Consider the following 56,181-nt stretch of genomic DNA (forward strand, 5'->3'; position numbering starts at 1 on the left):
CCCCGGCGTTCGACGGCTATCGGATCGCCGTGGTGTCCGATATCCACCTAGGCCCGTTGACTGGTCGCGCACACACCGAGCGGCTGGTTCAGATGATCAACGAAACCGACGCCGATCTGGTGGCGATCGTCGGTGATCTGGTGGACGGCACCGTCGACGAACTCGGTCACGCCGCAGAACCGTTGGCGGACTTGGTGTCTCGGGACGGCTCATTCTTCGTCACCGGCAACCACGAATACTTCGTCGAAGATCCGCCATCCTGGCTGCGCGAACTCGAACGCCTCGAGGTGGCGCCGTTGCGCAACGAGAGCACCCGTATCCGACGCTCGGGTGCCACTTTCGACCTGGTCGGGGTCAACGATCTCGCCGGCCGACGTCGCGACGATCCGCCGGACTTCGAGCGCGCGTTCGCCGGGGTGGACCCGGCCGGACCGGCGGTGCTGCTGGCTCACCAGCCGGTGATGATCGCCGAGGCCGCCGCACGCGACGTCGATCTGCAGATCTCGGGGCACACCCACGGCGGGCAGATGTGGCCGTTCCACTACGCGGTCCGCTCCGAGCAGCCCGCGCTGGCCGGTTTGTCCAGCTTCGGCGACACCCAGTTGTACGTCACGCGCGGCGCCGGGTTCTGGGGACCGCCGGTACGGATCGGTGCTCGTCCCGACATTACGGTCCTGACGCTGCGCCAATCCGACTAGGTTGTTTGCCGAACGCCGGGCCGGGTACCCGCGGGCAAACGACGTCGACGGAGGAGGACGGGCGATGACCAAGCTCGCCATCATCTACTACTCGGCCACCGGCCACGGCACCAAGATGGCCCAGCGCTTGGGGCAAGCCGGCGAGCGCGCCGGCGCCGAAGTCCGAGTCCGGCATGTGGCCGAGACCCGCGACCCGCAAACCTTTGCGCAGAATCCGGCCTGGTCCGCCAACTACGAAGCCACCAAGGACCTGCCGGCCGCCACCGGCGACGACATCGTGTGGGCCGACGCCGTGATCTTCGGTTCACCCACCCGCTTCGCCAGCACCGCCGCGCCGTTCCAGACCTTCATGGATTCGCTCGGTGGGCTGTGGGCACAGGGCAAGTTGGCCGACAAGGTCTACGCCTGCTTCACGTCCAGTCAGACCGCGCACGGCGGCCAAGAGACGACGCTGATCGGGCTGTACACCTCGCTCATGCACTTTGGCGGCGTGCTGGTGCCGCCCGGTTACACCGATGCGTTGAAGTTCGCCGACGGCAATCCCTACGGGGTCAGTCACGTGACCGGTCCGGACAACCAGAACGAACTCGACGACGCGACCAGCGCGGCGCTTGAGCATCTGGCCACCCGGGTGGTGGGCGTCGCGGACAAGCTGTCGGCCGGCTGATTCGGGTGGTCGCCGGACCTCAGCCGGTGGCCAGCAGTGCACGCAACGCGCGGGCGTTGCGCACGGCATTGCCGGCGCCGTCGTTGTTGAAATAAGCCAGCACCTCATGCCCCTGGGCGGACCACTCACGGATCCGCTCGGCCCACCACCCGAGCTCCTCGGCGCTGTAGGACCCGCAGTAAAGGTTGTCCGGGTCCGGGCCGTGCAGCCGCAAATACACCAGTGGCGCAGTGACTTTCAGGATGCACGGCAAACGCGCTCCGCTCATCACCACATACGCTGCCGAGCGCCGTTCCAACAGCTCGTATACCTCGGGGTGATCCCAGGAGGGGTGGCGAAACTCCACCGCCACCCGCAGCCAGTTCGGTAACACGTCGAGAAAGGCGGCCAGCCGACCCAGGTCCCGTTCGTGCCCGGGATGCAGCTGCACCAGCAGCGGTCCGCACCGATCACCGAGTTCGCGAAGCCCGCGGTCCAAGCGCTCCGACCACACCTCGGGTGAGTGCAACCGACGCGCGTGGGTGAGGCCGCGCGGCGCTTTGACAGTCATCAAGAACCCGGCCGGCAGACGTTGTCGCCAGGCGGCGAACGACGTCTCCCGGGGCCAGTGGTAGAAGCTGGCATTGAGTTCCACGGTGTCGAATTCACCCGCGTAGGTGTCCAGCCAGCGGGTCTTGGCCAGGCCGGGCTGGTAGAGCGTCGGCACCCAGTGCGGGTACGACCAACCCGAGGTGCCGATGGCAACGGACATATCGGTCAAGTACCCGCTGCGGACAGGTCCAATCGGCGTTCAGCGCTGGGCGATACCGCGCAACACGGTATCGCGTTGATGTACCAGGGCTTCGGGTGCGCCAAGTTCCTGAGCGATGCTCTGCGGCGGCCAGAGCACGGCAATGACCGACCGGGCCGACGCGGCCTGAGACTTCGCCGGCGCGCTGATCTCACCGGAGCGGATACCGGTCGACAGCAGTCGGGTCAACTGGCGCAGGGTGGAATCGAAGAACCGGTTCGGCGTCGGGCTGGTCACAGTACGCATCCACGCCAGCTGGATGCGGAACTCGTCCGGGAATCGGGTCAACACGTTGACGTTGAACCAGCCCAGCGCGTCCAGCTTCTGCAAGGCCGTGGAATCGCTGTGCAGCACGGCCCGCCAGGCCTGGCTCTGCTTCTCGTCGAAGGCCTGCATGCTGGAAGCCAACAGGCCGTGCTTGGTCTCGAAGATCCGGAAGATCGTGCTGGTTCCCACGCCGGCGGCCGCGGCCACATCGCGGACCGTGGTGAACTCGTAGCCGCGGCGGCCGAACTCCTCGCGGGCGGCCGCCCGGATCACCGCCGCCTTGTCCCGGCGGTCCGGTTCGGCGTCGTTCGACCACTGCTCCAGCACATCGTCGGCCGCCCGGAACGCGGCGGATCGATCCAACTCGATGTCGCTGAGATCCTGGGTTGCCAGTCCGTGCAGCAGGATTCGACACAGGGTGGTGGCTGTCTCGGTGATCGGCCCGGTACCGCTGATTGCACCGAGCCCGGCCTGCAGCATGGTGTGCACCAGTCGGTCGGCGGCGGCGGGCAGATCGATGTCGGGCCGGATGTAGCCGCTGTGCCGACCGGTGCGCAACACCGCGCGCATGGCGTGCTGCACCGCGCGGGGTGGGCGCTGCATGAGTTCGGCCAGCTCGTGATCCGAACTTGGGCATTCGTACTTCGTCAATTGGATGGCGGCCTGATTGTCGGCGGCCGCCTGCGCGATCGCCAGCGACAATTCGAGCAGCAGCCGATCGATCGGTCGGCTGCCCTGATCAAGCTGTTCCAGCGCGTAGGCGCCAACCTGGTCCAGGACCGCGTGGTAGTGCCGGAACAGTTCGACGACGATCGCGTCCTTGGACCCGAAATGGTGATACAGGCTGCCGGGCAAAATGCCTGCGGCCTCGGCGATCTGGTGAATCGAGGCGTGTCCTCCGGAGCCCGCCAGGACGGAGTTCGCGATCCGCACGATCTCCAGTCGGCGTTCGGTCTGCTTGGCCTCGGGCAGTTCGACGTGCCTGGTGCCGCGGTGGCTCTTGGTCACCGATGGCTCGCATCAGCTGGGTGGCTGACCCGGTACCGGCCGACGACGGTGGCGATGAACATTCGACTCCTTCGGGTCAATCCCTGTGTGCGACGGCACCTCCGGCGACACCGCGAAGGAGTCATCGTACCGACGGGGTGCACGTTGCTGCGGACGCAAAGTGACGAGCTAGCGGCAGTCTTGCACGGCTTCCGGCGGATCTGCGGGACTCTGGCGATTTCTCATGTTCTCTGTATTGACCAAACATCTGGTGCCGCGAACCGTCGGAATTCGCGACCAGAGGCATTGCTGGCAATCGCAACCTGAAACGTCACGAAACGGGCTGAAACCTATGTGGTAGCTGCGAATTCGCGTCCGATTCCGAGCAACGTGCAACCATATTGACCGCGGCGTCATCGCGAGGATTCCGCGCCGGACGCTTCTGATTCGCCATTGACCTGAACACCGGACCGGCGTTACGCTTCGCTGCCAAACCAAACAGCTGTCCACGGCGCGGGTCCCCGCACTCAACGAGGTGGTGAACTCCGACCGTGGCGGTTCTGCGGTCGAGTCGCTGTCCAACGTGGTGCGCGACGGAGCTGTGTGGGTGCTGGTCGATCTCTACCCGCGGTACAGCTGCGACTACGGGCTGCCGGCGCTGCCGCCTTCGGTGCCCAACTACCCGGAGCCGTATCGGTGGACGTACTGCAACAACCCGGACCCCGCGGTGCTGGTGCGCGGCGCGCGTAATGCGCCCCGGCCACCGGGAGACGACACCGCGGGGCCACCGCCCGGATATGACCCGTTGGAACAAACCACCCCGGCGCCCACCGATCCACCCGCGCTCGGCACGCCCTATGGCGGGGTATCGATGGACACTCCATTGCCCGCCGACCCGCCGAACTGATCCCGCGAACTGAAAGGAGCCGACATGGCGGTAAGACTGTTCAAGCGAGACCGGACCTCGAATGTCTTCGAACAACTCGACGAGGAAGACGCCAACCCCGCCGCGGCCGAGCCGAGCGAGGGCGCGGCCACCGAACCCGAAACCGTCGACGAGGCAACGGAGTCCGACGCTGGTCCCGCTGCCGAGACCGACGAGACCGACGAGCCCGAAGCGGCTGATGTCCCGAGGCGTCGCCGACCCGGCAAGCGGGCCGTCGCGCTGGCCGCTGCCGATGCGGTACTGGTTGCAGCGCTGGCCGGGACGGCCGTCCTGGGTTGGCAGTACAAGCAGCACTCGGACGTCGCGAACGCCAGACAAGCGGCGCTGGCCACCGCCAAGGATTACGCGGTCACCCTCACCAGCATCGACACCAACGGTATCGACGAGAACTTCAACCAGGTGATCAACGGTGCCACCGGCGAGTTCAAGGACATGTACAGCCAGTCGGCAGAGCAACTGCGCCAGGTGTTGATCGAGAACGAGGCGAAGAGCCAGGGCACCGTGGTCGACGCCGCGGTGAAGTCGGCCTCCGAGGACAAGGTCGAGGTGCTGCTGTTCATCGATCAGTCGATCACCAACCTGGCCAACCCGGAACCGCGGTTGGACCGCAGCCGGGTCGACATCACGATGGAACGCGTCGACGGGCGATGGCTGGCCAGCAGTGTCGCACTCAAGTGACGCCGTGTTGTCACCGCGCCGGGGCTGGCTCGCGGTAACGGTCCTGGCCGCGCTGGCCTTGGTCGCCGCCCCCGCGGCCTGGGCCGCCCCGGTGCCGGCCGTGATCAGCGGCACCAGCCCGGACGGGTTGGGCACCTGGACGGTGCACTACGAACGGCTGGACGCTGCCGACCCGATGGCCGGACCGATCAACGAACACATCGACGCCGTTGCCAACCGGCAGGTGCAGGACACCACCTGGAATGGATCAACCCGCCGGCCTTGGACCTTCGACGCCACCGGCACCCTGACGCAGCGCCCGACGACCGTCTCTGAGGTTTTCGTCGGCCAGTACGACACCGACGAACCACACATGCCGATGCAGACCCTCGCCTCGGTGGTCTGCGATACCCGCAGCGGCGTCGTGATCACCTGGAACAACCTGTTCGTCGACAAGACCGCCGGGCTGCTGCAGCTGGGGCAAGAGGTCGAAACCCGGCTCGCCGCGGCGGCCTCCGACACCCAGCTGCGGGACTGGCGGCGCGCCGGCTTCTTCGCGCCCAAGGACGTCAACTTCCAGAACTGGGCTGCCACCGACGCCGGCATCGAATTGCATTTCCCGGAAGTGCAATTCGGCCGCAGCCTCAAGGTGCTGACCGTGCCGTGGTCGGCGATGGTCAACCAGATCGCCCCGGAGTTCGTGCCGATCACCACCTGAGGTCACCCGGCAGTGCGCCGCCGCTGGGTTTTGATGCGTGATCGCCGGGCAACCCGGGCTACATGACCAAGTTCAAATCATTTCGAACAGTCGCGGGTGCGGCGGCCTCGGCGGTCGGGGCGCTGGTGGTACACGACGTGCTGCAGCGCCGGCATGCCCTGCTGCGGAACTTCCCGGTGATTGGGCGTGGCCGCTACCTGGTGGAATCTCTGGGCCCGGGCCTGCGGCAATACATCGTGGCCGGAAACGACGAGGAACGGCCGTTCACCCGCGACCAACGACGCTGGGTGTACGCATCGGCCAAACAACAGAACAACTACTTCGGCTTCGGAACCGACAACGACCTCGAGCACACCAGCGGATATCCCGTCATCAAACATCGAACCTTCGCGCGCGCCACCCCGGCATCGGAGCCCACCGTCGGCCACGAGGTGAAACTGCCCTGCGCCAAAGTCGTCGGCGTCGCGCGGGGTCGCACCCAGGCGTTTCGGCCGTCGTCGGTGGTGAACATCTCCGCAATGAGCTTTGGTTCGCTGTCCGGCAACGCCATCGAGGCACTCAACCGCGCTGCGGCGATGACCGGCTGCCTGCACAACACCGGCGAGGGCGGCCTGTCCAACTACCACCGGCACGGTGGGGAGCTCGTACTCCAAATCGGGACAGCGTATTTCGGTTGCCGGGACGAGCAGGGCCGCTTCGACCTGGAGCGGCTCAAGCAGGTGGTGGCCGGCGCGCCGGTCCGGGCTATCGAGATCAAGCTGAGTCAGGGCGCCAAACCCAGCCTGGGTGGACTGCTGCCCGGCGCCAAGGTGAACCGCGAGATCGCCGAGACCCGCGGCATCCCGGTCGGCCAGGATTGCGTCAGCCCGTCGCGGCACGCCGAATTCACCGACACCGACAGCTTGCTGGATTGGGTCGAGCTGCTGGCCACCGAGACCGGCCTGCCGGTCGGGATCAAGTCAGCGGTCGGCGATCTCGAATTCTGGTGCGAGCTCGCCGACCTGATGCAGAGCACCGGACGCGGCGTGGATTTCGTGACCATCGACGGTGGGGAGGGCGGCACCGGCGCGGCCCCGCTGATCTTCGCCGACGCCGTCTCGCTGCCGTTCCAGCTCGGGTTTTCCCGGGTGTACCGGATCTTCGCCGCACGAAATCTGCACGAACAGGTCGTGTTCATCGGCGGCGGCAAACTCGGTCTGCCGGACAACGCGGTCGTCGGTTTCGCGCTGGGCTGCGATCTGATCAACGTCGCGCGCGAGGCCATGCTGGCCGTCGGCTGCATCCAGACCCAGAAATGCCACACCGACACCTGTCCAACCGGGGTGGCCACCCAGAATCCGTGGTTGACCCGCGGATTGGTGCCCGAAGAGAAAGCCGAACGGGCCGCGCACTACATCAAGACGCTGCGCCGCGACCTGGTGAAGGTGGCGCAAGCCTGCGGCGTGGAGCACCCGGGCCTGATCGGAACCGACGCGATCGACATCCTGGACGGAACCACCGGTTCGAGACCGCTGGCCGAGGTGTACGAATATCCGCCCGGGCTGGGAGTGCCGTCGGCCGCCGATCAGGAGGCGATCGCGCAGTTGATGCTTCCGGAACCGCAGGGCGGTTCCGCGCGGCCGTCGGTATCAGCGGTGCGCAGCTAGTTCGCAGGTGCGCCCGCCCACCACGCTCGAAGCGAGGCATAACGCCGAGGATTCCACTCGATTGCTGGCGGTAATCCTCGGCGTAGTCGGTGTGAGCAAGGCCGGTCGGCTCTATTACTGTAGAGACCGCGATCGGCCTGCCCAGACGACGAGATGAGAACCCCATGAGCGTGCAGTTGGACCTGACCGGACGACGCACGCTGATCACCGGGGCAGGCCAAGGGGTGGGGCGCGGACTGGCGTTGGCGTTCGCCGCCGCCGGTGCCGAGGTGGTGGTCAACGACCTGCGCGTGGAACGCGCCGAGGCCGTCGTCGCCGAACTCGAAGCGGCCGGCGGCCAGGCGCGCGCGCTGGCGTTCGACGTCACCGACTTCGCCGCGGTGACCGAAGCGATCGGGTCCGCCGGCGAGATCGACATCCTGGTCAACAACGCCGGAAACGCCGGAGCGGAAGGCTTCGCCAACCGGATGCCGTTCGCCGAAACCAGCCCGGAGGACTGGAACTCCTTCCTGCAGGTCAACCTCTACGGTGTGCTGCACTGCACGCGCGCCGTGCTGCCGTCGATGATCGAGCGCCGGTGGGGCCGGGTGATCACGGTGGTCTCGGACGCCGGCCGCACCGGCGACGCCAATGGCGCGGTCTACGGCGCCGCCAAGGCCGGCGCGGCGGGTTTCATCCGCTCGGTCGCCTTGGAAACCGGCCGCTACGGGATCACCGCCAACAACATCTCGCTGGGCACCATGCGCACCCCGCTCACCGAGCCGCTGTGGGCCGAGATGGCCGACTCGCCGCAGGCCAAGGCCATCCTGGCGCCGTACGCGATTCGCCGTCCGGGCGTGCCCGACGACGTGACACAGCTGGCTCTGGTGCTGGCCGGCGACGCCGGATCCTGGATCACCGGACAGACCATCCCGATCAACGGCGGCTACTCATTCGCGCTCTGAGCAAGGTTGAGGTACCACCGATCGGCGTACGGCGGGTACATCGACGTCAACGACGTGTTGGCCCCTGACTTCGGGCACTGAGATCTGGCCCGGTAAGAACAGAGGGATACACCGCAACTCAACCGAGGAGTGCTTGTCATGAGCGACGTCATGTTGGATGCTGCCGCCACCGCGGGGCCGGCGATGGAGCAAGTGGTCGCAGTGTTCATGCTGCACCCGGAGACCTTCGGCGGCAGCGTCGCCAAGGGCTATGAGAACCCGCTGGCAGGTTATGTCGCCTGCCGTGGTGGAGTGCTCGGCGAGGCCAGCGGCGCCACCGTCGCCGCGGTGTTCGCGGTGTTCGAACCAATCGGGCTGGCAGCGCTGTGGGATGAGGGCGTCGCGGTGCACGGTGCGGCCCGCGCAGCGGAGATCTACTGGGAGCAGGCCGCCGAATTCGGCCGCAAGTACCTGACCGGCGCGCAGGGGTTGGACCGGATCGCCGCGCTGGGCGAGAAGGTGATCGCGGCGACGCCGACCGCCGGGTTGCCGTTGTTCGCTGGGTGGCGCGCCATGCCGCTGGCCGAGGACGCACCGGCCCGCGCGCTGCAGGTGATGTTCGTGTTGCGCGAACTGCGCGCCGGCGTGCACTTCAACGCGCTGACCATCTCCGGGATTGCCCCGATCGAAGCGCACATGCTGAACAAAGGACCGGAGTACGCGACGATGTTCGGCTGGCCCGAACCGTTCGCGGACGGTGCCGGCAAGGAGGCCGAGTACGCCGAGATCGAGGTGGCGACCAACCGGCGGATGGCCGAGATCTACCGGGCCGCTTTGGATTCGGCCGAGGCCGAGGAACTGGCGCGGTTGAGCACCGCCGCACTGGAATCGCTGCGGGCCAACGTTCCCGGCTGAGGCCGCCGACGTCGTCCCACTCTCACTTTATGGCAACCAGGGGGCCTTGCGGCAAGGCCCCCTGGTTGCTGCACAATCGCTGCTTCACCGATTCGGATGGATAGGGGCAGTGATGCCGCAGGTACCGAAACCCTTCGAAGTGCATGAGTCCGGAGCGTTCTTGCACGGCACCAAGGCCGACCTCGCGGTCGGTGATCTGCTGGTCGCCGGTTGCCTGGCCAATTACGGCGAAGGCCGGATCGCCAACCATGTCTACGTGACCAAGACGCTGGATGCCGCGGTCTGGGGAGCCGAGTTCGCGAGAGGTGAGGGCCGTGGTCGGGTCTACCTGGTCGAGCCGACAGGCGAAGTCGAGGACGACCCGAACGTCACCGACAAGAAGTTGCCTGGCAACCCGACCCGGTCCTATCGGACCCGCGAACCCGTGCGGATCATCGGCGAGATCACCGACTGGGTGGGACATCCCGCCCAGCAGATCCAAGCCATGCGCGACACCCTGGCCGACCTCGCGCGCCGTGGACTGGACGTCGTCTACGACTGAGCTGGGCCGCTTTGCGGGGGTCCCGGCCAGCTGGCAGGACTGTCAGTCAGCGGAACCGCATGTTCATCGTGGCCAGTCCGAAGATCTTGCGGCCGTCGGCCTTTGCGGCGACGACCACCACGCCGGTGCGGGTCTCGGGGTCCAGTGACTTGATCCGGCCGCTGAATTCGATGTCGGCGCCCTCCTTGGCGGACACCACTGCCGGCTGCGACAGCCGCACCGCGTAGCGGGTGACCGCACCCGGGTCACCCGACCACGCGGAGACGAACCCGGCGCCCAGGCCCATGGTGAGCATGCCGTGCGCGATCACGTCGGGCAGGCCGGCCAGCTTGGCGATGTCCTCGTCCCAGTGGATCGGGTTGGCGTCACCGGCCACACCGGCGTAGTTCACCAGATCACCGCGGGACAACCGGGTGTGATGAACCGGCAACTCGTCGCCGACCTTCAGCTCGTCGAAGGACAGCGAGGCGGGGGAGCGCCCGGCGTCGTCGGCGATGTGGACCTCGCCTTCGGGGCGGACGGTCTTTCGGTAGTTGGCCTCGGCTTCGCTGACGCCCATGATGTCGACGTCGTGCATCATCGCGTTCTGCACGGCGGACTTGATCTCGGGGTTGAGGTCCTCGGCGGTGACTCCCACCACTGTGGTGTGCAAGGTGTGCACGCGTTCACCGGCGGTGTCGGTGAAGGTGTTGGTGACCGTGATCATGTCGCGACCGGCGATCCGCCGCACCGAGGTCAGTTCGACGTCGACGTGCAGTTCGTCGCCGACCACGATCGGCCGGTGCTGTTCGAAGACTTCCTCGGTTTGCAGGTAGGTGTCGTAGCCGACCACGATCGACTCGAACATGCGCCGGTTGCAGGCCATCGCGGGCGTCGAAGTGAACGTCAGTGGGGCCACCAGGCCGGCGTAGCCCAGCTTGGCTGCGGCGTCGACATCCCAGTGCGCCGGGTGGTAATCCTGCACAGCCCGGGCGTACTCGCGGACCTTCTCGCGGCCCACCAGGTAGGTGCTGTCGGCCTCGTAGTAGTGGCCGACCCGCTCTTCGAGCGTCGACGATTCTGCTGCTGCGGTCATTGTTTGCTCAATCGTTTCTGTCGGCAGGTCGGCTTGGGCCGATCAATCACACTAACGCGCGCCCCGCGCGGCGATGAAGTCGACGGTCAGCACGTCGGGCGGGGGCACCCCCGCGGAGCTCCTCGGCGCCGGTGCGCAAATTCAGCCACCAGCGGTCGCCGCGCCGGCAGCTAGGGCGAAAAGTGTGCATTAGTGTCACCGCTGAGCGCCGGCATTTGCAATATGCACATGCCGGCGCTCAGCGGTGACACTTATGCATGATCGGCTAGTCCGAGTCTTCGCGCTGATGCTCCTGCACTACGTCCGGGGCGTTCTCGCGGGTGGCCATGCCACCGCTGCGGCCCTGCTCAGTCGGCCCGACGGGCGGGTCGGTGGCTTGATTCTGGTTGCGATCCGGCGTGGCGCTCTGTTCAGTCATGGCCCTGGAATGCCCACTACGTGAGCTTTTCAAGCCGGCTGCGTTTCTCGCCCTACCGGGCCGGGAACTCGACGCTGCAGGATCGGGCTGACTTGGAAGGAAAAGGATGCAGACCGCGGAGTATGCGCCGGACCGATTCGCCGATGTATTCGGAGCACCGAGCGCACCCCCGGCGCTGCTGTGGCATGGCATGCAGGCCGATGCCCGGTCGGCGGTGCGAGTGCTGGCCGAAGAGTTGGCCAAGGGTGGCCTTGGTGTGGTCGCACCGGATTGGAACTCGCATGCCGGCGATGGCGGCCGCGCCGATCTCCTGGCTTCGCTGGACTGGGTGCGGTCCTGGTCTCAGCAGCCGGATCGGCTGACTCTGATCGGCTGGTCGCTGGGGGCGGCCGCGGCGGCCGGATTGACGCTGCACGCCGACCGCTTCGAAGTCAGGCTGGCGCGCACCGTGTGTCTGGGCGGTGCCTTCATGGCGCGGGATCCGATCTCGGGAGAGCCGAGCGCACAGGCGAATTCATCCACCAGTACGCGTGCTCCGTTCACGCTGATCCACGGCCTGCACGATGAAGTGGTCCCGCCGACGGCCAGTCGAGACTTCGCGGCCCGGCTCGAGGCCATCGGGTGGCCCGTCGAGGTGGTCGAGCTACCCACCGACCACGCCGCGATCGCGGGCGCCGGCTACGATCCGGCCGCCGATCGGTACCTGCCGGCCGCTGATCCTGAGACACGGCGCATCGCTGCCGAGGTGGCCGGGCGCATCGCAGCGGCGCGGCAGATCTGATCCGGTAACTGCCGGCGAGCGGCGCCGATCTCGCACGCCGGGAGATTCGGGTGACCTCAACTGTCGTCCGCACACGCGTAGTCGGCTACTCGTGCACTCCAAGCCGGCCAGCTGTTGAGTGGCAGCGAAAGCCAAACCAGTCGAGGGGGCGTCATGCGACGACACAGCAGGAACAAGTTCTTCGTGGTCGGTGAAGGTGTATTGGACACCGGCGGAGCCGCTGCGGCGCAAGAGGAGGTGGCGCCGGCGGTGGCGCCGTCGGACACCGAGGCACTGCGCCAGTTCAGGTTCTCCCGGATCGGTCCAACGGGCACACCACCGAGCACCGATCTGCTCACTGCAATTGCCGCGGCGACCACCGCCATCGCCCCCGAGCACGACGGTGACATCCCGGCCGGCTACACCTACCTGGGTCAGTTCCTCGACCACGATCTGACAATGGACAAGACCGCGGCCGAACTGGGCACCGATCTGACCATCGACCAACTGGTCCAAGGCCGTTCGCCGGCATTGGATCTGGATTCGCTCTACGGGCGCGGACCCTCCGAGCAGCCCGAGTTCTACTCCGACGACTGGCACCTGAAGGTCGGCCGCACCGAAGCCCTGCCAGACTTCCTGCCGGCCTTCGACGGGCATGACCTGCCACGTGCCCCGCAGCAGCGGGAACCGCTGATCCCCGATGCCCGCAACGACGAGAACCTCATCGTCGCGCAGACCCACCTCGCCTTCATCCGGTTCCACAACCGGGTGGTCGACACGATCAACACGGGCCCCGGCGTCGACACCTTCGAGGCGGCCCGCGAGCAGGTGGTCAAGCACTACCAGTGGATGGTCCGCACCGACTACCTGCCGCGCATCGTCGACCCCGGCATCGTGGAAGACGTCTTCACCAACGGCCGCACCCTGTTCGAAGTGACCCCGACCGCCGGTGATGCGCCGACCATGCCGATCGAGTTCTCGGTGGCAGCATTTCGACTGGGCCACAGCATGGTTCGTGACCGATACAACTGGAACAGGTTCTTCGACAACGGCGGCGGACTTCTGTCCCTGCTGTTCGGATTCTCCAGCACCAGCGGTGGCCTCTCCGGAGACAACCCATTGCCGTCGAACTGGATCGCGGACTTCCGGCGACTCTACGACTTTGGCGAAGCCGGCCGCGCGGATCTGACGGTGCCACCGGAGAAGTTCAACTTCGCCCGCAACATCGACACTCGGCTGACCGATCCGCTGGCCGACCTGCCGCCGGGATCATTCGGATCGACCACCCCGGTGGTCCCACCGATGCACGCCAACCTCGCGTTTCGAAACCTGCTGCGGGGCAAGATGGTCAAGCTCGCCAGTGGACAGCAGATGGCGGCACTGGTTGGTGTTTCAGCGTTGAGCGATGACGAGATCGTGACCGGAAGCGGCGGCGTTGACTTCACCGCACTCGCCCCGGCGCTGCGCACCGAATTGGTCGGCGCTACCCCGCTGTGGACTTACATCCTGAGGGAGGCCGAGTTCAACAACGGGCGTCTCACCGGTGTGGGTGGACGGGTGGTAGCCGAGGTCTTCCACCGTGCCATCGAAGGCAGCACCCACTCGATCGTGCGGGACCCGAACTGGCGACCGAGCCTGGGCCCGGACTCCTTCACCTTCCGCATGGTGGACCTGTTGCTCTTCGCATTCGAAGGGCGCGCGGATTTGCTGAACCCGCTGGGCGACGAGCCGCCCCAACAACTCGAGGTGATCGAGCTCAGTCAGGGCGAGGAAGGACCGTTCGTGAAGATCCTGCAGCACCTGTTGCGCGCCAGGGCATTCGACTTGAAAGTGGACGGGATCTTCGGCCCGGTCACCAACCAGGCGGTGCGGCGGTTCCAGGGCGCGCAGGGAGTGCTGGTCGACGGCGTGGTGGGTCCGGTGACGTGGACTCGGCTGTTCATCACGGTCCGCCGTGGCAACCTCGGCGAGGCGGTCAAGGGTGTACAGATCCGGATGAATCTGCGCCAGGCGCCACCCATCGACGTCGATGGGGACTTCGGTCCGGTCACCGACCAAGCCGTACGGGAGTTCCAAGCCGGGCAGGGCATCGAGGTGGACGGCATCGTGGGTCCGGTGACCTGGCGCAGATGCGTCTCGCGACCGGCGTAGGTGCGCCCGACGGGAACCTCTGACGTGTCCAAACTGTGACGATTGCGGTACCGAATCGTCCACGCGCCCTGACGATTCCGAGGGCGTCGGCTTCGTAGGATGAACTCGTTCTTACTTGAGTTCTTCGTGGCGAAGGTCGGGTTGATGCGGGCGGTTGTTCATGGGGTTCTCGTCGTGCTCGTCGCCGGGACGACTGTTATCGGACCGGCACCGGTGGTGGAGCCGGCGGCGCTGACCGCACCACTTGGCGACGGGGTGCAATCGGTCGCGCCGGCCGAGGGGGCTGTGGTGGGCGTTGCACACCCGGTGGTGGTGACGTTCAACGGGCCGGTGACAAACCGCCGCTTCGCCGAGCGTGCGCTCCGTTTGGAGTCGGATCCGCCGGTCAACGGCAGCTTCGAGTGGCTCGAGGCCGATGTGGTCCAGTGGGTTCCGGACCAGTACTGGCCCTCGCACAGCACCGTGATGCTCTCGGTCGGCGGGCACCGGACACAGTTCAAGACCGGGCCGGCCGTGGTGGGGGTCGCCGACATCTCCGACCACACCTTCACGGTCACGATCGATGGGGCACCGGTCGATGCACCGGTGAGAATGCCGGCGCCACATCACCTTCCGCACATGGGTGAAGAAGGTGTACTGCTGGCGAGCATGGGCCGACCGGAGTATGCCACCCCGGTCGGGCACTACACCGTGCTGTCCAAGGATCGAACTGTGCTGATGGACTCCAGCAGCGTCGGCATCCCGGTCACCGATCCCGACGGCTACTACCTCGAGGTCGACCACGCCGTGCGGATCACCCGGCGCGGAATCTTCGTGCACTCCGCACCGTGGGCTGTCGCCTCGATCGGACACGAGAACGTCAGCCACGGCTGCATCAGCCTGATGCCGGCCGCCGCCGAATGGTATTTCGACAACGTCAATGTCGGCGACCCGGTGATCGTCCAGGAGTAGCTCGCCGCTGACGGTGTGAAAGTCCCTGTGCGGCAGCGGATAGCCGGCCAGAGGATGCGTCCGTGCGGCCGGGGGGGGGCGAACGTCGGGGCTGCGGCCTGAAAGTGCTGACGGTCGATGACGTCGGGCGGGATCAGCAGATCTGACTGCTCAACGAACTCTGGCGCACCGCAATCCGACCGGTCAAACGCAGCGAACGGGCAGAAAAGCAAGTCCACCCCCGCAGACAACGGGGGTGGACTCTTGGGGCAGGTTTACCGGAAGTAGTTCGGCTCACTCGCCGGGCGCAATGGGCACCCCGGCGACTGGGCCGTCGGTGACTGTCGGCGAGGTCGGCACGCCCTTACCCGTTGCGGTACCGCCCATTTCGACGAGCGGAGCGCCGGCCACCGGCGCGGCCGCCGGAACGACGGGCGCAGCCGCCGGTACCACCGGAGCGACGGGGGCGGCGGGTACCACCGGGGCGGCCGGCACCACGGGGGCGGCCGGTACCACAGGTGCCGCCGGCACGACCGGGACCGCGGCCGGCCCAGGCGCCACCACCGGCGCCACGCCAGCGGCTTCGACGGCCGGTGCCGCGCAGGGCGCGGCTGCCGGAGCACCGGCGGCGTCTACGCAGTTGTACCCACCGGTCAGTAGCGGGGTGGCTGCCGCGTGCGGACTCATGACCACAGCGGCCGCACACATGCCAACGCCAGCAACTACCTTCATAGTGCGATCCTTGATAATCGTCACCGTTGGCTCCCTCTGGTCGTGCTTAGAAGATCGCACTCATTGAGTGCGCTGTAATTACAGAATTGAAATTCCGTCCCCGAACCGTACAACGGGCCACCGAGGCAGTCGAGGGGTCGCCGTGAGTGGTTGTCATACCGAGGCGAAACCGAGCCGCACCGTGTCCACACCGTTGTCAAGAAGTGATTTTCGTGCCCGTGCAGAACCCGGCTGTGGTGATCACCGCCATCCGTGGCCTCGGCGGGTGAGAACCGCGCGCCTGGGTCCCGGCGATTCTGATGTTTAACCAGTCCAGGTTGGGGCAATCTGAACGGGCAGCGCAGGTGCGCATCGGGATCTGCCCTGGGAAAGGACACCATGACTGTTGCGGCCGACGTTGTCTTGCATCCGTCGTATTTCGAAGCCCGCCCGGATGTCTATCGCCCGCAGGAAGATTCCTACCTGCTGATCGAAGCGATGATGTCCTGTGCGCCGCCCACCGGACGACAGGTCGCCGATCTGTGTTCGGGCACCGGGGTGGTGGCCCTGGCTGCTGCGGCCGCCGGAGCGCGGTCCGTCGACGCCTTTGAACTCTGCCCGACTGCGGCGGTCTGCGCGCAAGCCAACGTGGTCCAGGCCGACGCCAACGTCCAGGTACACCACGGTTCGTGGAGCCAGGCGCTGCTCACCGGTCCCTACGACCTGGTGGTGTGCAATCCGCCCTATGTGCCGGCGCCACCGCGGGCCGATGACCTGGCCGAGGCTCCGGTGCCGGAACTGGCGGTCAACGCCGGCGTCGACGGCCGCGCGGTACTCGACCCGCTGTGTGCTGCCATGCCCGCGCTGTTGGACCGGCACGGTATCGCCTTGGTGGTGCAATCGGAGTTCGCGGACATCTCGAAGACCGTCAGCAGGCTGTCGCGCGGTGGGTTGCACGCGTCGGTGGTGCGCACCGAGGAGATCCCGTTCGGCCCGGTCCTGCAGCGGCGCGCGGGTTGGCTGGAAGACACCGGCCGGCTCGAGGCGGGCCGTCGGGTGGAAACGGTGGCGGTGATCGCCGCCGTACGACCATGACAGCCGAACCGCGCACGGTCCGGGTGGTCCCCGGCGGCCCGCTGCTGGTCGAAGGCCCCGTGCACATAGAGCTGCCCGACGGCACCGCGGTGGACTCGGATCGGTTCATGGTTGCGATCTGTGCCTGTCGGCGCAGCAAGAACTACCCGCTCTGCGACACCAGCCACCGGCGGGTGCGCCGCGGAGATGTCGAGAAGGACAGCGGATGAACGAGCAGTTGGACCCCCGGACCAACGAGTACCGTCGAACCAGAGGTATCGAGAAACATGCATGACCACGACGCAGCCGTGCTTTCCCGGGCCGCGAAACGACGGGCACCCCGCCTACCGGCGCCGGTCGGTCCGCTCTCGGAAAGCGTGCTCGAGTTGCTGGCTGAACGCAGCTCGCACTGCGCGACCAGTTGTGCGCAGGCCGACCCCTTCGGGCTCGATCTGCAACTGGCCCTGTATGTCTGCTATGAACTGCACTACCGCGGCTTCGACGGGGTGCACTCCCGCTGGGAATGGGATCCGCTGCTGCTGCAGCTGCGGGCCCGGATGGAAGAACGTTTCATCGAGGCGCTGCGCGGCGAGATCGGCCCCATCGACCCGCAGAGCTCGGTTGCCGACGAGATGGATGAGCTGTCGGTGGTGCCGTCCAGCGGCACCGGGGTGTCCTGGCATCTGCGCGATAACGGGACCTGGGAGCAGATGCAGGAGTACTTCATTCACCGCTCGCTGTATCACCTCAAGGAGGCCGACCCGCACGCCTGGGTGATCCCGCGGCTGACCGGTCACGCCAAGGCTGCGTTCGTCGCCGTGGAGTTCGACGAATACGGTGCCGGGCGCGGCACCCGGGTACACCAGGAGCTGTTCGCTGACTTGTTGGACGCGGCCGGGTTGGACAGCGGATACCTGGCTTACCTCGGTGCCGTCGGCGCGGAAAGCCTTGCGGCCGTTAATGTGATGTCGCTGCTGGGTCTGCACCGCGAGCTGCGCGGCGCGGTGGTGGGCCATTTCGCCGCCACCGAGATCACCTCCCCGCCCGGTTCGCGCCGGCTGGTGCAGGCGCTGCGCCGGATGAACGCACCGCAGGAGTGCGTGGGTTTCTACGCCGAACACGTGGAAGCCGACGCGGTGCACGAACAGGTGGTGCGCACCGACGTGGTGGGCAGCCTGCTGCGTGACGAGCCTGAGTTGGCCGCCGATGTGATCTTCGGGATGCGGGTGTTCAACCTGGTCGAAGACCGGCTCGACACGTTCCTGATGGACCAGTGGAGCCGCGGCCAGACATCGTTGCGGCCCTGAGCCGAAATGCGGCCCGACCCCCGAAGGGGCCGGGCCGCATGTCTCGAGTCGGGTAGCGGGCCTTACTGTTCGGCGCGCTGACGCGCCTCGTTGGCGTCGGCGGCAGCCCGAGCGCTTTCGGCCTGCGCCTCCTTCTTTGCGGCTTCACGTTGGGCGTCGGCCTTGTCCTGCTGGGCCTGGCCCTCGCGGCGCAGGTCGTCGCGGCCGGTCACGGCGCCGGCGACTTCCTTGGCCTTACCCTTGATGCCTTCGACGACACCCGAAACGCCTTCAGCCGCACCGTTCTTGTCAGTCATCACGAATCCTCTCGTTGTCCTGGTTTCCATGCGATGCGCTGGTGGTTGCCCGCAGTTGGTTGTGCAACCGCGCACTGCAAGCTTTCCCCGGAATGCGGCTGACGAAACCCGACACCGACCATGACCTGAACCACAAATTCGTCGGCGCGCAACGGACCGCACGCAATGTTCAAGGGATTCAGCGGTGCGCGCCGGGGTACCCGAGTGCCATGGCGACCGTCACCGCCGAGCAGTTCGTGCCCAGATCGAAGGACCTGGATGTGTTGGCCGACGCGGCCCAGACCTGTCGGGGCTGTGCGCTGTATCGCGACGCCACCCAGACCGTGTTCGGGGCCGGGCCGCGCTCGGCCACCCTGATGCTGGTGGGCGAGCAGCCCGGTGACCAGGAGGACCGCTCTGGTGCACCCTTCGTGGGGCCGGCCGGCCGGTTGCTGGATCGGGCGCTACAGGAGGCCGGCATCGCTCGCGAGCGGGTGTACCTCACCAACGCGGTGAAGCACTTCAAGTTCAGTCGCGCGCAAAGCGGGGCGCGCCGTATTCACAAGACTCCGAGCCGCACCGAGCGGGTGGCCTGTCGACCGTGGTTGTGGGCCGAGCTGGCCGCGGTGCATCCCGAGGTCGTGGTGTTGATGGGGGCTACCGCTGCGCAAACGGTGTTGGGCAACGATTTTCGCCTGACCCAGCATCGTCGGGAGGTGCTGCACCTGCCCGACGACCAGGACTGGGATGTCGACCCCGACGTGGTGGTCACAGTGCATCCGGCCTCGGTGCTGCGGCGCTCGGATCGGGCCGAAGCGCTCGCGGCGTTGACCGACGACCTGAGATTCGCGGCGCAACGCTGCGCTGCGCACCTCGACAACTGAGGAGCGCAGCGCGGGGCCGGATCAGCTGGTTGGCGGTTCCAGCGGCTGCTCGGGCCGGTGCTCGCGGTGCCAGCGCAGCTCACGCTCACGCACCGCCCGGTGCGTGAAGGCCAGCCAGGCCAAGCCGCCGGCGCCGACCAGCACGGCGATCACCAGCGCCACGGTAGCGGTGGTGGCATAACCGGTGGCCAAGGCGAACAGTCCGATCACCAAAGCGATCACGCCGAGCGCGACCGCCACCAGACCCGGTCCGTTGCGCCCGTTCTTCATTGTCTCGCCGGCATGCTGGCGCGTGGTGCGGGCATGGTCGACGGGATCCTTCGAGGTGTTCGGCATGGTGACTCCTTCATCTGGATGTGTGGGCGAATGTCATTGGTACGGTGGGTATTGCGCTCGCTGCAGGGTGCGCGCCAGGTGCGCGGCGTTGCGGCCGGCGGCGGCGGTCGCCGAGGCCACCGGCTCGGGCACCTCGTCGAGGTCGTTGTAGTCGGTGGACTGCATCGCCGCACCGTTCCAGTACGTGCAGCCCTGGGCCGGGATGCTGAACCCGATGTCATTGAGACCTTGGAACACGTCGGCGACCGTCTTGTGCGCACCGTCCTCGTTGCCGACGACGCTGACGATCCCCACTTTGCCGGCCACCACCGGGCGTCCCTCCTCATCGGTGTTGGACAGCTCGGCGTCGAGGCGTTCCAGCACCCGCTGGGTGATCGACGACGGGTGCCCAAGCCAGATTGGTGTGCTGATCAGCAGCACGTCAGAGTCGAGGATCTTCTGGCGGAGCTGCGGCCATTGATCGCCGTCGCCCATATCGGCTTCGACCCCGGGGGTGATCGAATAGTCCGCGCAGCGCACCGATTCCACCTCGGCGCCTTCGTCGCGCAGCGCGGCAAGCACGTGTTCGGCGATCAATTCGCTGCTCGACGGCGCCGGGCTGGGTTTCAGGCTGCACACCAGGGCCAGTGCGCGCAGCGGGGCAGGTGCTTCGGACATGCACAAGAGGTACCCGGTCGTGCACAGGCCAAACGAGTAGCGCCGCCCCACGGTGGGTATGCAGGGGAAACGCGCGAACGACGCGCGGTGTTCGACGGTGAAGGGAGGAACACCATGCCTCGTGGCCGTGGCATCTATCGCGACGAACCGCGCGATGAGCTACACAAGCGAGCCCACGACCCGGACCCCGATCAGGAGCCGGTCGGCGACATCGCTCCCGACGACACCAACACCGAGCACGCGCAGGAGCCGCCGGACTGATCCGCGATTTCGGTGCGTTTGGGGGCGCTCAGCGCCCCTGCGCGCACCGAAATCACTACGCTGCGGCAAATGGAGTTCAGCGACTACGAGCAACTGACGCTGTCCCGTCGTGACCACGGTGTCCTGCTGATCACGTTGGACCGGCCGGAGAAGTACAACGCCGCCGACGAGGGCATGCACACCGAGCTGGCCCGGATCTGGAAGGACGTGGCCGCCGATCCGCAGACCCGGGTCGCGGTGATCACCGGCGCCGGCAAGGCGTTCAGCGCCGGTGGCGATCTGGCCATGGTGGAGCGGATGGCCGGCGATTACGACCGGGTGTCGCACATGCTGGCCGAGATGAGCGATCTGGTCTACAACATGATCAACTGCGACAAACCGATCGTCTCGGCGATCAACGGCGTGGCCGTCGGCGCCGGCACGGTGGCCGCGCTACTGGCCGACATCGCGATCATGGCCGACGACGCCCGGATCGGCGACGGGCACGTCAAGCTCGGGGTGGCCGCCGGTGATCACGCCGCGATCATCTGGCCGCTGCTGGCCGGCATGGCCAAGGCCAAGTACTACCTGATGACCGGCGAGATGGTGACCGGCACCGAGGCCGAACGGATCGGTCTGGTCGCCAAGGCCCTGCCACGCGAGCAGGTGCTCGACGAGGCCCTGCGGATCGCCGAGGGTCTGGCGACCGGATCGCAGCAGGCGATCCGGCTGACCAAGCGGTCGCTGAACAACTGGATGCGCAGCGCCGGACCGATATTCGATCAATCCGCGGCCTACGAGATGCTGACCTTTCTGGGGCCCGACGTGGTGGAGGGCTATACCGCGCTGCGCGAGAAGCGCCCGCCGCAGTTCCCGTCGGCGCGCTGACCGACCGCGGCGTCCTGGTGCGCCCGGGAGCGCCGCTACCGGATGGACAGCCCGGTGATCGCCCGCGAGATCACCAGGCGCTGAATCTCGCTGGTGCCCTCGAAGATCGTGAAGATCTTGGCGTCCCGGTGCATCCGCTCCACCGGGTAGTCGCGGGTGTAGCCGTTGCCGCCGAGGATCTGGATGGCCTCGTCGGTGACGTACACCGCGGTCTCGCTGGCCACCAACTTGGCCATCGAGCCTTCGGCGTTGTCAAAGGCCATGTTGTTGCGGGCCATCCACCCGGCGCGCCACACCAGCATCCGGGCGGCGTCGATCCGGCTCTTCATATCGGCGAGCTTGAACGCGACGGCCTGGAACTCACCGATCTTGCGGCCGAATTGCTCACGCTGGCAGGCGTAGTCGAGGGCGTACTCGTAGGCGGCCCGGGCCACCCCGACCGCCATGGCGCCGACGCTCGGGCGGGTGCGTTCGAAGGTCTTCATCGCGGCCTGACCGCCCGCCGAGGCCCCGGACTTGACCCGGGCGATCCGGTCCTCGAACTTCTCCCGTCCGCCCAGGATCAGATCCTCGGACAGTCGGACGTTGTCGAGCACCACCTCGGCGGTGTGCGACGCCCGGATACCGTGCTTCTTGAACTTCTGGCCCTGGCTGAAGCCGTGCGTGTCGGGCGGGATGATGAACGTGGCCTGACCGCGGGAGCCGAGTTCGGGATATACCGAGGCCACCACGATGTGGACGTTGGCGATACCACCGTTGGTGGCCCAGGTCTTGGTGCCGTTGAGCACCCATTCGCGAGTGGCTTCGTCGAACCGGGCGCGGGTGCGGATGGCGCCGACGTCGGAGCCGGCATCGGGTTCCGAGGAGCAGAAGGCGCCGAGTTGGGGTTCATCGGCGGTGCCGAACATCGCCGGCAGCCACTGGCCGAGCTGTTCGGGAGTTCCGTTGCCCGCCAACGCTGCTGCGGCCAGGCCGGTGCCCAGGATGGACAGCGCGATGCCGGCATCGCCCCAGAACAATTCCTCGAACACGGTGAGCATGCCGATTCCGCTCGGCTCGACCGACTGCTGCGCGAACAGTTCGGGGGAGTACAGCCCCACCTTGGCGGCCTCCTGGATGACCGGCCAGGGGGTCTCCTCGCGCTCATCCCATTCGGCGGCCGCCGGGCGCAGCACCTCTGCGGCGAACTGGTGCACCCAGTCGCGCACCTCGATCACGTCGTCGCTCAGTTGCAGGGAGAAGGTCACGGGTGGGCTCCTGGAGGTCGTGGTCGGTCAGTGGTCTGCAGCACGGTGTCGTTCGATCACGCTGACGGTCTGGGTCACCCACGCTTCGAAGAAGCGATCGTCGTCGACGTTGCCGGGTGTGCGTCCGGTCAGCGCGCGCAGCGTCGCGGCGTAGGACAGCGCCGAGATCGCGACCGCCGCGGTCGCCTCGGGGTCTGGGATCCGGGTGCGGCCGGCCCGGTTGGAAGCGCTCAGCTCATCGGCGAACCGCTGATAGGCGTTGTCGGTGATGACCCGCCAGGTCTGCTCGTCGAGGTCGCCGAGCTCGTCGGGCTCGCGCAGCATGACCCGCAGCAGTTCCTCGCTCTCGGTGAGGTTGGTCCAGATCAGCTCACCGGCACTGCGCACGGCGGCCTCGACGGTGTCGGGCCGGCCGGCGTCGTACTGCTCGCGGGCGGCCACGATGGTCTCGATGCGGTGCTCGACCGCGGCGGCCAGCAGTTCGCGCTTGGAGCCGAAGTGCTTGTAGAGCGCACCCGAACCCCGCGCCAGACCGGAGTCTTGCTGGATCTCGGCCACCGACGTCGCGGCATAACCCTTGGCGGCGAACAGCTTCAGCGCTGCGGCCAAGAGTCGGTCGCGTCCGGACGGCACGGTGAGAGAGTACTCACTCACCGAAGTGTCCGGCAACCACCCCGGTGTGCAGCCGCCCGACCTGTGGTCGATACCGTCGCGGGATGACTCGAGTGTCGGTGATCACAGGTGGGGCAGGCGGGATGGGTTTGGCGACGGCGAAGGTCGTCGGCACCGAACATGCGGTGGTGCTGTGCGACGTGCGGCAGGACCGCCTCGACGCTGCCGGCGCCGCGCTCTCCGAGCTCGGCATCGAACACACGTTGGTCAATGCCGACGTGACCGATCGCCACGCCGTGGCCGAGCTGTTCGAGACCGCCAAGCGCGTCGGGACGTTGGCGTCGGTGATCCACACCGCCGGGGTCAGCCCGCAGATGGGTGAGGCCGAATACGTCATCCGCACCAACGCGGTGGGCACCGTCAACGTCGCCGAAGCCTTCTTCGGCGCGGCCGGCGAGGGCGCGGCGCTCGTCAACGTCGCATCGATGGCGGCGTACCTGATGCCCGAGGAGATGCAGCCGATCGACAAGTTCCCACTCGCGAACCAGGACGAGGACAAGTTCGTCTCGGAGCTGCTGGCCGCGTGCAGCATCGTGCCCGCCGAGCTGCAGTCCGGCATCGCGTACGCGGTGAGCAAGGGCTTCGTTCGCTGGTACAGCAGTGCGCAGGCCGAGCGGTTCAACAGCCGCGGGCTGCGGATCCTGTCGGTCTCGCCTGGCTCGATCGACACCGAGATGGGTCGGCTTGAGGCCGACGCCGGCGCCGGCGCCCTGGTGGCCGACGCCGCCGTACCGCGCTGGGGCAAGCCCGAGGAGATGGCCGACCTGCTGGCCTTCTGCGCGAGCCCCAAGGCCGGCTACCTGGTCGGCACCGACATCCTCAACGACGGCGGGGTGGTGGCCTCGGTGCGAGAACGCGCCCGGGTCGCCGCGGCCGGCGGCTGACCGGCCGGGTGGCGCGACGCGCGACCCGAGGCACCGAAGGCATGAGCTATCTGTCCGAGCTGCGCAGCAACTGGCGCGCCCTGGCGGCGGCCACCGCCGGCCTGAGCGCAGGCCTGAGCCTGAGCGCCTACACCAATGCCGCGATGGCGCCGCAGTTCCTGGCGGCGTTCGGGTGGAACCGGTCGGACTTCGCGCTGATCGGTGTGATCACCTTGCTGACGTTCGTGTTCCTGCCGTTCTACGGCCGGCTGACCGACGTGGTGGGTGTGCGGCGGGTCGCGGTGGTGGGGGTGATCGGCATGCCCGCCGGCTGGCTCGGGTATGCCTTGATGTCCGGCCCGATCTGGCAGTTCTTCGCGATCACCACCGCCATCATCGTGTTCGGGGTCTCCACCACCCCGGCCATCTACAGCCGGATCGTGGCGACCCGGTTCCAGCAGGCTCGCGGTCTCGGTCTGGCGATTGCGATCTCCGGCCCGCCGCTGCTGGGGGCACTCGGGGTGCCGGCGTTGGACGCGGTCAACCGGGCCTACGGCTGGCGCGCCGGCTGTGTGGCGATCGCGCTGACCATCGCGGTGATCGGCGCCGTCGCGTTGCTGCTGCTGCCGGCCGACGACGGCACCGAACGCACCCGGACGCGGTCGGATGCGGGCGCCGACTACCGCGCGATCGCCCGCAACCGGGTGTTCTGGGTGCTGCTGGCTGCGGTGCTGCTGTGCAACCTGTACCACTCGGTGACCACCACCCAACTCGGTGTGGTGCTCGGCGATTCGCTGGGCAGTGCCGAGAAGGTGGCGGTGCTGGTGTCGATCTTCGCCGTGGCCGTCATCATCGGCCGGTTCGTCTGCGGCGTGGCGCTGGACCGGTTGCCGCCGCACGCGGTCGCCGCGGCGGCGATGGCGCTGCCCGGCCTCGGTTGCCTACTGCTGGCCTCGGACTGGGACCACTTCGCGGTGCTGGTGCTCGCAGTCTGCTGTCTGGGCGCGGCCTGGGGCGCCGAAGGCGATGTGATCGCCTACCTGGTGGCGCGCAAATTCGACCTGGGCATCTACAGCAGTGTGCTCAGCATCCTGTCAGCGGCCATCGGGGTCTCCTCGGCGATCGGCGCGGGAATCCTGAGCCGCTCTTTGGTCGGCAGCGACAGCTTTGACGGCTTCCTGATCTTCGCCGGCAGCGCGGCGTTCCTGGGCGGTGCGCTGTTCCTGCTGTTACGCGGGCAACCTCGCGACTACGAAGCCGGTCCGATTCCCGCCGATCCAGATGCCGCGCGACCCGCGGACTGATACCGATTGCCGCAGCGGCGACCGGGCTGCTTATGGTCGATGGGTGACCATCCGCTACGACGATGAGCTCGAGAAACGGGTCCGGACCCACCTGGCCGGGCATGACCGGCGCACCGTGACCGACCCGGCCAAGCGGCACGCGGCCGTCGCCGTCGTGCTGGTGGACTCGGGGCTCGGCGAAGACCGCGTCGACCCAGCCCCAGTGGACGAGTGGATCGGTGACCGGCCGATGCCCGAAGACCTGGACGGCCGCATGGTCGGAGTGTCCGGCGGTGCGGCATTCCTGTTGTGCCGCAGAACCTCCCGGCTCAGAGCGCATTCCGCTCAGTGGGCGCTGCCGGGTGGCCGGCTGGATCCGGGCGAGACCGTGGTGGACGCCGCACTACGCGAATTGCACGAAGAGGTCGGTGTCGATCTGCCCGGCTCGTCGGTGCTGGGCCTGCTCGACGACTACCCGACCCGGTCGGGCTACATCATGACGCCGGTGGTGATCTGGGGCGGCGGCCGACTGGAGCTGCGGCCGCAACCCGACGAGGTGGTCGCGGTCTACCGGGTGGGCCTGCACCAGTTGCAACGCGAGGACTCGCCGCGGTTCCTGAACATCCCGGAGAGCCCGCGGCCGGTCGTGCAGATTCCACTGGGCAACGACCTGATCCACGCCCCCACCGGAGCGGTACTGCTGCAGCTGCGTTGGCTGGTCCTGGAAGGTCGCTCCGATCCGGTAGACCAGCTCGAGCAACCGGTATTCGCCTGGCGCTGAACAGGTTTCGGCTAGTTGGTCTGAAGCTTGGCCACGATCTTGCGGGCGATGTCCGCAGCCTGTTCGGTGTTCCCGCTGGTCTCGGTGGTCTTGCAGGCCAGCACATCGATGACAACATTCTCGGCCGCGGTCACGGCCCGCTGACACCGGCCGGTCAAGTCTCCCTTCACGGTGGTGTTCACCACCGTCAGCAGGCCGTCCGAGTACTGCGAGGTACCCAGAGTCCATACCGTGGCGGGACCGCCGTCGTCGGGTTCGATAGTGGTGGTATCGCCGGCGCAGCCGGGCCAGGCCTGGGCCTGTCGGTCGACGTGGGCTCGGGCCGCTTCGGCGGACGGGAACGCCACCAGGCCTTGCGCCACACCCCCGCTGCGAATGTCGGAGTCGGCGGGTTCCAACTGCTGCGAATAGGTGCCGATCGGGCTGGCGGTCTTGTAGCTGTCTCGCTCGAGCGGGAACACCGCGCCGACACAGTTGTTGCCCCAACGCGACTTTTCGAACTGGAGGTTGTCGGAGAACAAGCCCGCTGCGGGGTCGTCTGTGGCGATGGTGGGTTGCTCCATCACCGCACTGATCTGCTCGGGGGACAGCAGCAGACCGGCCAACTCGTCCTTGCCGATGACCCGGGCCGACGCGGGTGCGCTGGGCGCCGCGGCCGGCGTGGTGGGGGCCGGCTCGGGCCGCAGTGTGAGCGCGGCCGTGACTCCGCCCGTGATCAGCACGGCCACCGTGACCAGGGCGGGTACCAGGAGGCGCCGCCGCCGTCGGGGCTCTGCCGGAATCGATGCGCTACCCGCGCCATCGTTTTGCAGCGCGCCCGCCGCAGCGGCCGCCAACTCGCGCGCGGACCGGAACCGGTGGGCCGGATCCTTGGCCATCGCGGTGCCGATCACTGGGTCGAAGGCCCGCAGCCGCGGGTCGAGTTGACTGGGCTGGGGCGGCGGCCGGTGCAGATGTGCCATCGCCTGAGCTGCTATCCCGGGCACTTCGGAATACGGCGGTCGGCCGGTCAGCAGGTGGTACAGCGCGCAGCCCAGCGAGTAGATGTCGGACCGGTGGTCGATCGGCCGGTCGTCCACCACCTCGGGAGCGGTGTAGGCGATGGTGCCCAGGGCGGCATTGGCCGCGGTCTGCCCGACGTCGTCGCCGGCGCGCGCGATGCCGAAATCGCCGAGCAGCACCCGTTCGTCGGGGCCGGCCGCTCCGGACAGCAGGAAGTTGGCCGGTTTGACGTCCCGGTGCAGGACCTGTCGGGAGTGCGCGTAGTCCAGCGCTTTGGCGACTTCGCCGATGATGTGCACGGCGCGCTGCGGGGTCATGGTGCCGGTGCGCAGTGCCGCGTCGGCGTCGCTGCCCTCGATGAACTGCATGGCGATCCAGAGCCGGCCGTCCGGTGCTTCGCCGCGGTCGTAGACCGACACGATGTTGGGATGATCCAGTTGGGCTGCGATATCGGCTTCCCGTAGGAACCGGGCCCGGAATGTGTGGTCGGCCGACATCTCGGCGGGCATCACCTTGAGCGCGTCCAACCGGGGCAGCGCGGGATCATCGACCGCGTACACCGTGCCCATCCCGCCGGAGCCGAGGACGCGCCGGATCCGGTATCCGGCGATCACCGAGCCGACGCCAATGGGTGCCCCCGTCATGTTCGAAACATAGCTGTCAACCGGGCACGCCCACCCAGTAGGTCCCGGAGTCGTCGGCGAAGGTGATCGGCACGGTCTTCTTGACCCGATTGACGATGGCTTCGCAGTCGAAGGTGGCACCGGCGCGGATCACCGGGTCGACGCCGTTGTTGCACCGCACATTGCTGACCCTGGCCAGGCCGTATCCGTCCTCGGCACGGGTGAGTACCTGCTGGACGCCGTCTTGGACCGCGTTGACATCCAGGTGGGTGCTGCGCAGGAAGCCAGGCTTCCAGAGTCCGGTGATCAGCACCGCGGCCACCGCGAGCACTGCCACCGAACCGACGAATATCAGTAACGCCCGGCCCCTGCGCTGTGGCGACGGATCTCCTGGTGGCGGTGCGGATGAGGGCGCAGGGGGCCAGTTCCCGTACGCCGGAGCCGAACCGGGTCGATGCGGGAAGGTGCGGGTGGTCTGGTCGGTCCGCGGTGGCGGGTAGTTGCCGGTCGGTACCGAGCGCGGGTGATCCACGGTGGGATCGGGTGCCCGTACCTGCAGTACTTCGGTGGTGTGCTCGGGCTCGGCCGACGACGGCGCAGCAGGTGCCGGGGCTGCGGCGTTGGATTCGGCTGCGGCGTTGGATTCGGCTGCGTTGTCGGCTTCGGCTGGGTTGGTCATCGTGGCCCCTGGTGATTCATTCGGCGGTCAGCATCAGGTACTGCGCGGCCATGACCTGGTGCACCAACTCTTCCTTGGGGGCGTCGAAATAGAACGCGACGTCGCCGGCCGCGGCTACGCAGGTGATCTTGGTACCGAGCAGTAATTCGCCGGTCTTCTGCCGACACTGGGAGTCGGGCAGGCCGGGAACCGGATCGGCCGGCGATTCGCCTTCTGCAGGCTCGGACCACTCCTCGACCAGCCGGCCCGCACCCGCGGCGTCACGCGCCTGGTACGTCGTGGTGCGACCCATCGCTGCTGCCTTCAAACCGACCTCGGTGATCACCGGTTCGATCTCGAGTGGATCTTCGATGAGCGCGAGGATCCCGCGCGCGCTGTAGCTGCCGCCGTACACGGTCCTACTGTCGGCAGCCTCCGGGATGGTGCGGGCCAGCAGTCCGTCCGGGTCCAGCGGCAGCGCAGCGATCTGATCTGCTGCGGTCGGGGTGAAGCCGTCCAGCTTCGGCAGCTGCTGATCCAGGGCTTTGGCTGCCAACTGGGCTGCAGCCTCGGTGCCGGTCGCCGCCTGAGTCTCCAAGGCCACCACGAACGGCCCGCGGGCGATGAAGGTCTGCACCCGGTCCGAAGCGGCGCTCGACATCCGGTAGCTGACCGCGTGCGCGTCCGGATACCCGGGGATGTCGACCGGGTGGGTGGGGTTGGTCTCATCGGGATAAGCCTGCGAGATGCTGCCGGAACGGCCCAGCATGTCGGCAGCCGCGGCTTCGGCGTCCGCCGGGGTGGCGAACCGCAGTAGCGAGTTCTGCAGCGCGGCGGTCGGTGCGGTGTTCGGCCCGCTATAGGAGGCCACGTAGGTGCCGGAGATGAAATTGTGCGCGCTCGAGCCGTCACCCAGGATCGAACCGAGTTCGCTCTTGACCACGTCGGCGTTCTTGAAGACCTTGGTCGCCCAATGCTGGTTCAGTGTCGGATCGACCATCGACGGCAGCACCACCGCATCGAACATCCGGTGTGCTTCGACCAGCTTGCCGGTGTCACCGGCGGCGCCCAGCGGTGCGCTCGGTTTGGTGGGGAAGTTGCCTGGGTTCAATTGCGCGGTCACCGCGGTGGCGTCGTCGACGCGCGGGTCGCGTTCGGCGGTGCCGGTCACGGTGCTGGAGCAGCCGGCCAGCAGGGCCAGGATCAGGGGCGCCACGGTCAGGTGCCGGATGGCGGCCGGCCTCATCGGATCCGCTCCGCGAGGTAGGGGACCAGCTGTTCGTTGAGGTAGCGGGTGGCCGCCGGCCCACCGCTGAGCATGGCGCTGACGGAGTTCCAGTCATCGATGATGACCACCTCGCCGTCGTGGTAGCTGAAGCTGGACTGCAGACCATCCCAGCCGCCATTGCCGGCGGCCTGGTCGGTCCGCAGCACCAGGGCCACCTCGCTGTCTTGGATGATCACTTGGTCCATCGGTTTCTCGAAGGCGCCGTCGGGGTCCGCCTCCAGCTTCGGGTGGTAGGTGAAACCCAAATCGGTGATATAGCGCACCGCAGGCGATCCGGGCAGCGCAGCGGACAGTCCGGCGTCGGAAAGGATGAAGATGGTGATCTCCTTGCCGGCGAATTCGGGGTTCTCCCGGCGGGCCTTGGCCAATTCGGTGTCGATGTCGTTCTGCAACGCCTCGGCCTTGGCTTCTTCGCCCACCACCCGCGCGACCCAGGCCAGCCGCCGCGCCGACGTGAACGGGTCATCGCCGGCCGGTCGCGCGATGGTGGGGGCGATCTCCGCGAGCTGGTCGTAAACCTGCTGAGTCAGGGTGGACGAGGAGTCGATGATGACGCCGGGCTCGACGTCCCGGACCGGCTGGACGTTCTGGTCGGCCAAGACCGTCGGGGAGCCGTGCACCATGGCTTGCAGCCAGTCCGGCAGGTTCCCGGTTGGAATGGTCAACGCGACCGGCTGGACGCCCAGGGACAGCACCGCGTCGGCGTCGATGGTCGTCAGCGCCGCAACGGAAGATGGCCGGGCGTCGAGGGTGGTGGAACCGAACTCATGCTCGAAGGTCTGCGCCTGATAGGGCGCGGTGTCGGCGTCACCAGTGCTGACCACCAGTCCGGCGACCACCGCGGCGACCGCAGCCACCGCGGCCCCGGCCAGCAGCCATCGACGCGAGCGCCGTTTGGTTGCCGAACCGTCCTCGGTCGGCGGGTGGTAATTGCCGGTCGGATAGGTGAGGGGGTCCGGCCCGCCGGCTGCCATGTGCGCGGCCGGTGGCCCTGGGATGGGTGCCGCCGGTTCGGCGCCTTGCAGGGCGGTGGCAGCCGCGGCCGCCAGTTCCTGCGCACTCTGATACCGCGCGGCCGGGTCCTTGGCCAGGGCGGTGGCGATCACGGTGTCGAAGCCGGCGGGCAGCCACGGCGCGATCTCGGTGGGCCGCGGTGGTGGGCGCAGCACGTGCGCCATCATGATCGCCGACATCGGGCCGGCACCTTCGAACGGTGTCCGGTTGGTCAGCAGCCGGAACAGCGCGCAGCCCAGGGAGTACAGATCCGAGCGGTGATCCAGCGGCCGGCCCTCGACGGATTCCGGTGAGGTGTAGGCGACGGTGGCGACCATGGAGCCGGTCGCGGTGAGGCGTTGGGCGTCGTCGAGGGCGCGGGCGATGCCGAAGTCGGCGAGCAGGGCGCGTTCGTCGGGCCCGACCGGACCGGTGAGCAGAAAGTTTGCCGGTTTGACGTCGCGATGCAGCAGTTGTTTGGCGTGCGCGTAGTCCAGCGCCTTGCCGATCTGGGTGATGACGTGCACGGCGCGTTCGGGATGCATCGGCCCGTGCTCGTCGAGGTCCTCGCCGGCGTCGTGGCCCGGGACGTACTGCATCGCGATCCACAGCCGGCCGTCGTCGGTCTCGCCGCGGGTGAAGATCCGTACCACGTTGGGGTGGTCCATACCGGCGGCCAGGTCGGCTTCGCGCATGAAACGGGCCCGGAAGTGTGGGTCGGCGGACAGTTCGGTGTACAGCACCTTGACCGCGTCGTGGCGCGGCAGGCTGGGGTGCTGGGCCAGATAGACCGTGCCCATACCGCCGGCGCCCAGCACCCGCTCGACCTGGTAGCCCGCGATGTGGGCGCCGACAGGCAGGGTCATGGCAACCTCGCGGGAACAGACATGGCGACGGGACAGTCGCAGGTACGGAAGAGCATCTCGCAGCTGAGCCTACTGGTTGCTGGAGACATCGCTGTGCAGGAAATCGTTGCAGGCGTAGGGCGCCGACGCCTCAGATGTGCACGCCGATGACGATGGCATCGGCGATGTCGCGGGCCTGCTCCCCGATTTCGGGCGCGCAGGCCATGACGTCGACGACGACGTTGCGGACGGCAGTCATCGCGCGCTGGCAGCGCGTGGTGGAGCCTTGCATGGAATTCGTGGCGGTCAGCACACCGTCTTTGGTCTCGGCGGCGCCCAGCAACCAGGACTCCTGTTTGCCGGGCATGTTCAGGCTGACGGTCTGACCCGCGCAGCTGGGCCACAGCTGAGACTGCCGGGCGACCTGCTCCTGGGCAGCGGTGGGTGAGTCGAACAGCACCACGCCCTGGGCTACGCCGCCCTTGCCGCCGTCGGTGGGCGTGAGGACCTGGGCGTAGACGCCGGTCGAGCCTGAGTCCTGATAGGTCTGGTCCACGACTGGATAGGTCAGCGGTGTGCAGCGGGCGTTCTCGGAGGCGTCCGTGGTGTCGAATTTCTCGACACTTGTCTTGAGTGTCATCTCCATCGGCATCTTCGCGCTGATCTGGTCTGCGCCCAGCAGCAGATCGGGCAATTGGTCCACGCTGAGATTGGCCCGCGCGGGGGTGGTCGGCGCGGCCGAAGTCGTTGTGGTGGTCTGTGCGACCGGTGTGGTGGTCGTGGTGGCTGCAGCGGTTTCGGAGCTGTCATCACCCCCTAGCGTGAGCGCGGCGGCAACACCGCCACCGACCACCAGGACGACGACGCCGGCCAGTGCGGCCCACACCTGACCACGTTTCTTACCCGAGCCGGCCGGTGCGGCATCCGGGCTCGGCGTTGCCTGAGGTGGCGGCGGCGCAGCGTGATGCGCCTGCGCCGGTGGCCAGTTCTGCTGTGCCGGTTGCAGGCTCTGGGCCACCACGGTCGGCTGCTCCGAGGTCCCCGACCGGCCTTCGGCGGCCGCGTAGTGCTGCAGCGCGGCCGCGGCCGCGCCGGCCAGGTCGCGGGCGGACCGGAAGCGATGGGCCGGATCCTTGGCCATCGCGGTGGCGATCACCGGATCGAACGGAGCGAACGCCGGGGAGATGGCGCTGGGCCGCGGGACCGGCCGGCGCAGATGCGCCATCGCCTGGGCCGCCATCCCCTGCACGTCGCCGTAGGGAGTCTGACCGGTCACCAGTTGATACAGCGCACAACCCAGCGAGTACAGGTCCGAGCGGTAGTCGACGGGTCGGCCTTCGAGTGACTCCGGCGAGGCGTAGGCCATGGTGGCCAGCACCGCATTGGTGGCGGTCATCCCCGCGTCGTCGTAGGCCCGGGCAATGCCGAAATCGCCCAGCAGAACTCGCTCGTCCGGACCGACCGGGCCGGAGAGCAGGAAATTGGCCGGTTTGATGTCGCGGTGCAGGACCTGCTGGGAGTGCGCATAGTCCAGCGCCTTGGCCACCTCGCCGATGATGTGCACGGCACGGTGCGGTGTGACGGCACCGGAACGCAGTGCGGCGTCGGCGTCGGTGCCGGTGACCATCTGCATGGCGATCCAGAGTCGACCGTCCGGCGTCTCGCCACGGTCGTACACCGACACGATGTTGGGATGGTCCAGGCGTGCGGCGATGTCTGCCTCGCGCTGGAAGCGCGCGCGGAACTCGGCATCCGCGGAAAGCTCCGCGGGCATCACCTTGAGCGCGACCAGTCGGGGCAGGGCGCGGTCGGCGACTGCGAAGACCGTCCCCATGCCGCCGGATCCCAGGACACGTTCGACCCGGTAGCCGGACACCACTGAGCCGACACCGATCGGGGTCTCTGCCACGTGGTCAACATAGCGGTTGCCGGCACCGGCGGGCGCACCGGCGTCGCGGGGTTGGTCGGTCATGCTGGGGAGATCAGGCCGGGACACCGACCAGGTAGGTGCCGTCCTCGTCGGCAACCTTGACCGGCACGGTGTACTTGGTCCCGTTGATGGTGGCTTCGCAGGAGAACGTCGAATCCGGCGTGGCAGGCGGATTGACCCCGCCGTTGCAGTTGACTTCGCTGACGTTGCTGAGTTCGAAACCGTCGGCGCCGGTCAGGACCTGCTCGACCCCGGCATTGACGGCGTTGACGTCGAGTTCGGACTTCTTCAGGAACCCGGGCGTGACCAGTGCGGCGATCAGGAACCCCGCCACCGCGATCGCGGCGACGGCCAGTAGCACTCCGCCGATCACCAGTTTGCGGCGCCGGCCACGTTGCGCGGCGACCGGAGTGTTCGCGCCGGGAAAGCCGGTGGTCTGTTCCTGCGCCGCCGGGGCCGGGGCCGGCGGCGGCTGGGAGCCGGGCTGTGGCCAGCTGCCGTAGCTGGGGCCTGGGTAGGGCGCCGACGCAGCCACCCGGGTGCTCTCCTCCGACGGCGGCGGGTAGCCCTGCGGCCCGGGCGGTGCGACCGGCCCGCCCGGCGGGGGTGCACCCGGTGGGTAGTAGTCGGTGGTCGGCGGCGGCGCATAACCGAATTGGCCGGGCGGCGGCGCGGACTCGGGGCGCCAGGTGGGCACCTGCTGGGTGGCCTGCTCGGAGTCGGCCGGGTTCGGCGGCTGCTGGCCCTCGGAGGAGTCCGGATCGGACGGGTTGCTCATGGTTACTCCCGTGCTGGGGTGGAAGGAGATTGGGTTATTTGCTGTTGGTCAGCATCAGGTACTGCGCGGCCGCCATCTGGCGCGCGGCCTCGGTCGGGCTGCTCGACACCTGGAAGGTGACGTTGTCTGCGGACCCGACGCAGTACGCGTAGACCACCTTGGAAAGCTCCGACGGCTTGGTCTCCAGGCACTGGGCGCCGGGCAGCCCCGGGACACCGTCCACCGGTATCAGACCCTGGGCTTCGGTCGCTGCGGCGAACTCATCAACGAGTTGGGCGGCCGCGGCAGCATCCCGGACCTCGATGTTGGTGGCGCCGGCCCGCGCGGCGGTCGTCATGCCCGCCTCCGCGAGCAGTTTCTCGTCCTCGACCGGCGTACTGGAGAAGGCCAGGATCCCCTGCGGGCCGTAGACACCGTGCGTGATCATGCGTTCCTTCTCGGGCGCCGGCAGGGTGCGAGCCAGCAACCCGTCCGGGTCCAGCGGGAGGTTGGCCAGCTCATCCACCGGGGTGGGTTCGAAGGTGTCGATCATCGGCAGCTGCTTGTCCAGCGTCTTGGCGACCAGGTCGGTGGCGGCGTCCACACCGGCCTGGGCTTCAGCCTGCTGGTAGAGCACGTACGGTCCGCGCAGCGTGAACGACATCACCGCCTCGACCTCCGAGCTCGTCGAGTTCTTCCAGGTGACGGCGCGGGAGTCGGGATGCCCGGGAACCGAGACGGGCTGTGTGGAAACCGGTGGCTCGTCGGGCAGTCCCGCGGCGACGGTTGCGGTCCGTCCCACCATGTCGTCGAACGCCGCCTGGGCGTCCTCGGGCGTGGCGAACCGCATCGAGGTGTTCTTGAGCCAGAGGTTGACCTGCCCGACGTTGACCGCGATCACCGAGAACCCGGCGACCAGGTTGTGCCCGACGGCACCGGCAGCGGGTGTTTCGTGGACGGCCAGCGAGACCCGCTCCTCATTCCGGATCGGGCCGGTGTAGGACGCGTTGATCTGGGTCAGCTTGGGATCCACCTGGGATGGCATCACCAGGAAATCGGCCATCCGGCGCCCCTCGACCAGGTTCCCCTCGGCGCCCGCGGTGCCGAGCGGCGCGGCGGGTTCGGTCGGATAGTTGCCGGGATCCAGCAGCGCCGGGATGACGGCGTCGGCGGCGATGCCCGGGTCGCGCTGGGCGGTGCCCGACAGCACCGTCGCCGAACAGCCGGAAAGCAGCGTCAACGTGGCTGCCAGCGGCACGATCAGGGCCGAAACCGGCAGTCGGTTGGCGGTCGGTGTGCGGTTAGCCTGCGGCATTCGGATGAGTTTACGGTTGCTGACCGCCGGTGCGGCGCACTGATTTGATGTGTTGGCCGATCTCACCCGATGCGCTGGGCCAGCTTTGGAACCAGGTTGTCGTTGAGGAACCGGGTGGCCGCCGGACCGGCGCTCAGCAGTGCGGCCACCGTGTCGGGATCGTCGACCACGACCAAGGTCTCGGCTGCAGATCGCAGCCGGTCCGGGAGCCCGCCGTATCCGCCGCCGCCGGCATCCGCGTCGGTGCGCAGCACCACAGCGACGTCGGTTCTCGGCAGGTAGGTGGTGTCGGAGAGCTCCATCTCGGTCGCGCCGGCACTGTCGGGGCCCAACTTGTCGTTGTAGCCGAAGCCCAGACCGGCCAGATAGCCGGTGGCCGGTGAGCCCTCCACGGCGACCGACAATCCGGAGTCGGAGTAGATGAACACGGTGACCGACTTGCCCGCGAGATTGTTGTGGTCGACGAGCACCGAACTGCGGGCCGTGTTCAGTTCCTGTTCGAGCGCGGCTGCCCGGGACTGCTCACCGAGGATCTCGCCGAGCCACTCCAACCGGTGTTCTCGGGTGATCGGTTCGTCGGCATCGGGCCGGCTGATGGTGGGCGCCACGTCGGCGAGTTGGTCATAGACCTGTTCGGTGAGACCGGGACCGGTGTCCAGAATCAGGTCGGGATGGGCGGCGCGGACGGCGTCGACGTCGGCTCGGGCCAGCACGGCCGGAGAACCGTGCACCAGTTCGGCCAGCCAGCTGGGCAGCTGCCCGGCCGGGGCGACGATCGCCGTCGGCTGCACGCCCAGTGACAGTGCGACGTCGGCGTCGCCGGTGCTGAGCGCCGCCACCGCGGTGGGTCGGGTGTTCACCGCGGTGGAACCGAAGCTGTGGGTGAACGTTTGCGCGGTGTAGGGGGCCGGCGTGCCCCCGCCACGTTCACCGCCGAGCAACAGCACCACGCCGGCGGCCACCAGCGCGACCACGACCGCAGCGGCTGCGCCGACCAGCCACCACTTGCGCCGCGAAGATGCCTGCGCCGGAACAGGTTCCGCTGTCGGCAGCTGGGCCGCCGCGGTGTAGTAGCCGCTCGGGTAGTCCTGCGTCGAGCCGGCCGCGGGTTCGGCGTAGGCGGGCGATCGCGGCGGTTCAGGTGCGGTCGGGCCCGAAGCGGACGACGGCCACGGCGACGTCGGATCGGGCTGGGCAGGCGCGGGCGGGCCAGGTCGGGGTGCCGGGAGCGTTCGGCCGTCCAGGGCAGCCCGGGCGGCGGCGGCCAACTCCCGCGCACTCTGGTAGCGGGCGGCCGGATCCTTGGCCATCGCCCGCGCGATCACGTCGTCGAAGGCCGGCGGCAACCAGTCGGCCACCTCGGTGGGCCGGGGCGGCGGGCGTAATACGTGCGCCATCATCACCGCGGACATCGCGCCGGCGTCGGCGTACGGCGGGCGGTCGGTCAGCATCCGGTACAGCGAGCAGCCCAATGAGTACAGGTCGGCCCGGTGGTCGAGCGCCTTGCCTTCGACGGCTTCCGGCGAGGCGTAGGCCACCGTCGCGACCAAAGCGCCGGTCGCTGTGAGCTTCTGGGCTTCATCGAGAGCTCGGGCGATACCGAAGTCGGCCAACAGCACGCGCTCGTCGGGGCCCGGCTGGCCGGACAGCAGGAAGTTGGCCGGCTTCACGTCCCGGTGCAGCAGCTGCTGGGAGTGCGCGTAGTCCAATGCCTTGCCCACCTGATCGGTGATGTACACCGCGCGCGCCGGGTGCATCGGGCCGTGCTCCTCGAGCACATCGCCGGCGTCGCTACCGTCGACGAACTGCATGGCGATCCACAGCCGCCCGTCCTCGGCCCGGCCCCGGCTGTAAACCTGCACCACGTTGGGGTGATCGAGTCGGGCAGCCAGGTCGGCCTCCCGCTGAAAGCGCGCAGCGAACTGCGGATCGGCGGACAACTCGGCCGAGAGCACCTTGAGTGCGACGCTGCGCGGCAGGCTGGGGTGCTGCGCGAGGTACACCGTGCCCATGCCGCCGGCGCCGAGGACGCGCTCGATCCGGTATCCGGACACCACCGCACCCACCGGCATGGTCATGGCGTGCTCGCTTCGGCGGGGCCGGACGCGTCGTTATGGGCCGCCGTCTCGTTGGTGAATGACATAGCCCGGCCAGCATCACACATCCCAGGCATCCGTCGTTGCACGGATTGCGCGCGAACCTGCTCAGTTGAACGGTTCGCGGTGGGTCTCGACCCCGGATAGGCGGGCGGCGACGAAGTCCGCGCCCTGACCCGGCATCCCGTTGCCGGCGTAGACGTCGTGCAGTGCCCAATCACCACCACTCGAGCAGACCGGGTCACCCGCGTTGCACAATTCGATCGTCTTGGGTGCGTAGAGCGAGCCGATGGTGATCGGCGGAGCAGTGGAATCGACCATGTTGATGAAGCCGTTGGTCGGTTTGCCGAACAGCGCGACCGCGGCGACGTTCTCGGCGATCGAGTCCGACAGCGGTCCGGTGATGCCCGGCGGCAGCGGATAGTCGGCGGGGACCGTGTCGGAGGTCAGATAGGCGATCACGGCCGCGCCCTGGGAGAAACCACCCAGCACCATTTCGGTGTCGGGGCAGGTGGCCGCGATGTCGCGCACAGTGTTGCTGGCGTCCACCACACCGTCGACGGCGCGGGTGAAGTCCAGGGTCGCCGGGTACTGCACGGGCCGTACCTCGACCGACTTGTCCGGTAGCCGGGTGCGCAGCGCATCGACGAACGCCTGGCCGGTGCCACCAATGCCGGGCGGCTCGAAGGTTCCGCGTGCGAACACCACGCTGACGTCCGGGCAGGGCTCGGCCGCGGCGCTCGGCGCAGCGGGAAACGCCACCAGGGCCGACGAAATGAGTACAGCGACGGCGCTCAGTGCGCGGATTGAGCTGACCACCAAGAAACCCGACCTCCAACCGAACTGTGTGCAGGACGGATTCCCAGGTTCGGGCCGCGGCAAACCGGCCGGAGTCTGCCGGCTGACGTGTGCGGCGCGGTTCGTGAAAAGGTGTCCCGGTGCGCAGTACACCCCCAGAGCCGACCGAGCCGACTTCTGACTAGAGCAAAGTCGATGTCGAGACCTTCGCCGACGCGCTGCTGGACGCCGTCGAAGCCGACATGGAGGCACCGCACGACGAGACCTCGGCACCCGACGCGCTGACCACCGCCGGGTTGGCGCTGCGCCGGCTGGGCATCGAGTTCGTCCGGCGCTATCACCGGCTCGACATCGAGGAGGCCTCCGGCAAGCTCGACGAGCCGGTGCTGTTCGTCGCCAACCACGGCTTCGGCGGCATCTTCGACCTCAACGCGTTCGCCATCGGCGCAGCGCTCGATCAGCTGGGACTGGACCGGCCGTTGACCGTGCTGATGCACCAGATGGCGTGGACCATGGGTGTGGGTCCGTTGTTCGAGCCGCTCGGTGCCCGGCCAGCTAACCCGGACAGCGCCCGGGAGGCGTTCGCCAAGGGGCACCACGTCCTGGTGCTGCCCGGCGGCGACCTGGATGCCTTCAAACCGTGGGCCGAGCGCAACCGCATCGTGTTCGGTGGGCGCTCCGGCTTCGCGGCGCTGGCCATGGAGGTCGGGGTGCCGATCGTGCCGATCGTGACCGCGGGTGCCGGAGAGTCCTTGTTCGTGGTGTCCAACGGGGAACGGTTGGCGCGCGCGTTGCGGCTCGACAAAGCGCTGCGGCTCAAGGCATTGCCGGTGACGGTGTCGCTGCCGTGGGGTGTCAACGTCGGCGGCACGGGTATGTTGCTGCCGTACCTGCCGCTGCCGTCCAAACTGCGGACGCGGGTGCTCGCTCCGATGAGCGCCGTCGCCGGTGAGGACCGGGTCGGTTACGCCGAGCGGGTCCAGGAGTGCATGCAAACCGCGATGACCGAGCTGACCGAGGGACGACGGCCGCTACTCGGTTAACCCGGGCGGGGTGCGTACATGATCACGGCCACGCCGACCAGACAGATCAGCGCACCGGTGAGGTCCCAGCGGTCCGGCCGGAAGCCGTCGGCGACCACGCCCCACAGCAGCGAACCGGCCACGAACACGCCGCCGTAGGCGGCCAGGATTCGGCCGAAATGGGCGTCGGGTTGCAGCGTCGCCACGAAGCCGTAGGCCCCCAGCGCCAGCATGCCGACCCCGGCCCAGATCCAGCCGCGGTGCTCGCGGACGCCCTGCCACACCAGCCAGGCGCCGCCGATCTCCAGGATCGCCGCCAGCACGAACAAGACGACCGACTTCAGCACTGTCACTAACAGACTCCCTCGCCCCTCGACGCGAGTCCCGACTCTACTGCCGCGGTGGCCTCCGACCTCGGCTAACGTGAGGCCAAGTGCGCCCACACGGGTGCTCGTCTCGGGTGATACTCGACTGGCGAGGGAAAGGGAGGGGTCGTGGCGGAATCGCGGTCGCGCGCAGGTTCGACGTTCGGTAGGTATCGCCTCACCCGGCTGATCGGCCGCGGTGGCATGGGCGAGGTCTACGAAGCCTTCGACACCAGCAAGGACCGCACGGTTGCGGTGAAGATCCTGCCCGAGCACCTTTCCGACGACGATCAGTTCCGCACCCGGTTCCAGCGCGAATCGCATGCCGCGGCCGTGCTGGCCGAACCGCACATCATCCCGATCCATGACTGGGGCGAGATCGACGGCAAGCTCTATATCGACATGCGCTTGGTTCAGGGCCGGGATCTGCACGAACTCTTGGAGCAGGGGGCGCTGCAGCCGGCGCGTGCGGTTTCGATCATCGCCCAGATCGGTGCCGCGCTCGACGCTGCGCACGCCGTCGGGTTGATCCACCGCGACGTCAAACCGCAGAACATCTTGGTGACGCCGGCCGATTTCGCCTATCTGGTGGACTTCGGCATCGCCGAATTCACCGGCGAGACCCGACTCACCCAGGCCGGCAGCCACATCGGTTCGTTCGCCTACATGGCCCCGGAGCGCTTCGGGGACGCCGCGGCGACCCCGGCGGTCGATACCTACGCCTTGGCCGCTGTGCTGTTCGAGGCGCTCACCGGGCGGACCCCCTATACCGGCACCACGATGCAGACGCTGGTGGCCGCGCACCTGACCGCACCGCCACCGCGGCCCAGCGCAGTCAATCCCGGGTTACCGGCCGGCCTCGACGACGTCATCGCTCGCGGCATGGCCAAGGACCCGGCGGAGCGCTATGCCAGCGCCGGGGAATTGGGCCGGGCCGCGCAAGCGGCCCTGGGTTCACCGGCCACTGCCGGCCCGAACACCGGGCCGACGGCGGTGGCCGCGGGGCCGACCGCACCGGCCCCGGCGCCACCCACCATGGCGGCCGCCAACCCCTACCCGCTGCAGTGGGGACCGCAATCCTCGGTGCCGCCGGGGTATTCGGCTGCACCGCCCCAGCTTCCACCGTCGGCTCCGCAGCCCGCGGGTCCGTCGAATCCCCGCCCCTGGCTGGTGCCCGCACTGGTGGTGGCCGGCGTGGCGGCGCTGCTGCTCGGCGCGGTCGGTGTGGTGATCGGGATGTTGGTGCAGAACAACTCCAAGCCGATTGCCGACGAAACCTCTACGACACCAACCACATCGGATTACACCAACACCAGGACCGTGACCTCCACGACGGCCCCGCCGGCGCCGACGCCGACGGCGTTGCCGCCATATGTCACCGGACCGGACAACAGCGCCACCAAGGAAAGCTGTGAGTACTTCCAACTGAACGAGCGCAGTGGTTTCGGTACCCGCGCGGCGCGCGGCAGCACCGCCACCTCGTGTTTCTTCGCGCGCAGCGTGCTGCGCGCCTACTGGGACACCTTCCCGGACGCCAACCGGGAGGCGCGGACCGTGCTGGCTGCCGGCAGCGTCGACTGCCGCTCGGTGCCCGGCGCCCGTTGCGTCGATGCGTTGTTCGAAATGCGGTGCGCCGGCTACGGTTCCGACGACTGGATCACCTGCGTCGGAGGTAACGACGCGCGGGTCTACCTGTTCTGAGCCGGGTCGGCGTCAGCTACAGGTGCCGGCCGGCAGCGCAGCCAGCCGATCGGAGAGCCAGTCGGCGATCTGAGTCAGCGCTGCGGTGCCGTCACCGAAGCTGCCGGAGTTCGGTTCCGCGGCGATCGCCACCACGGTCTGACCGGCCGGGGTGTCCAGGATGCCGTACTGGCGCACCAGGTAGGCACCCGACGGCGACGGTCCCCAGCCACCCTTGAAGGCAGCGTTCGGCACGGTGCCCAGTCCCCACCGATGATCGGCGTTGATCTGGCGCATCAACTCGGCAACCGGTTGAAATGCCGGGGCGCAGCCGGCAGCGGCCAGGAAGTTCGCCTGGTTGGTCAGCGTCCATTCGGTCTGACCGAACGCGCTGAACTCTGGCCGCACCTTCTGCGATTGCACCACCGTGGCGCCATCCCCGTGGCCGCGCAGAACTTGCTGCACTTTCTCGGCGGCGCTGCTCGGATCGCCGAGGCCGGCCCAAATCCGTTCGGCGGCAGCGTTGTCCGAGGCTTCGATGGCGCTGACCATGTCGGCGGTCGGTTCTTCGGTACCGGATTCGGACAGCCCGGCCAGCACCAACGGCACCTTGATGGTGGACCAGGCCGGGCCTTTGGACCAGTCGCCGAGCGTCACCGCCGAGCCGTCGGAGCCGATCGGCCGTAGCACCAGTCCGACGGTGGCCGGTAACCGCGACTGCAGCTCGGCGAACTCGGCGGTCAGCGTCGCCGGGTCGGCCGGTACCGCGGAGTCGGCGGGCGGGGTGGACAGCACCGGCGCGCTCGGCGGCGGTGTGGCGCCGACGGTTTCGGACCTGCTGGCAGGTGCGGGGCCGTTGACCGCCGGCCCGGGGTCGCCTGCGCGCATCTCGCGTCCCGCGAAGACACCCGCGATCACCACGCCGGCCAGCACCAACAGCGCCACCAGGGCGATACCGAGCAGGCCGCGGACCCCCAGCGGGGCTGTGTGATGCGCGGTCGCGGCGGGGTGGTCGCCCCGGCCTGCGCGGTGCCGCGGTCTCACGCCGACCCGCCGAGATCGAGACGCACGGTAGCGCGCTGTGCTGCCCGAACGTCCCCACCAAACATGGTCGAAGAGTAGCAAGCAGGAGTGCACCGGCCCGGCAACGCGCGGGCTTCATCCACAGGACCATCCGTCCGCCGTGCGGCGCTGTCCGACCGCCGTGCGGCGGAACGACATTCGCCGGAGGGCGGATCAGGTCAGCGCAACCTTGCCCATCAGGATGTCCATCAGCGGCTTGCCGGGTGCGTAGGCTCCGGTGATCGACGACATCGTGTACCCGGAGTCCACGTACATCGTGATGCCGGTGACCGCGCTGGCCGCCGCGCTGTTGAGAAAGACCATGGCGTTGGCCATCTGCTCGGGGGTGTGCACGGCCAGGCCGACGTCGTCGCGGTAGTCCTGACCGAAGGTCAGCCAGGTGTCGGCGTTGGCCCGGGCCAGTGGGGTGTCGGTGGGGCCGGGGCAGATCGCATTGAGCCGGATCCCCTGCTTCAGCAGCGGATAGGCCCGGGTGGCCACGTAGCCGTTGATCACCTGTTTGGCGAACCCGTAGTGCATGCTGCCGTCGGCCTCGCGCTCCCGAACCCAGGCAGCGGCCGACTCGAAGTCGGGGGTGGCGAGAAGTTCCTGCACCCGCTCCAGGCCGAGTTCCCAGCCCGCGCCGGCCAGCGAGGAGATCAGGCACACCGCCGAACCGGCCGGCAACAGGCCGCGCGAGACCAACTCTTCGATCAGGTGGCGATGGCCGATCACGTTGACCCGCATCATCTCTGGCCCATCGGCGACACCGGCCGCCGAGAACACCGCGTGGATCGGCCCGGTGAGCTGATCCAGAGCCGAATCGATGCTGGCCCGGTCGGCCAGATCGACGTGGATCGAGGTGCCGACACCGTGCTCGACGGGGGCGATGTCCAGCACGATGACCTCGCCGCCCAACGCCGCCACGGCCTGTGCCGCTGCGGCGCCCATGCCGGTGGCCCCACCCACCACCAGGGCGCGCTTGCCGTCGTAGCGGAACTGTTCTTCGATGCCCGTCATCACGATCCTTCCCGGCGCCGCCCTGGCGCTGCACCAGACATTACGCGGAACCAATGTTTGGTTCAATACTCGGGCGTGGGAAAACTCAGGCGTCGCGCACGGCCACACCGCGCAGCACGGTGTCGCGGGTGTGGATCAAACCGCGGCGGGTGCCGAGCTCGTGCAGGATGTTCTCCGGAATCCATTGCTGGCCGATGACGCAGCGCGCCAACATCTCCGCGCTGGGGCTTTCGATCGCGATTTCACCGGACTTGATGCCCTGGGACAGCAGCGATTTCATCTGTCGCACCCGGGTGGTGAACGACCAGCCCGGTTCGGCGACGTCGGGTGGGGATTGCCGCATCCAGGCCAGTTGGATCCGGAACTCGTCCGGGAAACGGTCCAGGGCGTTGATGTTGATCCAGCTCAACGCATCGAGTTTGGCCAGCGGGGAGGAGTCGGACTCGAGCACTGCGGTCCAGCCGGCGCCCACCTTCTTGCCGAACGACAGCATGATCGACGTCAACAGTTCGTCCTTGGAGCCGATCACCCGGTAGACGGTTCCGGTGCCCATGCCGGCCGCGGCGGCGATGTCGCGGACCGTGGTCATCTCATAGCCGCGCCGACCGAACTCGGCGCGTGCGACCGCGCGCACATGGGCCGACTTGTCATCCAGTTCCTCTTGCTCCGACCAGGTTTCGATGACCTGCTGGGCAGCCGCGAACGCCGCAGAGGCGTCGAGTTCGGCATCAGTGGGGTCGCTGCCGGCCAACCCCTGCAAGATGATGTTGCACTGCAGCGTGGCCACCAGTTCGGTGGGCGCCTTGTGCCGGATCATGTCCAGCCCGACGTGCAGCATGGTCTGCACGATCCGGTCTGCCACGGTGGGCAGGTCGACGTCGGGCCGGATGTAGCCACTCCAGCGGCCGGCGCGCAACGCCTGCAGCATGGCGGCGGTGATCTTGGTCGGGCGCCGGGCGGTCAGCGCCATCAACTCGGGATCCGCGCTGGGCCCCTCGTAGAACGACATCTGCAGGGCAGCGCGGTGCCTGACTGCGCACCGCGCGATGGCGCAGCCGAGCCCGATGATCTGCTCGGATGGTGGCCGCGGATCGGGTTCATCGAGTCGCTGCAGCGCCACCTCACCGATGTGCTCGAGGTCCGCGTGGTAGTTGCGGATCAGCTCGATGAGGATGGCTTCCTTGGATTCGAAGTGGTGATAGAGGCTGCCCGCCAGAATTCCCGCGGCGTCGGCGATCTGCTGCAGCGAGGTGCGCAGGCCGGAGGTCGCGATCACGGTGTTGGCGGTCTGCAGGATCTCGGCGCGCCGAGAAGCATCGGTGCTGTCGGCGTCGGGCGGTGCCGCCGCCGAAGCCGGCCGGCTGCGCCCGCTGGTGCGGGGGCTGCGACGGGGTGCGGCACCGAGGTTCGTCATCGCGCCGAGTCTATCGACTACCGACCGGCGGGATCGGCTCCCGGGTTTTCTGGTCGGGAAACGCGACCCCAGCGTTACCTGGCATGACGCTGACACCGAGCCGGTCGCGCACTTCGAGCACCTGGTCGAGGATCGAGCCGGGCACCGGGTAGGAATCGGGCGCCGACCCCTGGTTGGACTGTTCGGCGATGTCTTCGGCGGTGGGTGCGCAGTGCGGATCGGCGCCGGTGACGATCGCGACCTGGTCCGCGAAGTCGATCACGGTGCTCCCCTCACGCTGGCTCGATCATGTTGCAGTGCCGATCAATTCGTAGCTTCTCCGGCCGTCGCCGTGCGGGCTCGGACGGTTTTGGCAATTGACTCGCGATGGGCTGGACTCTACTTTGGAACATATATTTGGTCAACGAATGAGGATCCCCGGGGAGTTCAGGTGACCGATACCGCCACAGTGGAACGACTGGGCATGCTGGCTTCGGCGTTGGCCGGCCGCCCCCTGGTGGTGGCGGCCACGGCCGACGGCGAGCCGGCCTGGACCGACGGCAAGACCATCTACCTCGACGGCAGCGCGGACCTGCAGGCCCAGCTCGAAGCGCTGGCCGTGCAGGCCTGCCTGCTTGCCGGGGGCGGGCTGGAGTCCGAGATCGTCGGCAAACTGGCCCGGAAGCAGAAGCTTGCCGACCGTTACCTGGCCGTGGAAGGGCGCCGGGCTCTGGGCGCCAACGCCGAACTGCTCCCGGCTCGGCTGCGCGCCCTGCTCGACGGCGCTGCCACGGACAGCGCATCGGCGGCGGCCTCGTTGCAGATCGCGCAGAGCAAGGCGTCGATCCCGGAGTCACCGGCCTGCTTCGGAACCATTCGGATCCGAAAATTGGCCGCCGCCCAGCGGGCCGCCGAGAAGTCCAAGGCGGCTGCCCAGGCCCGGCACCGGGCCCGCCGCGACTCTGGTGAGGAACTGCCTGAACTGCTCGAAGACGCCGAAACCGAAGAGATCATCGACCCGTTCTCCAGTCCGGTCGGCGGTGGCGGCGCGATCGGCAAGCTGCTGGCGAAACTGACCAGCAAGGTCCGCCAGCTCGGTTCGGGCGGCTCCCCGGGCGCAGATTCCCCGACCAACCGGCGGCGCTCGGCGAACGCCGGCGCCGGCGCCGTGGCGTCGTCGCTGCGGCCCGACGGTGAGGACGACACCGACACCGGACGTGCCGGGTTCCGTTACCCGGAATGGGACGCCCACCGCCGCAGGTACCGCCACGATTGGTGCACCGTCACCGAGGTCGAGGTCAAGGCTCGTGGCGAGGGCTGGACCATGCCGGACGGGCACGCGGTCCGGCGGTCGCTGACCAGGTTGGGCATGGGTCTGAGCCGGCACCACCGGCAGCGCCAGGGCGACGACCTCGACGTCGACGCCGTCGTCGAGTCCCGAGTGGAGGTGGCCGCCGGCTCGGCACCCGACGACGCCGTCTACGTCGACAACCTGCGACAGCGCCGGGACCTGTCGGTATTGGTCCTGTTGGATGTCTCCGGCTCGGCGGCCGAAGCCGGCAGCGCCGGCGGCACCGTGCACGAGCAACAGCGCGCCGCGGCCGCTGCCCTGACCGCGGCGCTGCATGAACTCGGTGACCGAGTTGCGTTGTACGCCTACCATTCTCAGGGGCGCTCGGCCGTCGAACTGAACGCGGTGAAGCGTTTCGACGACCGGTTCGACGCCGCCGCGATGCGTCGACTCTACGGCCTGCAGCCGGGCGCGTACTCCCGGTTGGGAGCTGCGATCCGGCACGGTGTAACCATCTTGACCACGCGTGCCGGCACGCCACGGCGGCTGCTGGTGGTGATCTCCGACGGGCTGGCCTACGACCACGGCTACGAACGTGGTTACGGGGCTGCCGATGCGCGGCGCGCCCTGGCCGAGGCGACCCAGGACGGGGTCGGCTGCGTGTGTTTGACCGTCGGTGCCGGCACCGACGTCGCCGACCTGCGCGCAGTCTTCGGCACCGCGGCGCACGCCACCGTGCGTCGACCGGACCAACTGAGCCGGGTGATCGGGCCGCTGTTCCGGGTTGCGCTGGCCCGCGCTGAGGCACGGCGGCGCCGACCGTGACGAAAAGAGGTACCGATCAAGGCTTTACATGTGTGAATTCCCGATCGAGTCTTGTACCAAACATCTGTTCCACGTAGGCTCGGGCGTGTGGAGGTCACTCCGCGCACCGAAGTCAGTGAAGGGAAAGTGATGGCAGGCAACGGAGCCCAACGTCAACCGGACACCCCGCAAGCCCACCGGCGGCCGCGATGACTGCGGCGGCGGACCTGATGACCAAGCCGTCGGGACTCGACGGCTCCGAGCGGCCCTACTACGTCCCGGTCGGCAACGAGGAGGCGGTATTCAAAGCCGCGTACCGACAAGGACTTTCGATCGTCCTCAAGGGGCCCACCGGATGTGGCAAGACCCGCTTCGTGGAAGCCATGGCGCACGATCTGGGCCGGCCGTTGATCACCGTGTCCTGCCACGACGACCTGACCACCGCCGACCTGGTGGGCCGTTATCTGCTGCGCGGTGGTGACACCGAGTGGGTGGACGGGCCGCTGACCCGGGCCGTGCGCGAGGGTGCGATCTGCTATCTCGACGAGGTGGTCGAGGCCCGGCAGGACACCACCGTGGTGCTGCACCCACTGGCCGATCATCGCCGGCAGTTGCCGATCGACCGGCTGGGCATCACCTTGGATGCTGCCCCCGGATTCGGCCTGGTGGTGTCCTACAACCCCGGCTACCAGAGCGTGCTCAAGGATCTCAAGGACTCCACCCGGCAGCGGATGGTCGCACTGGATTTCAGCTTCCCGGATCCGGCCGTCGAGGAACGCATCGTGGCCCACGAGGCCGGGATCTCCGCCGACGCGGCAGCCCAGTTGGTGCAGTTCGCCTCAGCGATCCGGCGAATCGAATCCGGCGGGCTGCGTGAGGTGTCCTCGACCCGCGTCTTGATCGCGGCCGGCCGGCTGGTGGCCGAGGGGTTGAGCTTGCGTGAGGCGGCCCGCACCGCCGTGGTCGGCCCGCTGACCGATGATCCGAATCTCACCCGGGGTCTGGTCGAGATGATCGACGTCTACCTCGGCGACGGCGGGCGGCCGAGCGGTGATTGACGCCCGTCGCCCGGCGCCGCTACTGTCCGAACAAATATTAGGTTGCAGTCGCCGGACTGCCTGGTCACCTCGATGGGGGGCACGTGTCCTACGAAAGTAGCGCTGAGCCGATCAAGATCGGCTATCTGATGGATTTCACGCTGCCGGAGATGTTTCCGGCGGACATGAAGGACGATTTCACCGCGACCTTCGAGGTGGTCTTCGGAGATGCCCGCGAACAGGGCTTGATCGACCGGCCGATCCAGATGATCTATCGCGAAGTCGAGGGCCTGCCGAAGGGTTCGGTGAAAGCCGTCATCGACGCCTACGGCGAGTTGGTCGACGAAGGCTGCCTGGCGATCTTCGGACCGCACATCACCGACAACTGCGTGCCGACCAAGGAAGCCATCGAGGAGCGGTTCAAGGTGCCGGCGATCAGCGTCACCGGCACCGATGACTGGCTGGGCGAATGGACGTTCGCCTTCCCGCAGGGCTCGATGACCGACGAGCCGATCTTCTGGGCCGACCTGCTGGCCAAGCGCGGACTGTCCGAGGTCGGGGTGCTCATCGAGCAGTCGCTGATCGGCGAGAGCTATTTGAAGAATTTCCGCACGGCCTGCAAGCGCAAGGGCATCCGGATCGTGGCGGAGGCCTTGATCGCGCAGACCGCGCAGGACATCGACGCGGCCGTGCGCACCCTGCACGAGGCCAAGGCCGAAGCAATCGTGCACTGCGGCTTCGGATTCGGCATCGTCTTCATCAACCCGGCGTTGCAGGCGCTGGACTGGGACCCGCCCCGGTTCACCAGCACCGCCTTCCAGAACGCCTGGGTCAACCCGATCATGTGGCAGGCCTTCACCGGCTGGATCGGGGTGGACCAGTACGACGAAGAGAACCCGGTGCTGCAGGAGTTCCTGGACCGGTACCAGCAGGTCAAGGGTCGGCGACCGAAATACTGTGTGCCGCCGGTGAATCGAGATGTCGCGACCGCGCTGCTGCGGGCTTGCATCGATGCGCACCCGTTGAGTCCGCGCGGGGTCAAGGAGGCCTTGGAACGGGTCAAGATGATGCCGGCCGCAGCCGGCGCCCCGGGCACCCGGGTGTCGTTCGGAAAGTGGACCCGACGGGCCTGGATGGGTGCCGGCTACCTGGTGGCCCGCACCCTGGACCCCGACGGCGTCAATTCCCATCTGGTAGACCGCTTCGGCGAGGAGTAGGCCGATGACCACCGAGCAGGCACTCCCGCGGCCGGCGGACGAAAACCCCAAGGGCAGAAGGCCGTCCCCGCTGCCGTGGATCTGGCTGGCGCTGGCGCTCGCGGTGATCGGCGTGATCGCCTACCACGCCCGGATCGGAGCGGTGTCCCCGCGGATCCGCAACCCGGAGATACCCGAGGGGCCCGCACCCCGGCCGGTGGAACCGCTGCTGGGGTTCGACCACTGGGTCGCGGTGTTGCAGATCCTGACCATCTTCATGTGCCTCGGCGTGATCGTGGTATTCGTGGTGGCCTGGCGCCGTCACCCGCGGCACCCGTATCTGCTGATGGCGATCGTCACCACGTTGATCGTGTGGCAGGACCCGATCATGAACTGGGCCCCGTTCGCGGTGTACAACCCGGATCTGTGGCATTGGCCCGAGGATTGGCCATTGGTCAACATCTCGCCGACGGTCGAACCGTTCCTGGTGATCGGGTACGTGCTGTTCTACTTCGGTCCGTTCTTCGCGGCCCATCCGGTGCTGCGGCGACTGCAGGCCAAACGCCCACCGGAGTCTTTTGTCTGGCGACATCCGCTGATCAGCCTGGCCGCGCTGATCCTGGTGTTCGGCTTCATCATCGACATGTTCCTGGAAGTCACCCTGGTCCGCACCGGGATGTACATCTACTCGCAGGCCATCCCGTTCGGCACCATCTTCGCCGGTGAGCCCTGGCAGTTCCCGCTGCTGTGGGAGTCCACCCTGGTGACCATCGTGATGATGCCGGCCGGCGTGCTGGTGTACCGCGATGACACCGGTCGCACGGTCGCCGAGAAACTGGCCCAACGTGCCCGACTGTTCCCCAACCGGCCCGCGCTGGGCACCTTCACGGTGATGTTCATCGTGATCAACATCGCCTACTTCGGCTACGGATTCGGCTTCCAATTGATCAAGATCAGCGGCTTCGCCACCTCGGTGGCCTGTCCCTGGCCCTATCCGGAGGCCAAAGTCTATGACCCACAAGGGGAGTACGAAGCACAAGGCCAGCCCGGACCGTATTCGGTGGGCAAGTGGTCGACCTGGATGAGCGGACAACCGGCCGGCCGGCCGGATGTGGAACCCCCGGCCGACGGCGGCCGCTGCGCACCGAAGGAGGCGGCATGATCGAACCACGCTCCGTCGTGATCACCGGCGCGTCACGCGGTTTGGGGTTTGCCTCCGCGGTGCGGCTGTACCGGGAAGGCTGGCGCGTGGTGGCAGCCATGCGCACCCCCGACCGTGGCCTGCCGCTACTGCGCGAGGCCACCGGGGCCGCCGAAGACGACGACCGGCTGATCGGCGTGCAACTCGACCTGCTCGATGCGGCCTCGATCGACGCTGCGGCCAAGACCATCGAGGACACCGTCGGGGCGCCGTATGCCCTGGTGCACAACGCCGGCATCTCGGCCGCCGGCGTGGTCGAGGAGACCGACGCCCGACTGTGGCAGGACATGCTGGGCACGCACGTGATCGGTCCGGTGTCGCTGACCAAGGCCCTGCTGCCGGGGATGCGGGCGGCCGGGCGGGGCCGGATCGTGCTGGTGTCCAGTGCGGGCGGGGTGCGCGGTCAGCCGAGCACCGCGCCGTATTCGGCGGCCAAGGGCGCGCTGGAGCGCTGGGGCGAGTCGATGGGCACCGAGATCGCGCCGTTCGGCCTGGGCGTGACCGTGCTGGTCACCGGGACCTACGACACCGACATCATCACCGACGCCGGCACCACCGACGACCGCGATCTCGACGGCCCCTACGCGCGGGTGCATCAGCGGATGGACAAACGCGGCAGACTCGCCATGAGCCTGGCCCGCAACCCGGCCCGGTTCGCCGACGGGCTGGTGGCTGCGCTCGAGGATCGGGGCGCCTTCCGCAAGCACGCGGTTGGTCCGGATGCCTCGATGCTGTTGATAGCCAACCGGATACTGCCGTCCGCCGGGATGCATCAGCTGTCCCGGCTGGCCCTCGGGATTCCCCGCTACGGCGCGCTGCGTGACGGGGCCCCGCCCACCCTGAGCCAGCGGGCGATGCTCGCCGCGGTCCGGGTACTGCCGGATCCGGTGCTGTACCGCGCGATGGCATTGGCCGCGCGGTTCGCCACACCGCCGGCCGCGGAACCGGCCCCGGCAGCCGAGGCCGGCACCGAACCCCAACCCCCGGACAAAACCAGCCACGACGAAGGAAGCCACCCCGATGCCTGAGCGCTCCACCCCGGCCTATGAGGCCCGCCTGCTGATCGACGGCAAGCTGGTCGACGGTGAAGCCGGCACCTTCACCAACATCAACCCGGCCACCGAGGAGGTGCTCGGCGAGGTCTCGGACGGTTCGGCAGCCGAGCTGCAGCAGGCCATCGACGCCGCCCGCCGCGCCTTCGACGACACCGACTGGTCCACCAACCGCGGCTTCCGGGCGCGTTGCCTCGGGCAACTACAGGAAGCCCTGGAGTCCGAGGTGGAGGAGCTGCGCGATGAACTCATCCGGGAGGTGGGTTGCCCGCGCTCGATCACGCACGGACCGCAATTGGATGCGCCGCTGTCCGACGGGCTGCGTTACCCCGCCGAATTGATCGAAACCTATCCGTGGGAAACCGATTTGGGTGAGGTCTTCGTCGCGCTGACCGGACGCCAGACCCGCCGCAAAGTGTGGCGGGAGCCGGTCGGGGTGGTCGGCGCCATCGCGCCGTGGAACTTCCCGTTCGAGATCATCGTGCACAAGTTGGGCCAGGCGCTGGCGACCGGAAACACGGTGGTGCTCAAACCCGCCCCCGACACCCCGTTCAACGCGCTGCGCGTGGGTCGGTTGATCGCCGAGAAGACCGACATCCCGCCCGGTGTGGTCAACGTGGTCAGCACCTCCGACAACGCCGTCGCCGAGGAACTGGTGCTCTCACCCAAGGTGGACATGATCTCGTTCACCGGCTCCACCGCGGTGGGCAAGCGGATAATGGAAAAGGGTGCCGCCACCATGAAGCGGCTGTTCCTCGAACTCGGCGGCAAGTCGGCAACCATCGTGCTCGACGACGCCGACCTGGCCTCGGCCTGCATGATCGGCATCGGTCCGCTGGTGCACGCCGGCCAGGGCTGTGCTGCGCCCACCCGACTGCTGCTGCCGCGCTCCCGCTACGACGAGGGCGTGGCGATCCTGGAGGGCATCTACGGCGACATCGCGCCCGGTGACCCGCAGGATCCCGGAACCATCTGTGGCCCGGTGATTTCCGACCGGCAACGCAGCCGGATCCGGTCACTGATCCAAACCGGCGTCGACGAGGGCGCCAAGTTGCTGGTGGGCGGAGCCGAGCCACCGGAGGGATTCGACGCCGGATTCTGGGTGCGACCCACGCTGTTCGTCGACGTCGACAACTCGATGACCATCGCGCAGGAGGAGATCTTCGGACCGGTGCTCGTAGTCATCCCCTATGAGGACGACGAACACGCCATCCGGATCGCCAATGACAGCGTCTACGGCCTGGCCGGCAACGTGATGTCGGGGTCGGTGCAGCGTTCGCTGGCGGTCGCCGGCCGAATGCGGGCCGGGTTCATCGGTTGCAACGGCACCACCGGATACGGCGCCGACGTGCCGTTCGGCGGATACAAGGCCAGCGGCTTGGGCCGGCAGAACGGTGTCGCCGGCTTCGACCAGTACACCGAAGTCAAATCCGTTGCCTACCCGGTTGATTGACCAGAACTCGAGGGGACTGCTGATATGCAACTATTCGACGACCTGGAGGACTTCGGCGCCTTCGATGACGTGGTGTCGGGCAACGTTCGGGATCCCTATCCCGAGTTGGCCCGGCTGCGGCGCGAGGAACCCGTGCAGCGCATCGACATGTCCGGGATGCCCGGCGAAGAAGGCAAACCGGTGTTCATCGTGTACCGGCACGAGTACGCCCAGCAGATGCTGCGGGACAACGAGACCTTTTCCTCGGCGGTGGTGTTGCAGGCCTTCGGCGACGTGCTCGGTCACCAGGTGATGCTCGGCATGGACGAACCCGACCACGGCCGGCACCGCGCCCTGGTGTCCAAGGCGTTCTCGCAGAAGGCGTTGGCGCGCTGGGAGGATGAACTGGTCGGCCGGGTGGCCAACGAGCTGATCGACCAGTTCGCCGAGCGTGGGTGCGCCGATCTGGTCAAGGAATTCAACTTTCCGTACCCGACCCGGATCATCGCCGGTCTGCTCGGCCTGCCCGAAGAGGACTTCGAACAGTTCCAGCGCTGGTCCATCTCCCTGCTGAGTTTCACCATCAACCCGGAGCGCGGCAAGGCGGCCTCGCAGACCTTGGTGGAGTACTTTCGGCCCATCCTGGAGGCCCGGCGCAGCGACCCCCAGGATGATGTGATCAGCAGCCTGGCTGCCGCCGAGATCGACGGCCACCGACTCGCCGACGAAGAGATCTTCTCGTTCCTGCGGTTGCTGCTGCCGGCCGGGATCGAAACCACCTACCGCTCGTTGGGCAACCTGTTGTTCGCCCTGCTGTCCGATTCCGATCAGCTGGCCGCGGTACGCGCCGACCGCAGCTTGCTGCCGCAGGGGATCGAGGAGGCCGTGCGCTGGGATCCGCCACTGCTGACCATCACCCGCGTTGCGACCCGCGACACCGAGCTCGGCGGGGTGCCGATCCCGCAGGGCTCCTCGGTGATGCCGATGCTGGGTGCGGCCAACCGGCAGGAGGATCGCTACCCCGATCCGGACAGCTATGACATCTTCCGCACCGCGCGCGCCCACCTGGGCTGGGGGCATGGCGTGCATGTCTGCCTGGGCATGCATCTGGCCCGGCTGGAGATGCGCACCGCGATCAACTTGCTGTTGGACCGGCTACCGAATCTGCGGCTGGATCCAGGCGATTCCGATCCGCACATCCGCGGCCAGGTATTCCGTTCACCGACCGCGCTGCCGGTCGCCTTCGACCAGGTGGTGCTGCGGTGACCGACCAGATGCAAGCGGCCGACGCGACCGCGCAACCGGACTTCGAGACCGTGGACTATTTCTTCGATCAGTCCCTGGTGCCGAACCCGTACCCGTACTTCGACTACCTGCGCGAGCAGGCACCGGTGCGGCCGGCGACACCGCACGGGGTGGTCGCGATCACCGGCTACGCCGAAGCGCTTGCGGCCTACAAGGATCCGGCGTTCTCGTCGTGCGTGGCGGTGGCCGGACCATTCCCGCCGCTACCTTTCGTGCCGGAAGGTGACGACATCGGACCGCAGATCGAGGCGCATCGCGCGCAGATCCCGATGTCCGAACACGTGGTCACGATGGACGCTGAAGAGCACACCAAGACCCGGGCGCTGCTGTCCAAGCTGATCACCCCGAAACGGCTCAGCGAGAACGAAGAGTTCATGTGGCGGCTGGCCGATCAGCGACTGGACACCTTCATCGAACGCGGGTCCTGTGAGTTCATGGCCGACTATGCGCAACCGTTCGCGATGTTGGTGATCGCCGATCTGCTGGGCGTGCCCGAGGCCGACCACCCGGAGTTCTCGGCCACCCTGGATCGCGAGGTGGTGGGCGCGATCGGCGACGAAGAGACCGTCACGCACAACCCGTTGATGTGGCTGGATGAGAAGTTCCGCTCCTACATCACCGACCGGCGCCGGCAGGCGCGCGCCGACGTACTGTCCGAACTCGCCTCGGCGACCTATCCGGATGGTTCGTTGCCGGATGTCGAGGAAGTGGTCAAGCTCGCCACGTTCCTGTTCGCGGCCGGTATGGACACCACCACCAAGCTGCTGTCCACGGCCCTCCGGGTGCTGGGTGAGCGACCCGATCTGCAGCAGACCCTGCGCGCCGACCGCAGCCAGATCCCGACCTTCCTGGAGGAGTCGCTGCGGACCGAAAGCCCGGTCAAGAGCCACTTCCGGTTGGCCCGCACCAACACCAAGCTCGGTGATGTCGAGATCCCGGCCGGCACCATCATCATGTTGCTGCCCGGCGCAAGCAACCGGGATCCGGCCAAATTCGGCGACCCGCAAGAGTTTTCGCACACCCGACGGAATGTGCGGGAACACATCGCCTTTGGCCGCGGTGCGCATTCCTGCCCGGGCGCGCCGCTGGCGCGGGCCGAAGCCCGGATATCGCTGAACCGGATCCTGGACCGGATGGCCGACATCAGGATCAACGAGGCCGAACACGGCCGGGCAGAGGAGCGCCGCTACGAGTACGAGCCGACGTTCATCATGCGCGGGTTGAGCACACTGCACATCGAGTTCGACCCGATCGGCTGAGCTGGGATGCGGTTGGACGGCTCAGCGCACCAGCGGCGCCAGATACTTGCTCGCGTAGCTGCGCACCGCGTCCGGATCGGTCACGTTCAGCACCGGGGTGCGGATCTGGGCCAGCGACCGCGCGGTCCGCACGTGCAGTTCGGCGATCGCGCGCAGATCCGGATCCGACAGCGTGGCTCCGGCCGCGCGCAGGGCTCTGGCCATCGTGATCGCGGTCGCCGACATGAACGCGTCGGCGCTGCCGAAGACGTCGCGCACCTCGGCGGACTCGTTGTCGAGCTCGAGGAATCGGGCCAGCAGTGGGTCCTCGGTCAGCATGTGCAGGCCCTCGCAGAACAACGCGATGGCAGCCTCCTTCGGGTCCGATTGGCCGGCCCCGACCGCGGTCAGCCGGGCCATGGCCTGATCGAAGGCCCGCCGGGCCAGCGCACTGATCAACGCTTCCCGGCT

General features: G+C 68.0%; 56 protein-coding genes (1 of these 56 only partly in view). 31 read left to right on the forward strand and 25 right to left on the reverse strand.

What is annotated here, in order from left to right; all coding sequences use genetic code 11:
• Positions 1–698: metallophosphoesterase (locus AC5Y3P_RS15360; RefSeq protein WP_500046776.1), on the forward strand; the 698-nt coding region annotated here is incomplete at its 5' end.
• Positions 699–762: 64 nt separating this feature from the next.
• Positions 763–1,365, forward strand: a complete 603-nt coding sequence (gene wrbA / locus AC5Y3P_RS15365) for an NAD(P)H:quinone oxidoreductase (RefSeq protein WP_500046777.1) — start codon at positions 763–765, stop codon at positions 1,363–1,365.
• Between the two features lie 19 nt (positions 1,366–1,384).
• Here the strand turns inward: wrbA and AC5Y3P_RS15370 are convergent, their stop codons facing one another.
• Positions 1,385–2,116, reverse strand: a complete 732-nt coding sequence (locus tag AC5Y3P_RS15370; protein ID WP_500046778.1) for a DUF72 domain-containing protein — start codon at positions 2,114–2,116, stop codon at positions 1,385–1,387.
• Between the two features lie 39 nt (positions 2,117–2,155).
• A complete protein-coding gene (locus AC5Y3P_RS15375) occupies positions 2,156–3,430 on the reverse strand; it encodes a TetR/AcrR family transcriptional regulator (RefSeq protein WP_500046779.1) in 1,275 nt (424 codons plus the stop codon).
• Positions 3,431–3,947: 517 nt separating this feature from the next.
• Here AC5Y3P_RS15375 and AC5Y3P_RS15380 point away from each other — a divergent pair.
• From AC5Y3P_RS15380 to arr, 7 genes are all read left to right on the forward strand, one after another.
• Positions 3,948–4,316, forward strand: coding sequence for a hypothetical protein (locus tag AC5Y3P_RS15380; RefSeq protein WP_500046780.1), 369 nt, complete (start codon positions 3,948–3,950; stop codon positions 4,314–4,316).
• Between the two features lie 24 nt (positions 4,317–4,340).
• Positions 4,341–5,033, forward strand: a complete 693-nt coding sequence (locus AC5Y3P_RS15385; protein WP_500046781.1) for an Rv1363c family protein — start codon at positions 4,341–4,343, stop codon at positions 5,031–5,033.
• A gap of 4 nt (positions 5,034–5,037) precedes the next feature.
• Positions 5,038–5,730, forward strand: coding sequence for an RsiV family protein (locus tag AC5Y3P_RS15390; protein WP_500046782.1), 693 nt, complete (start codon positions 5,038–5,040; stop codon positions 5,728–5,730).
• A 62-nt stretch (positions 5,731–5,792) separates the two neighbouring features.
• Positions 5,793–7,376, forward strand: coding sequence for an FMN-binding glutamate synthase family protein (locus AC5Y3P_RS15395; protein WP_500046783.1), 1,584 nt, complete (start codon positions 5,793–5,795; stop codon positions 7,374–7,376).
• Between the two features lie 164 nt (positions 7,377–7,540).
• Entirely contained in the window at positions 7,541–8,320 is a 780-nt protein-coding gene (locus AC5Y3P_RS15400) for an SDR family NAD(P)-dependent oxidoreductase (RefSeq protein ID WP_500046784.1), read from the forward strand.
• A 138-nt stretch (positions 8,321–8,458) separates the two neighbouring features.
• Positions 8,459–9,214 (forward strand): SCO6745 family protein, encoded by a 756-nt coding sequence (locus tag AC5Y3P_RS15405; RefSeq protein ID WP_500046785.1) that lies wholly within the window; start codon positions 8,459–8,461, stop codon positions 9,212–9,214.
• Between the two features lie 112 nt (positions 9,215–9,326).
• Positions 9,327–9,755, forward strand: a complete 429-nt coding sequence (gene arr / locus AC5Y3P_RS15410) for an NAD(+)--rifampin ADP-ribosyltransferase (protein WP_500046786.1) — start codon at positions 9,327–9,329, stop codon at positions 9,753–9,755.
• A gap of 46 nt (positions 9,756–9,801) precedes the next feature.
• Here the strand turns inward: arr and AC5Y3P_RS15415 are convergent, their stop codons facing one another.
• The gene (locus AC5Y3P_RS15415) at positions 9,802–10,830 is read right to left on the reverse strand and encodes a fused (3R)-hydroxyacyl-ACP dehydratase subunits HadA/HadB (RefSeq protein ID WP_500046787.1); all 1,029 of its coding nucleotides are present in this window, start codon (positions 10,828–10,830) and stop codon (positions 9,802–9,804) included.
• Positions 10,831–11,095: 265 nt separating this feature from the next.
• Entirely contained in the window at positions 11,096–11,248 is a 153-nt protein-coding gene (locus tag AC5Y3P_RS15420) for a hypothetical protein (protein ID WP_500046788.1), read from the reverse strand.
• A gap of 106 nt (positions 11,249–11,354) precedes the next feature.
• On the opposite strand from AC5Y3P_RS15420, the gene AC5Y3P_RS15425 reads away from it, so the two are divergent.
• The 3 genes from AC5Y3P_RS15425 (at position 11,355) to AC5Y3P_RS15435 (ending at position 15,110) form a co-directional block, all read left to right on the forward strand.
• Positions 11,355–12,029, forward strand: coding sequence for an alpha/beta hydrolase (locus tag AC5Y3P_RS15425; protein ID WP_500046789.1), 675 nt, complete (start codon positions 11,355–11,357; stop codon positions 12,027–12,029).
• 153 nt (positions 12,030–12,182) lie between these two features.
• Positions 12,183–14,159: a peptidoglycan-binding protein gene (locus AC5Y3P_RS15430; RefSeq protein WP_500046790.1), complete on the forward strand. Its 1,977-nt coding sequence runs from the start codon at positions 12,183–12,185 to the stop codon at positions 14,157–14,159.
• Between the two features lie 144 nt (positions 14,160–14,303).
• Positions 14,304–15,110, forward strand: coding sequence for a L,D-transpeptidase (locus AC5Y3P_RS15435; RefSeq protein ID WP_500046791.1), 807 nt, complete (start codon positions 14,304–14,306; stop codon positions 15,108–15,110).
• Positions 15,111–15,383: 273 nt separating this feature from the next.
• On the opposite strand, the gene AC5Y3P_RS15440 is transcribed toward AC5Y3P_RS15435, so the two are convergent.
• The gene (locus tag AC5Y3P_RS15440; RefSeq protein WP_500046792.1) at positions 15,384–15,821 is read right to left on the reverse strand and encodes a hypothetical protein; all 438 of its coding nucleotides are present in this window, start codon (positions 15,819–15,821) and stop codon (positions 15,384–15,386) included.
• A gap of 378 nt (positions 15,822–16,199) precedes the next feature.
• Between AC5Y3P_RS15440 and AC5Y3P_RS15445 the strand changes: the two genes are divergently transcribed.
• From AC5Y3P_RS15445 to AC5Y3P_RS15455, 3 genes are read left to right on the forward strand one after another with little or no spacing between them, the layout of a single operon-like run.
• Positions 16,200–16,895: a HemK2/MTQ2 family protein methyltransferase gene (locus AC5Y3P_RS15445; protein ID WP_500046793.1), complete on the forward strand. Its 696-nt coding sequence runs from the start codon at positions 16,200–16,202 to the stop codon at positions 16,893–16,895.
• Positions 16,892–17,104 (forward strand): CDGSH iron-sulfur domain-containing protein, encoded by a 213-nt coding sequence (locus AC5Y3P_RS15450; RefSeq protein WP_500046794.1) that lies wholly within the window; start codon positions 16,892–16,894, stop codon positions 17,102–17,104. The genes AC5Y3P_RS15445 and AC5Y3P_RS15450 overlap by 4 nt, the downstream gene beginning before the upstream one ends.
• A 57-nt stretch (positions 17,105–17,161) precedes the next feature.
• Positions 17,162–18,181 carry an iron-containing redox enzyme family protein gene (locus tag AC5Y3P_RS15455; RefSeq protein WP_500046795.1) on the forward strand — a complete coding sequence of 340 codons (1,020 nt, stop codon included), beginning with the start codon at positions 17,162–17,164 and terminating at the stop codon, positions 18,179–18,181.
• A 62-nt stretch (positions 18,182–18,243) separates the two neighbouring features.
• Here the strand turns inward: AC5Y3P_RS15455 and mbp1 are convergent, their stop codons facing one another.
• The gene (gene mbp1, locus AC5Y3P_RS15460) at positions 18,244–18,477 is read right to left on the reverse strand and encodes a microaggregate-binding protein 1 (RefSeq protein ID WP_500046796.1); all 234 of its coding nucleotides are present in this window, start codon (positions 18,475–18,477) and stop codon (positions 18,244–18,246) included.
• A 209-nt stretch (positions 18,478–18,686) separates the two neighbouring features.
• On the opposite strand from mbp1, the gene AC5Y3P_RS15465 reads away from it, so the two are divergent.
• Positions 18,687–19,340, forward strand: coding sequence for a UdgX family uracil-DNA binding protein (locus AC5Y3P_RS15465; protein WP_500046797.1), 654 nt, complete (start codon positions 18,687–18,689; stop codon positions 19,338–19,340).
• A gap of 21 nt (positions 19,341–19,361) precedes the next feature.
• Here the strand turns inward: AC5Y3P_RS15465 and AC5Y3P_RS15470 are convergent, their stop codons facing one another.
• Complete coding sequence (locus AC5Y3P_RS15470) at positions 19,362–19,676, reverse strand: hypothetical protein (RefSeq protein WP_500046798.1); 315 nt, start codon at positions 19,674–19,676, stop codon at positions 19,362–19,364.
• Between the two features lie 33 nt (positions 19,677–19,709).
• Entirely contained in the window at positions 19,710–20,333 is a 624-nt protein-coding gene (locus AC5Y3P_RS15475; RefSeq protein WP_500046799.1) for a flavodoxin family protein, read from the reverse strand.
• A 114-nt stretch (positions 20,334–20,447) separates the two neighbouring features.
• On the opposite strand from AC5Y3P_RS15475, the gene AC5Y3P_RS15480 reads away from it, so the two are divergent.
• Positions 20,448–20,594 (forward strand): hypothetical protein, encoded by a 147-nt coding sequence (locus tag AC5Y3P_RS15480; RefSeq protein WP_500046800.1) that lies wholly within the window; start codon positions 20,448–20,450, stop codon positions 20,592–20,594.
• A gap of 69 nt (positions 20,595–20,663) precedes the next feature.
• Complete coding sequence (locus tag AC5Y3P_RS15485) at positions 20,664–21,461, forward strand: enoyl-CoA hydratase/isomerase family protein (RefSeq protein ID WP_500046801.1); 798 nt, start codon at positions 20,664–20,666, stop codon at positions 21,459–21,461.
• Between the two features lie 35 nt (positions 21,462–21,496).
• Here AC5Y3P_RS15485 and AC5Y3P_RS15490 read toward each other — a convergent pair whose 3' ends face one another.
• The gene (locus AC5Y3P_RS15490) at positions 21,497–22,708 is read right to left on the reverse strand and encodes an acyl-CoA dehydrogenase family protein (RefSeq protein WP_500046802.1); all 1,212 of its coding nucleotides are present in this window, start codon (positions 22,706–22,708) and stop codon (positions 21,497–21,499) included.
• Positions 22,709–22,735: 27 nt separating this feature from the next.
• A complete protein-coding gene (locus tag AC5Y3P_RS15495; protein ID WP_500046803.1) occupies positions 22,736–23,341 on the reverse strand; it encodes a TetR/AcrR family transcriptional regulator in 606 nt (201 codons plus the stop codon).
• 83 nt (positions 23,342–23,424) lie between these two features.
• Between AC5Y3P_RS15495 and AC5Y3P_RS15500 the strand changes: the two genes are divergently transcribed.
• From AC5Y3P_RS15500 to AC5Y3P_RS15510, 3 genes are read left to right on the forward strand one after another with little or no spacing between them, the layout of a single operon-like run.
• Positions 23,425–24,264 (forward strand): SDR family oxidoreductase, encoded by an 840-nt coding sequence (locus AC5Y3P_RS15500; protein ID WP_500046804.1) that lies wholly within the window; start codon positions 23,425–23,427, stop codon positions 24,262–24,264.
• 41 nt (positions 24,265–24,305) lie between these two features.
• The gene (locus AC5Y3P_RS15505) at positions 24,306–25,547 is read left to right on the forward strand and encodes an MFS transporter (RefSeq protein WP_500046805.1); all 1,242 of its coding nucleotides are present in this window, start codon (positions 24,306–24,308) and stop codon (positions 25,545–25,547) included.
• 43 nt (positions 25,548–25,590) lie between these two features.
• On the forward strand, positions 25,591–26,307 hold the full coding sequence (locus tag AC5Y3P_RS15510; protein ID WP_500046806.1) for an NUDIX hydrolase: 717 nt from the start codon (positions 25,591–25,593) through the stop codon (positions 26,305–26,307).
• 11 nt (positions 26,308–26,318) lie between these two features.
• Here AC5Y3P_RS15510 and AC5Y3P_RS15515 read toward each other — a convergent pair whose 3' ends face one another.
• The 9 genes from AC5Y3P_RS15515 to AC5Y3P_RS15555 form a co-directional block, all read right to left on the reverse strand.
• Complete coding sequence (locus tag AC5Y3P_RS15515; RefSeq protein ID WP_500046807.1) at positions 26,319–27,953, reverse strand: serine/threonine-protein kinase PknH/PknJ; 1,635 nt, start codon at positions 27,951–27,953, stop codon at positions 26,319–26,321.
• Positions 27,954–27,969: 16 nt separating this feature from the next.
• On the reverse strand, positions 27,970–28,611 hold the full coding sequence (locus tag AC5Y3P_RS15520; protein ID WP_500046808.1) for a DUF4333 domain-containing protein: 642 nt from the start codon (positions 28,609–28,611) through the stop codon (positions 27,970–27,972).
• Between the two features lie 16 nt (positions 28,612–28,627).
• Positions 28,628–29,836: a DUF7373 family lipoprotein gene (locus AC5Y3P_RS15525; RefSeq protein WP_500046809.1), complete on the reverse strand. Its 1,209-nt coding sequence runs from the start codon at positions 29,834–29,836 to the stop codon at positions 28,628–28,630.
• Positions 29,833–31,737: a serine/threonine-protein kinase gene (locus AC5Y3P_RS15530; protein ID WP_500046810.1), complete on the reverse strand. Its 1,905-nt coding sequence runs from the start codon at positions 31,735–31,737 to the stop codon at positions 29,833–29,835. The genes AC5Y3P_RS15525 and AC5Y3P_RS15530 overlap by 4 nt, the downstream gene beginning before the upstream one ends.
• 130 nt (positions 31,738–31,867) lie before the next feature.
• The gene (locus AC5Y3P_RS15535; protein WP_500046811.1) at positions 31,868–33,688 is read right to left on the reverse strand and encodes a serine/threonine-protein kinase PknH/PknJ; all 1,821 of its coding nucleotides are present in this window, start codon (positions 33,686–33,688) and stop codon (positions 31,868–31,870) included.
• Between the two features lie 10 nt (positions 33,689–33,698).
• Positions 33,699–34,424 carry a DUF4333 domain-containing protein gene (locus tag AC5Y3P_RS15540; protein WP_500046812.1) on the reverse strand — a complete coding sequence of 242 codons (726 nt, stop codon included), beginning with the start codon at positions 34,422–34,424 and terminating at the stop codon, positions 33,699–33,701.
• A 34-nt stretch (positions 34,425–34,458) separates the two neighbouring features.
• Positions 34,459–35,718 (reverse strand): DUF7373 family lipoprotein, encoded by a 1,260-nt coding sequence (locus tag AC5Y3P_RS15545; protein ID WP_500046813.1) that lies wholly within the window; start codon positions 35,716–35,718, stop codon positions 34,459–34,461.
• 62 nt (positions 35,719–35,780) lie between these two features.
• Positions 35,781–37,796: a serine/threonine-protein kinase gene (locus AC5Y3P_RS15550; protein ID WP_500046814.1), complete on the reverse strand. Its 2,016-nt coding sequence runs from the start codon at positions 37,794–37,796 to the stop codon at positions 35,781–35,783.
• Between the two features lie 126 nt (positions 37,797–37,922).
• Positions 37,923–38,633: a cutinase family protein gene (locus AC5Y3P_RS15555; RefSeq protein WP_500046815.1), complete on the reverse strand. Its 711-nt coding sequence runs from the start codon at positions 38,631–38,633 to the stop codon at positions 37,923–37,925.
• A gap of 221 nt (positions 38,634–38,854) precedes the next feature.
• Here AC5Y3P_RS15555 and AC5Y3P_RS15560 point away from each other — a divergent pair, with 221 nt between their 5' ends.
• On the forward strand, positions 38,855–39,655 hold the full coding sequence (locus AC5Y3P_RS15560) for a 1-acyl-sn-glycerol-3-phosphate acyltransferase (protein ID WP_500046816.1): 801 nt from the start codon (positions 38,855–38,857) through the stop codon (positions 39,653–39,655).
• Here the strand turns inward: AC5Y3P_RS15560 and AC5Y3P_RS15565 are convergent.
• Positions 39,652–39,987: a YnfA family protein gene (locus AC5Y3P_RS15565; RefSeq protein ID WP_500046817.1), complete on the reverse strand. Its 336-nt coding sequence runs from the start codon at positions 39,985–39,987 to the stop codon at positions 39,652–39,654. The genes AC5Y3P_RS15560 and AC5Y3P_RS15565 overlap by 4 nt on opposite strands.
• Before the next feature lie 141 nt (positions 39,988–40,128).
• Between AC5Y3P_RS15565 and AC5Y3P_RS15570 the strand changes: the two genes are divergently transcribed.
• A complete protein-coding gene (locus AC5Y3P_RS15570; protein WP_500046818.1) occupies positions 40,129–41,700 on the forward strand; it encodes a serine/threonine-protein kinase in 1,572 nt (523 codons plus the stop codon).
• A 12-nt stretch (positions 41,701–41,712) separates the two neighbouring features.
• Here the strand turns inward: AC5Y3P_RS15570 and AC5Y3P_RS15575 are convergent, their stop codons facing one another.
• The 4 genes from AC5Y3P_RS15575 to AC5Y3P_RS15590 all read right to left on the reverse strand — a co-directional run bounded on the left by AC5Y3P_RS15575 (position 41,713) and on the right by AC5Y3P_RS15590 (position 45,437).
• On the reverse strand, positions 41,713–42,723 hold the full coding sequence (locus AC5Y3P_RS15575; RefSeq protein ID WP_500046819.1) for a serine hydrolase: 1,011 nt from the start codon (positions 42,721–42,723) through the stop codon (positions 41,713–41,715).
• Positions 42,724–42,915: 192 nt separating this feature from the next.
• Positions 42,916–43,761 (reverse strand): SDR family oxidoreductase, encoded by an 846-nt coding sequence (locus AC5Y3P_RS15580; RefSeq protein ID WP_500046820.1) that lies wholly within the window; start codon positions 43,759–43,761, stop codon positions 42,916–42,918.
• Positions 43,762–43,846: 85 nt separating this feature from the next.
• Positions 43,847–45,175, reverse strand: coding sequence for a TetR/AcrR family transcriptional regulator (locus tag AC5Y3P_RS15585; RefSeq protein ID WP_500046821.1), 1,329 nt, complete (start codon positions 45,173–45,175; stop codon positions 43,847–43,849).
• 10 nt (positions 45,176–45,185) lie between these two features.
• Positions 45,186–45,437, reverse strand: coding sequence for a hypothetical protein (locus AC5Y3P_RS15590; RefSeq protein WP_500046822.1), 252 nt, complete (start codon positions 45,435–45,437; stop codon positions 45,186–45,188).
• Between the two features lie 201 nt (positions 45,438–45,638).
• On the opposite strand from AC5Y3P_RS15590, the gene AC5Y3P_RS15595 reads away from it, so the two are divergent.
• The 8 genes from AC5Y3P_RS15595 to AC5Y3P_RS15630 all read left to right on the forward strand — a co-directional run bounded on the left by AC5Y3P_RS15595 (position 45,639) and on the right by AC5Y3P_RS15630 (position 55,731).
• Positions 45,639–47,270: a nitric oxide reductase activation protein NorD gene (locus AC5Y3P_RS15595; protein WP_500046882.1), complete on the forward strand. Its 1,632-nt coding sequence runs from the start codon at positions 45,639–45,641 to the stop codon at positions 47,268–47,270.
• A gap of 188 nt (positions 47,271–47,458) precedes the next feature.
• On the forward strand, positions 47,459–48,307 hold the full coding sequence (locus AC5Y3P_RS15600) for a CbbQ/NirQ/NorQ/GpvN family protein (protein ID WP_500046823.1): 849 nt from the start codon (positions 47,459–47,461) through the stop codon (positions 48,305–48,307).
• 83 nt (positions 48,308–48,390) lie between these two features.
• The gene (locus tag AC5Y3P_RS15605; protein WP_500046824.1) at positions 48,391–49,503 is read left to right on the forward strand and encodes an ABC transporter substrate-binding protein; all 1,113 of its coding nucleotides are present in this window, start codon (positions 48,391–48,393) and stop codon (positions 49,501–49,503) included.
• A 4-nt stretch (positions 49,504–49,507) separates the two neighbouring features.
• Complete coding sequence (locus AC5Y3P_RS15610) at positions 49,508–50,644, forward strand: spirocyclase AveC family protein (protein WP_500046825.1); 1,137 nt, start codon at positions 49,508–49,510, stop codon at positions 50,642–50,644.
• The gene (locus tag AC5Y3P_RS15615) at positions 50,641–51,711 is read left to right on the forward strand and encodes an SDR family NAD(P)-dependent oxidoreductase (RefSeq protein ID WP_500046826.1); all 1,071 of its coding nucleotides are present in this window, start codon (positions 50,641–50,643) and stop codon (positions 51,709–51,711) included. The genes AC5Y3P_RS15610 and AC5Y3P_RS15615 overlap by 4 nt, the downstream gene beginning before the upstream one ends.
• Positions 51,704–53,188 carry an aldehyde dehydrogenase family protein gene (locus AC5Y3P_RS15620; protein WP_500046827.1) on the forward strand — a complete coding sequence of 495 codons (1,485 nt, stop codon included), beginning with the start codon at positions 51,704–51,706 and terminating at the stop codon, positions 53,186–53,188. The genes AC5Y3P_RS15615 and AC5Y3P_RS15620 overlap by 8 nt, the downstream gene beginning before the upstream one ends.
• Before the next feature lie 24 nt (positions 53,189–53,212).
• On the forward strand, positions 53,213–54,433 hold the full coding sequence (locus AC5Y3P_RS15625) for a cytochrome P450 (protein ID WP_500046828.1): 1,221 nt from the start codon (positions 53,213–53,215) through the stop codon (positions 54,431–54,433).
• An 8-nt stretch (positions 54,434–54,441) separates the two neighbouring features.
• A complete protein-coding gene (locus AC5Y3P_RS15630; protein WP_500046883.1) occupies positions 54,442–55,731 on the forward strand; it encodes a cytochrome P450 in 1,290 nt (429 codons plus the stop codon).
• A 21-nt stretch (positions 55,732–55,752) separates the two neighbouring features.
• On the opposite strand, the gene AC5Y3P_RS15635 is transcribed toward AC5Y3P_RS15630, so the two are convergent.
• A protein-coding gene (locus AC5Y3P_RS15635; protein WP_500046829.1) for a TetR/AcrR family transcriptional regulator crosses the window boundary here: on the reverse strand, positions 55,753–56,181 show its 3' portion. The gene runs 162 nt beyond the window's last position; the window shows 429 of its 591 coding nt (coding positions 163–591); its start codon lies beyond the right edge, outside the window; its stop codon occupies positions 55,753–55,755.

This window comes from Mycobacterium sp. NGS45, assembly GCF_059812645.1.

Coding starts and splice junctions, on each gene's coding strand:
- wrbA (WP_500046777.1), top strand. CDS start 763: ATGACCAAGCTCGCCATCATCTACTACTCGGCCACCGGCCACGGCACC.
- AC5Y3P_RS15370 (WP_500046778.1), bottom strand. CDS start 2,116: ATGTCCGTTGCCATCGGCACCTCGGGTTGGTCGTACCCGCACTGGGTG.
- AC5Y3P_RS15385 (WP_500046781.1), top strand. CDS start 4,341: ATGGCGGTAAGACTGTTCAAGCGAGACCGGACCTCGAATGTCTTCGAA.
- AC5Y3P_RS15395 (WP_500046783.1), top strand. CDS start 5,793: ATGACCAAGTTCAAATCATTTCGAACAGTCGCGGGTGCGGCGGCCTCG.
- AC5Y3P_RS15400 (WP_500046784.1), top strand. CDS start 7,541: ATGAGCGTGCAGTTGGACCTGACCGGACGACGCACGCTGATCACCGGG.
- AC5Y3P_RS15405 (WP_500046785.1), top strand. CDS start 8,459: ATGAGCGACGTCATGTTGGATGCTGCCGCCACCGCGGGGCCGGCGATG.
- arr (WP_500046786.1), top strand. CDS start 9,327: ATGCCGCAGGTACCGAAACCCTTCGAAGTGCATGAGTCCGGAGCGTTC.
- AC5Y3P_RS15415 (WP_500046787.1), bottom strand. CDS start 10,830: ATGACCGCAGCAGCAGAATCGTCGACGCTCGAAGAGCGGGTCGGCCAC.
- AC5Y3P_RS15420 (WP_500046788.1), bottom strand. CDS start 11,248: ATGACTGAACAGAGCGCCACGCCGGATCGCAACCAGAATCAAGCCACC.
- AC5Y3P_RS15425 (WP_500046789.1), top strand. CDS start 11,355: ATGCAGACCGCGGAGTATGCGCCGGACCGATTCGCCGATGTATTCGGA.
- AC5Y3P_RS15430 (WP_500046790.1), top strand. CDS start 12,183: ATGCGACGACACAGCAGGAACAAGTTCTTCGTGGTCGGTGAAGGTGTA.
- AC5Y3P_RS15435 (WP_500046791.1), top strand. CDS start 14,304: ATGCGGGCGGTTGTTCATGGGGTTCTCGTCGTGCTCGTCGCCGGGACG.
- AC5Y3P_RS15440 (WP_500046792.1), bottom strand. CDS start 15,821: ATGAAGGTAGTTGCTGGCGTTGGCATGTGTGCGGCCGCTGTGGTCATG.
- AC5Y3P_RS15445 (WP_500046793.1), top strand. CDS start 16,200: ATGACTGTTGCGGCCGACGTTGTCTTGCATCCGTCGTATTTCGAAGCC.
- AC5Y3P_RS15450 (WP_500046794.1), top strand. CDS start 16,892: ATGACAGCCGAACCGCGCACGGTCCGGGTGGTCCCCGGCGGCCCGCTG.
- AC5Y3P_RS15455 (WP_500046795.1), top strand. CDS start 17,162: ATGCATGACCACGACGCAGCCGTGCTTTCCCGGGCCGCGAAACGACGG.
- mbp1 (WP_500046796.1), bottom strand. CDS start 18,477: ATGACTGACAAGAACGGTGCGGCTGAAGGCGTTTCGGGTGTCGTCGAA.
- AC5Y3P_RS15465 (WP_500046797.1), top strand. CDS start 18,687: ATGGCGACCGTCACCGCCGAGCAGTTCGTGCCCAGATCGAAGGACCTG.
- AC5Y3P_RS15470 (WP_500046798.1), bottom strand. CDS start 19,676: ATGCCGAACACCTCGAAGGATCCCGTCGACCATGCCCGCACCACGCGC.
- AC5Y3P_RS15475 (WP_500046799.1), bottom strand. CDS start 20,333: ATGTCCGAAGCACCTGCCCCGCTGCGCGCACTGGCCCTGGTGTGCAGC.
- AC5Y3P_RS15480 (WP_500046800.1), top strand. CDS start 20,448: ATGCCTCGTGGCCGTGGCATCTATCGCGACGAACCGCGCGATGAGCTA.
- AC5Y3P_RS15485 (WP_500046801.1), top strand. CDS start 20,664: ATGGAGTTCAGCGACTACGAGCAACTGACGCTGTCCCGTCGTGACCAC.
- AC5Y3P_RS15500 (WP_500046804.1), top strand. CDS start 23,425: ATGACTCGAGTGTCGGTGATCACAGGTGGGGCAGGCGGGATGGGTTTG.
- AC5Y3P_RS15505 (WP_500046805.1), top strand. CDS start 24,306: ATGAGCTATCTGTCCGAGCTGCGCAGCAACTGGCGCGCCCTGGCGGCG.
- AC5Y3P_RS15515 (WP_500046807.1), bottom strand. CDS start 27,953: ATGACGGGGGCACCCATTGGCGTCGGCTCGGTGATCGCCGGATACCGG.
- AC5Y3P_RS15520 (WP_500046808.1), bottom strand. CDS start 28,611: ATGACCAACCCAGCCGAAGCCGACAACGCAGCCGAATCCAACGCCGCA.
- AC5Y3P_RS15525 (WP_500046809.1), bottom strand. CDS start 29,836: ATGAGGCCGGCCGCCATCCGGCACCTGACCGTGGCGCCCCTGATCCTG.
- AC5Y3P_RS15530 (WP_500046810.1), bottom strand. CDS start 31,737: ATGACCCTGCCTGTCGGCGCCCACATCGCGGGCTACCAGGTCGAGCGG.
- AC5Y3P_RS15535 (WP_500046811.1), bottom strand. CDS start 33,688: ATGACCGACCAACCCCGCGACGCCGGTGCGCCCGCCGGTGCCGGCAAC.
- AC5Y3P_RS15540 (WP_500046812.1), bottom strand. CDS start 34,424: ATGAGCAACCCGTCCGATCCGGACTCCTCCGAGGGCCAGCAGCCGCCG.
- AC5Y3P_RS15545 (WP_500046813.1), bottom strand. CDS start 35,718: ATGCCGCAGGCTAACCGCACACCGACCGCCAACCGACTGCCGGTTTCG.
- AC5Y3P_RS15550 (WP_500046814.1), bottom strand. CDS start 37,796: ATGACCATGCCGGTGGGTGCGGTGGTGTCCGGATACCGGATCGAGCGC.
- AC5Y3P_RS15560 (WP_500046816.1), top strand. CDS start 38,855: ATGGAGGCACCGCACGACGAGACCTCGGCACCCGACGCGCTGACCACC.
- AC5Y3P_RS15580 (WP_500046820.1), bottom strand. CDS start 43,761: ATGACGGGCATCGAAGAACAGTTCCGCTACGACGGCAAGCGCGCCCTG.
- AC5Y3P_RS15585 (WP_500046821.1), bottom strand. CDS start 45,175: ATGACGAACCTCGGTGCCGCACCCCGTCGCAGCCCCCGCACCAGCGGG.
- AC5Y3P_RS15595 (WP_500046882.1), top strand. CDS start 45,639: ATGCTGGCTTCGGCGTTGGCCGGCCGCCCCCTGGTGGTGGCGGCCACG.
- AC5Y3P_RS15600 (WP_500046823.1), top strand. CDS start 47,459: ATGACTGCGGCGGCGGACCTGATGACCAAGCCGTCGGGACTCGACGGC.
- AC5Y3P_RS15610 (WP_500046825.1), top strand. CDS start 49,508: ATGACCACCGAGCAGGCACTCCCGCGGCCGGCGGACGAAAACCCCAAG.
- AC5Y3P_RS15615 (WP_500046826.1), top strand. CDS start 50,641: ATGATCGAACCACGCTCCGTCGTGATCACCGGCGCGTCACGCGGTTTG.
- AC5Y3P_RS15620 (WP_500046827.1), top strand. CDS start 51,704: ATGCCTGAGCGCTCCACCCCGGCCTATGAGGCCCGCCTGCTGATCGAC.
- AC5Y3P_RS15625 (WP_500046828.1), top strand. CDS start 53,213: ATGCAACTATTCGACGACCTGGAGGACTTCGGCGCCTTCGATGACGTG.
- AC5Y3P_RS15630 (WP_500046883.1), top strand. CDS start 54,442: ATGCAAGCGGCCGACGCGACCGCGCAACCGGACTTCGAGACCGTGGAC.